General features: G+C 67.4%; 53 protein-coding genes (1 of these 53 only partly in view). 21 read left to right on the forward strand and 32 right to left on the reverse strand.

The annotated features are described in order from the left end of the window. Nucleotides 1-793, reverse strand: a 793-nt coding sequence (gene aceA / locus ABD024_RS01955) for an isocitrate lyase (RefSeq protein WP_343849074.1), incomplete at its 3' end; no start/stop codon positions are given. Between the two features lie 32 nt (nt 794-825). Continuing rightward, entirely contained in the window at nt 826-2,421 is a 1,596-nt protein-coding gene (aceB, locus tag ABD024_RS01960) for a malate synthase A (RefSeq protein WP_343849076.1), read from the reverse strand. A gap of 123 nt (nt 2,422-2,544) precedes the next feature. On the opposite strand from aceB, the gene ABD024_RS01965 reads away from it, so the two are divergent. Further along, nucleotides 2,545-3,585 (forward strand): LysR family transcriptional regulator, encoded by a 1,041-nt coding sequence (locus tag ABD024_RS01965; protein WP_343849078.1) that lies wholly within the window; start codon nt 2,545-2,547, stop codon nt 3,583-3,585. 62 nt (nt 3,586-3,647) lie between these two features. Here ABD024_RS01965 and ABD024_RS01970 read toward each other — a convergent pair whose 3' ends face one another. The 7 genes from ABD024_RS01970 to ABD024_RS02000 form a co-directional block, all read right to left on the reverse strand. After that, nucleotides 3,648-4,244 (reverse strand): 1-acyl-sn-glycerol-3-phosphate acyltransferase, encoded by a 597-nt coding sequence (locus tag ABD024_RS01970; RefSeq protein WP_343849080.1) that lies wholly within the window; start codon nt 4,242-4,244, stop codon nt 3,648-3,650. Continuing rightward, complete coding sequence (arfB, locus tag ABD024_RS01975) at nt 4,241-4,663, reverse strand: alternative ribosome rescue aminoacyl-tRNA hydrolase ArfB (protein ID WP_343849083.1); 423 nt, start codon at nt 4,661-4,663, stop codon at nt 4,241-4,243. Before arfB ends, ABD024_RS01970 begins: the two co-directional genes overlap by 4 nt. Before the next feature lie 79 nt (nt 4,664-4,742). Continuing rightward, nucleotides 4,743-5,456, reverse strand: coding sequence for a pseudouridine synthase (locus ABD024_RS01980; protein WP_343849085.1), 714 nt, complete (start codon nt 5,454-5,456; stop codon nt 4,743-4,745). Between the two features lie 42 nt (nt 5,457-5,498). Then, nucleotides 5,499-7,148 (reverse strand): ubiquinone biosynthesis regulatory protein kinase UbiB, encoded by a 1,650-nt coding sequence (ubiB, locus tag ABD024_RS01985; RefSeq protein ID WP_343849087.1) that lies wholly within the window; start codon nt 7,146-7,148, stop codon nt 5,499-5,501. Then, a complete protein-coding gene (locus tag ABD024_RS01990; protein ID WP_343849089.1) occupies nt 7,145-7,795 on the reverse strand; it encodes a ubiquinone biosynthesis accessory factor UbiJ in 651 nt (216 codons plus the stop codon). The genes ubiB and ABD024_RS01990 overlap by 4 nt, the downstream gene beginning before the upstream one ends. A 27-nt stretch (nt 7,796-7,822) precedes the next feature. Further along, nucleotides 7,823-8,293, reverse strand: a complete 471-nt coding sequence (gene trmL, locus ABD024_RS01995) for a tRNA (uridine(34)/cytosine(34)/5-carboxymethylaminomethyluridine(34)-2'-O)-methyltransferase TrmL (RefSeq protein ID WP_343849091.1) — start codon at nt 8,291-8,293, stop codon at nt 7,823-7,825. Nucleotides 8,294-8,334: 41 nt separating this feature from the next. Continuing rightward, a complete protein-coding gene (locus tag ABD024_RS02000; RefSeq protein WP_343849093.1) occupies nt 8,335-8,538 on the reverse strand; it encodes a hypothetical protein in 204 nt (67 codons plus the stop codon). Between the two features lie 261 nt (nt 8,539-8,799). On the opposite strand from ABD024_RS02000, the gene ABD024_RS02005 reads away from it, so the two are divergent. The 3 genes from ABD024_RS02005 to pssA all read left to right on the forward strand — a co-directional run bounded on the left by ABD024_RS02005 (nt 8,800) and on the right by pssA (nt 13,722). Then, nucleotides 8,800-11,670: a M16 family metallopeptidase gene (locus ABD024_RS02005; protein ID WP_343849095.1), complete on the forward strand. Its 2,871-nt coding sequence runs from the start codon at nt 8,800-8,802 to the stop codon at nt 11,668-11,670. Nucleotides 11,671-11,813: 143 nt separating this feature from the next. Then, the gene (locus ABD024_RS02010; RefSeq protein WP_343849097.1) at nt 11,814-12,212 is read left to right on the forward strand and encodes a DUF4156 domain-containing protein; all 399 of its coding nucleotides are present in this window, start codon (nt 11,814-11,816) and stop codon (nt 12,210-12,212) included. A 118-nt stretch (nt 12,213-12,330) separates the two neighbouring features. Then, a complete protein-coding gene (pssA, locus tag ABD024_RS02015; protein WP_343849099.1) occupies nt 12,331-13,722 on the forward strand; it encodes a CDP-diacylglycerol--serine O-phosphatidyltransferase in 1,392 nt (463 codons plus the stop codon). Between the two features lie 3 nt (nt 13,723-13,725). Here pssA and ABD024_RS02020 read toward each other — a convergent pair whose 3' ends face one another. Then, a complete protein-coding gene (locus ABD024_RS02020; RefSeq protein WP_343849101.1) occupies nt 13,726-14,325 on the reverse strand; it encodes a GNAT family N-acetyltransferase in 600 nt (199 codons plus the stop codon). A gap of 19 nt (nt 14,326-14,344) precedes the next feature. Then, a complete protein-coding gene (locus ABD024_RS02025) occupies nt 14,345-14,551 on the reverse strand; it encodes a YdcH family protein (protein WP_343849103.1) in 207 nt (68 codons plus the stop codon). 110 nt (nt 14,552-14,661) lie between these two features. Between ABD024_RS02025 and ttcA the strand changes: the two genes are divergently transcribed. The 4 genes from ttcA (at nt 14,662) to ABD024_RS02045 (ending at nt 18,752) form a co-directional block, all read left to right on the forward strand. Then, entirely contained in the window at nt 14,662-15,519 is an 858-nt protein-coding gene (ttcA, locus tag ABD024_RS02030) for a tRNA 2-thiocytidine(32) synthetase TtcA (RefSeq protein WP_343849105.1), read from the forward strand. A 40-nt stretch (nt 15,520-15,559) separates the two neighbouring features. Beyond that, nucleotides 15,560-16,762, forward strand: a complete 1,203-nt coding sequence (locus ABD024_RS02035; protein WP_343849107.1) for an amino acid aminotransferase — start codon at nt 15,560-15,562, stop codon at nt 16,760-16,762. A gap of 185 nt (nt 16,763-16,947) precedes the next feature. Further along, the gene (locus ABD024_RS02040) at nt 16,948-17,865 is read left to right on the forward strand and encodes a recombination-associated protein RdgC (protein ID WP_343849109.1); all 918 of its coding nucleotides are present in this window, start codon (nt 16,948-16,950) and stop codon (nt 17,863-17,865) included. 116 nt (nt 17,866-17,981) lie between these two features. After that, nucleotides 17,982-18,752, forward strand: coding sequence for a M48 family metallopeptidase (locus ABD024_RS02045; protein WP_343849111.1), 771 nt, complete (start codon nt 17,982-17,984; stop codon nt 18,750-18,752). Between the two features lie 18 nt (nt 18,753-18,770). Here the strand turns inward: ABD024_RS02045 and ABD024_RS02050 are convergent, their stop codons facing one another. The 7 genes from ABD024_RS02050 to ABD024_RS02080 all read right to left on the reverse strand — a co-directional run bounded on the left by ABD024_RS02050 (nt 18,771) and on the right by ABD024_RS02080 (nt 26,440). Continuing rightward, nucleotides 18,771-19,358 carry a sterol desaturase family protein gene (locus tag ABD024_RS02050; protein ID WP_343849113.1) on the reverse strand — a complete coding sequence of 196 codons (588 nt, stop codon included), beginning with the start codon at nt 19,356-19,358 and terminating at the stop codon, nt 18,771-18,773. 152 nt (nt 19,359-19,510) lie between these two features. Further along, nucleotides 19,511-20,455, reverse strand: coding sequence for an alpha/beta fold hydrolase (locus tag ABD024_RS02055; protein ID WP_343854426.1), 945 nt, complete (start codon nt 20,453-20,455; stop codon nt 19,511-19,513). Nucleotides 20,456-20,564: 109 nt separating this feature from the next. Beyond that, a complete protein-coding gene (locus ABD024_RS02060; protein ID WP_343849115.1) occupies nt 20,565-22,418 on the reverse strand; it encodes a M1 family metallopeptidase in 1,854 nt (617 codons plus the stop codon). 67 nt (nt 22,419-22,485) lie between these two features. Then, complete coding sequence (locus ABD024_RS02065; protein ID WP_343849118.1) at nt 22,486-23,127, reverse strand: glutathione S-transferase family protein; 642 nt, start codon at nt 23,125-23,127, stop codon at nt 22,486-22,488. 89 nt (nt 23,128-23,216) lie between these two features. Beyond that, entirely contained in the window at nt 23,217-24,170 is a 954-nt protein-coding gene (gene pip, locus ABD024_RS02070; RefSeq protein WP_343849120.1) for a prolyl aminopeptidase, read from the reverse strand. A gap of 34 nt (nt 24,171-24,204) precedes the next feature. Next, nucleotides 24,205-25,905 (reverse strand): acid phosphatase, encoded by a 1,701-nt coding sequence (gene acpA, locus ABD024_RS02075; protein WP_343849122.1) that lies wholly within the window; start codon nt 25,903-25,905, stop codon nt 24,205-24,207. A gap of 25 nt (nt 25,906-25,930) precedes the next feature. Beyond that, a complete protein-coding gene (locus ABD024_RS02080; RefSeq protein ID WP_343849124.1) occupies nt 25,931-26,440 on the reverse strand; it encodes an Lrp/AsnC family transcriptional regulator in 510 nt (169 codons plus the stop codon). A gap of 125 nt (nt 26,441-26,565) precedes the next feature. Between ABD024_RS02080 and ABD024_RS02085 the strand changes: the two genes are divergently transcribed. Beyond that, nucleotides 26,566-27,495, forward strand: a complete 930-nt coding sequence (locus ABD024_RS02085) for a DMT family transporter (protein ID WP_343849126.1) — start codon at nt 26,566-26,568, stop codon at nt 27,493-27,495. Between the two features lie 10 nt (nt 27,496-27,505). Further along, nucleotides 27,506-27,805 (forward strand): cupin domain-containing protein, encoded by a 300-nt coding sequence (locus tag ABD024_RS02090; protein WP_343849128.1) that lies wholly within the window; start codon nt 27,506-27,508, stop codon nt 27,803-27,805. Nucleotides 27,806-27,812: 7 nt separating this feature from the next. Here the strand turns inward: ABD024_RS02090 and ABD024_RS02095 are convergent, their stop codons facing one another. The 6 genes from ABD024_RS02095 to ABD024_RS02120 all read right to left on the reverse strand — a co-directional run bounded on the left by ABD024_RS02095 (nt 27,813) and on the right by ABD024_RS02120 (nt 34,504). After that, a complete protein-coding gene (locus ABD024_RS02095) occupies nt 27,813-28,427 on the reverse strand; it encodes an FmdE family protein (protein ID WP_343849130.1) in 615 nt (204 codons plus the stop codon). 13 nt (nt 28,428-28,440) lie between these two features. Next, on the reverse strand, nt 28,441-28,707 hold the full coding sequence (locus tag ABD024_RS02100) for a DUF2249 domain-containing protein (RefSeq protein WP_343849132.1): 267 nt from the start codon (nt 28,705-28,707) through the stop codon (nt 28,441-28,443). A 119-nt stretch (nt 28,708-28,826) separates the two neighbouring features. Further along, complete coding sequence (gene ubiE, locus ABD024_RS02105; protein ID WP_343849134.1) at nt 28,827-29,597, reverse strand: bifunctional demethylmenaquinone methyltransferase/2-methoxy-6-polyprenyl-1,4-benzoquinol methylase UbiE; 771 nt, start codon at nt 29,595-29,597, stop codon at nt 28,827-28,829. A gap of 45 nt (nt 29,598-29,642) precedes the next feature. Beyond that, a complete protein-coding gene (gene plsB / locus ABD024_RS02110; protein ID WP_343849136.1) occupies nt 29,643-32,360 on the reverse strand; it encodes a glycerol-3-phosphate 1-O-acyltransferase PlsB in 2,718 nt (905 codons plus the stop codon). 31 nt (nt 32,361-32,391) lie between these two features. Then, nucleotides 32,392-33,324 carry a hypothetical protein gene (locus ABD024_RS02115; RefSeq protein WP_343849138.1) on the reverse strand — a complete coding sequence of 311 codons (933 nt, stop codon included), beginning with the start codon at nt 33,322-33,324 and terminating at the stop codon, nt 32,392-32,394. A 283-nt stretch (nt 33,325-33,607) separates the two neighbouring features. Then, nucleotides 33,608-34,504: a 5'-nucleotidase, lipoprotein e(P4) family gene (locus ABD024_RS02120; protein WP_343849140.1), complete on the reverse strand. Its 897-nt coding sequence runs from the start codon at nt 34,502-34,504 to the stop codon at nt 33,608-33,610. 129 nt (nt 34,505-34,633) lie between these two features. Here ABD024_RS02120 and ABD024_RS02125 point away from each other — a divergent pair, with 129 nt between their 5' ends. From ABD024_RS02125 to dgcN, 5 genes are all read left to right on the forward strand, one after another. Then, nucleotides 34,634-35,665 carry an AI-2E family transporter gene (locus ABD024_RS02125; RefSeq protein ID WP_343849141.1) on the forward strand — a complete coding sequence of 344 codons (1,032 nt, stop codon included), beginning with the start codon at nt 34,634-34,636 and terminating at the stop codon, nt 35,663-35,665. A gap of 110 nt (nt 35,666-35,775) precedes the next feature. Further along, the gene (locus ABD024_RS02130) at nt 35,776-36,678 is read left to right on the forward strand and encodes a LysR family transcriptional regulator (RefSeq protein WP_343849142.1); all 903 of its coding nucleotides are present in this window, start codon (nt 35,776-35,778) and stop codon (nt 36,676-36,678) included. A gap of 399 nt (nt 36,679-37,077) precedes the next feature. After that, nucleotides 37,078-39,567: a TonB-dependent receptor plug domain-containing protein gene (locus tag ABD024_RS02135; RefSeq protein ID WP_343849143.1), complete on the forward strand. Its 2,490-nt coding sequence runs from the start codon at nt 37,078-37,080 to the stop codon at nt 39,565-39,567. Between the two features lie 161 nt (nt 39,568-39,728). Then, nucleotides 39,729-41,501, forward strand: coding sequence for a gamma-glutamyltransferase (gene ggt / locus ABD024_RS02140; protein WP_343849144.1), 1,773 nt, complete (start codon nt 39,729-39,731; stop codon nt 41,499-41,501). A gap of 189 nt (nt 41,502-41,690) precedes the next feature. After that, nucleotides 41,691-42,734 carry an N-acetyltransferase DgcN gene (dgcN, locus tag ABD024_RS02145; protein WP_343849145.1) on the forward strand — a complete coding sequence of 348 codons (1,044 nt, stop codon included), beginning with the start codon at nt 41,691-41,693 and terminating at the stop codon, nt 42,732-42,734. Nucleotides 42,735-42,993: 259 nt separating this feature from the next. Here dgcN and ABD024_RS02150 read toward each other — a convergent pair whose 3' ends face one another. Then, nucleotides 42,994-44,976: a UvrD-helicase domain-containing protein gene (locus ABD024_RS02150; RefSeq protein WP_343849147.1), complete on the reverse strand. Its 1,983-nt coding sequence runs from the start codon at nt 44,974-44,976 to the stop codon at nt 42,994-42,996. 105 nt (nt 44,977-45,081) lie between these two features. Here ABD024_RS02150 and ABD024_RS02155 point away from each other — a divergent pair, with 105 nt between their 5' ends. The 3 genes from ABD024_RS02155 (at nt 45,082) to ABD024_RS02165 (ending at nt 47,920) form a co-directional block, all read left to right on the forward strand. After that, on the forward strand, nt 45,082-46,413 hold the full coding sequence (locus ABD024_RS02155; protein ID WP_343849149.1) for an NAD(P)/FAD-dependent oxidoreductase: 1,332 nt from the start codon (nt 45,082-45,084) through the stop codon (nt 46,411-46,413). A gap of 81 nt (nt 46,414-46,494) precedes the next feature. Continuing rightward, a complete protein-coding gene (locus ABD024_RS02160; RefSeq protein WP_343849151.1) occupies nt 46,495-47,127 on the forward strand; it encodes a thymidine kinase in 633 nt (210 codons plus the stop codon). A 22-nt stretch (nt 47,128-47,149) separates the two neighbouring features. Next, the gene (locus ABD024_RS02165; RefSeq protein ID WP_343849152.1) at nt 47,150-47,920 is read left to right on the forward strand and encodes a hypothetical protein; all 771 of its coding nucleotides are present in this window, start codon (nt 47,150-47,152) and stop codon (nt 47,918-47,920) included. A 9-nt stretch (nt 47,921-47,929) separates the two neighbouring features. Here the strand turns inward: ABD024_RS02165 and mutM are convergent, their stop codons facing one another. Genes mutM through ABD024_RS02190 form a run of 5 tightly spaced genes read right to left on the reverse strand, consistent with a single transcriptional unit; the run spans nt 47,930 to nt 52,155 of the window. Continuing rightward, a complete protein-coding gene (mutM, locus tag ABD024_RS02170; protein ID WP_343849154.1) occupies nt 47,930-48,757 on the reverse strand; it encodes a bifunctional DNA-formamidopyrimidine glycosylase/DNA-(apurinic or apyrimidinic site) lyase in 828 nt (275 codons plus the stop codon). 16 nt (nt 48,758-48,773) lie between these two features. Beyond that, nucleotides 48,774-49,265 carry a hypothetical protein gene (locus ABD024_RS02175; RefSeq protein ID WP_343849156.1) on the reverse strand — a complete coding sequence of 164 codons (492 nt, stop codon included), beginning with the start codon at nt 49,263-49,265 and terminating at the stop codon, nt 48,774-48,776. Nucleotides 49,266-49,268: 3 nt separating this feature from the next. Continuing rightward, the gene (locus ABD024_RS02180; RefSeq protein ID WP_343849158.1) at nt 49,269-50,624 is read right to left on the reverse strand and encodes a GldG family protein; all 1,356 of its coding nucleotides are present in this window, start codon (nt 50,622-50,624) and stop codon (nt 49,269-49,271) included. Continuing rightward, nucleotides 50,624-51,394, reverse strand: coding sequence for an ABC transporter permease (locus tag ABD024_RS02185; RefSeq protein WP_343849160.1), 771 nt, complete (start codon nt 51,392-51,394; stop codon nt 50,624-50,626). Before ABD024_RS02185 ends, ABD024_RS02180 begins: the two co-directional genes overlap by 1 nt. Next, nucleotides 51,391-52,155 (reverse strand): ABC transporter ATP-binding protein, encoded by a 765-nt coding sequence (locus ABD024_RS02190; RefSeq protein ID WP_343849162.1) that lies wholly within the window; start codon nt 52,153-52,155, stop codon nt 51,391-51,393. The genes ABD024_RS02185 and ABD024_RS02190 overlap by 4 nt, the downstream gene beginning before the upstream one ends. A gap of 173 nt (nt 52,156-52,328) precedes the next feature. On the opposite strand from ABD024_RS02190, the gene ABD024_RS02195 reads away from it, so the two are divergent. Continuing rightward, nucleotides 52,329-53,522 carry a DesA family fatty acid desaturase gene (locus tag ABD024_RS02195; RefSeq protein WP_343849164.1) on the forward strand — a complete coding sequence of 398 codons (1,194 nt, stop codon included), beginning with the start codon at nt 52,329-52,331 and terminating at the stop codon, nt 53,520-53,522. A gap of 416 nt (nt 53,523-53,938) precedes the next feature. On the opposite strand, the gene rpmG is transcribed toward ABD024_RS02195, so the two are convergent. Together rpmG and rpmB are read right to left on the reverse strand one after the other, a co-directional pair. Continuing rightward, on the reverse strand, nt 53,939-54,106 hold the full coding sequence (gene rpmG / locus ABD024_RS02200) for a 50S ribosomal protein L33 (RefSeq protein WP_007513765.1): 168 nt from the start codon (nt 54,104-54,106) through the stop codon (nt 53,939-53,941). Between the two features lie 10 nt (nt 54,107-54,116). After that, nucleotides 54,117-54,353: a 50S ribosomal protein L28 gene (gene rpmB, locus ABD024_RS02205; protein ID WP_056388163.1), complete on the reverse strand. Its 237-nt coding sequence runs from the start codon at nt 54,351-54,353 to the stop codon at nt 54,117-54,119. A gap of 294 nt (nt 54,354-54,647) precedes the next feature. Here rpmB and secB point away from each other — a divergent pair, with 294 nt between their 5' ends. Together secB and ABD024_RS02215 are read left to right on the forward strand one after the other, a co-directional pair. Further along, a complete protein-coding gene (secB, locus tag ABD024_RS02210; protein ID WP_343849166.1) occupies nt 54,648-55,151 on the forward strand; it encodes a protein-export chaperone SecB in 504 nt (167 codons plus the stop codon). 9 nt (nt 55,152-55,160) lie between these two features. Next, on the forward strand, nt 55,161-55,513 hold the 5' end (the start) of the coding sequence (locus ABD024_RS02215) for an NAD(P)H-dependent glycerol-3-phosphate dehydrogenase (protein WP_343849168.1). 673 nt of this gene lie beyond the right edge of the window; only the first 353 of its 1,026 coding nucleotides appear in the window; the start codon lies at nt 55,161-55,163; the stop codon falls past the right edge of the window.

Genomic DNA, 55,513 nt, shown 5'->3' on the forward strand with positions numbered 1-55,513 from the left:
GGTCCAGCCCCGGGCGCACGCGGTAAAAGCCTTCGACGGTGCGCTCGCCGGTGATGAAGGCCTTGTCGTTCGCGTCGATGTCCGAGGTGAGCAGGTCGGCGGCGTCGGCGTCGGTGCGCGCCACCAGCAGGGTCGGCACGCCGGCGACGTCGGCGGCAAGCCGCGCGGCGTTCAACTTGTCGACCGCCTCGCGGGTCGGCACCAGCACCTTGCCGCCCATGTGGCCGCACTTCTTCACCGAGGCCAGCTGGTCCTCGAAGTGCACGCCGGCGGCGCCGGCCTCGATCATCGCCTTCATCAGCTCGAACGCGTTCAGCACGCCGCCGAAACCGGCCTCGGCGTCGGCCACGATCGGTACCAGCCAGTCGCAGTCGTCCTTGCCCTCGGCATGGTGCAACTGGTCGGCGCGCAGCAGAGTGTTGTTGATCCGCTTGACCACCAGCGGCACGGAGTTGGCCGGGTACAGCGACTGGTCGGGATACATTTCACCGGCCACGTTCGCGTCGGCGGCGACCTGCCAGCCGCTGAGGTAGATCGCCTGCAGCCCGGCCTTGACCTGCTGCATCGCCTGGTTGCCGGTGAGTGCCCCAAGGGCATTGACGAAGTCCTCCTGGTTCAGCGACTTCCACAGCCGCTCGGCGCCGCGGCGGGCCAGCGAATGCTCGACCGCAACGGTGCCGCGAAGGCGCACCACGTCCTCGGCCGAGTAGTTGCGCTGCACGCCGGTCCAGCGCGGGTTGTTGTCCCAGTCCAGGGTGATCTGTTCGGCGGTGGGCAGGGTGGTGGTTTTCATGGCGTGGCTCCGTAAGCGAAAGTTCGGACGGTTCAGGCGAGCTGGTCGTAAGCGGGCAGGGTGAGGAAGTCGCCGAGTACGTCGGCGTGAGTCATCGCCGAAAGCAGGTCGGCGGCCGTGTCGGCGCGAGCGGCGCCAGGATGTTGGCTGTCACGCAGGCGATGGGTGTGCGTGGCCACCGCGTGGTCGAACAGGGCGAAGTCGATCGGCGCCTGGTCCGGGAATTCGAGGTCGCCGTGATGCAGCCACTGCCACAACTGCGCGCGGGCGATCTCGGCAGTGGCGGCGTCCTCCATGAGGTGATGGATCGGCACGCAGCCGAGGCCGTCCAGCCAGGCGGCGGTGTAACGCAGGCAGACCTCGACGTTGTTGTCGAAACCGGCGCGCGTGATCGTGCCATTCGGTGCCGCGAGCAGTTGCTCGCGCGTCACGTGCACGTCTTCGCGCAGCACGCTCAGCTGGTTCGGGGCCGGCATGTATTGGTCGAAGATCTGCTGCGCCACAGGTACCAGCGCGGGGTGCGCGACCCAGGTGCCGTCGTGCCCGGCCTGCACTTCGCGCAGCTTGTCGGCACGCACCTTGGCCAGCGCCGCTTCGTTCGCTGCCGCGTCGCCCTTGATCGGGATCTGCGCGGCCATGCCGCCCATCGCGAACGCGCCGCGGCGATGGCAAGTCTGGATCAGGAGTTCGGAATACGCCTTCAGGAATGGCGCGGTCATGCCGACCTGGGCGCGCTCCGGCAGCAGCCGGTCGCGATGGCTGCGCAGGGTCTTCAGGTACGAAAAGATGTAGTCCCAACGGCCACAGTTGAGGCCGACGGCGCGGCGGCGCAACGCGTGCAGGATCTCGTGCATCTGGAACGCCGCCGGCAGCGTCTCGATCAACACGGTGGCTTTCATCGTGCCGACCGGCAGCTGCAGCTCGTCCTCCGCCGTGGCCATCACCGCGTCCCACAGCGCGGCCTCCTCCATCGCTTCGAGTTTCGGCAGGTAGAAATACGGGCCGCGGTCGCGGCTGTGCAGCGCGCGGGCGTTGTGGAAGGCGAACAGGCCGAAGTCGACCAGCGCACCGGCCATCGGCTCGCCGTCCACGCTGACGAACTTGTCGTGCAGGTGCCAGCCGCGCGGACGCACCACCAGCACGGCCGGCTTGTCGTTGACGCGGTAGCTCCTGCCGTCGGGCGAGGTGAACGCGATGCTGCCGTTCACCGCATCGCGCAGGTTGATCTGGCCGTCGAGCTGATTGGCGAAGGTGGGCGCCGAGGAATCCTCGAAGTCGGCCATGAACACTTTCGCACCGGAGTTCAGCGCGTTGATGATCATCTTGCGCTCGACCGGTCCGGTGATCTCGACGCGGCGGTCCTGCAGTGCGGCCGGGATCGGTGCCACGGTCCAGTCGGACTCGCGGATCGCCAGTGTGTCGGCACGGAAGTCCGGCAGGCCGCCGGCGTCGTAAGCTGCCTGGCGCTCACGCCGGGCCTGCAGCAGGCGCTGCCGGGTGGCCTCGAAGCGGCGGTGCAGCTGGGCCAGGAAACTCAGCACTGCGGGGGTCAGGATGCTTTCGTAACCGGCGTGGTCGGCGTGGATCTCGACGGTGCCGATCTCGAGTCGTTCCTGCGGTACTGCCATGGGTTCGCTCCGTGTCGTGGGTGACTCGAAGCTAGGGCAGAAGCTATGTATTTGACAAAGTGAATGTTTCAATCACTACTATGAGCGTTGCCAATATTTATTCCAACTAACTGAATGAATTCAATGAAAAGGCTTGGTGACACGCTGAACAAGCCGAAAAAGTCGCGCGGCAACGCAGCAAAAAAGCGTGTCGTTGGCGAGCATGCCGACGAAGCGGGCGGCCGTTTCTACTACAAGGGCAACCGCCACAAGCAGCTGCGCGCGTTTGTCAGCGTGGTGAAACTGGGCACGCTGACCCGCGCCGCCGAGGCGCTGTACCTGTCGCAGCCCACCATCAGCCTGCAGTTGCAGGCGCTGGAACGGGAGCTCGGGGTGAGCCTGGTCGAGCGGCGCCGGCGCCGCATCAACCTCACCGATGCGGGTGAGGCGCTGTACGAGCTGGCTCGGCCGCTGGTCGAGGGCTGGGACACGCTGGATCGCGACTTCCAGGCCAAGGTAAAGGGCCTGCAGTCCGGCCGACTGACCATCGCCGCCGGCACCTCGACCATCCAGTATCTGTTGCCCGAGCTGGTGCGCAGCTATCGCGAGCGCTTCCCCGCGGTGCAATTGCAGCTGGCCAACGTCACCGGCAAGGACGGCCTGGCCTTGTTGCGTGCCGACGATGCCGACTTCGCGGTCGGCTCGATGCTCGATGTGCCGAATGACATCGCGTGGGCGCCGGTGCACCACTACGACCCGATGCTGATCATGCCGCCGGATCATCCACTGGCCGCGAAAGAAAAAATCACGCTGGAGGATATTTCGCCGTATGGGCTGATCCTGCCGCCGCAACGGCTGTCCACTTACCGGCTGGTCGACCTGGTGTTCCAGCAGCAACAGGTGCCGTACCACGTGGCGATCGAGGTGGGCGGCTGGGACGTGATCAAGGAATACGTGGCGATGGGCATGGGCATCTCGATCGTCACCGGTATCTGCATCACCGCGGCCGATCACGGCCGTCTGGCCGTGCGCAACATGAAGCAGTACTTCCCGCAGCGCAGCTACGGCGTGGTGATGCGCAAGGGCAAGTTCCTCAGCGCCGAGGCGCGCGCGTTCATCGACCTGGTTCGTCCGGGCCTGCTGACCCATCGTGACTACGACGATCCGGGGCATTCGCAGCGCTGATCTTGCCGCGCGCTCTGCTGGGCCGTGCCGCCCTGCGGGGGTTTGGCGCACGGCGCACACGGTCAGACGTCGCGGTGCTTGCCCTTGAACGGCGCGTAGAACGCGCGCAGGCGGGTGATGTCGGCGTCCATGTCGGCGCTGGTATCGAACAGCGGGCCGAGCTGGATGGTCTTGTCGGGGTAGTGGAAAGCCACCGTAAAAATCGGCACGCCGGCGTCGTGGGCGATGCGCCAGAAACCGCTTTTCCAGCGCTTCACCGGCTTGCGCGTGCCTTCCGGCGCGATGCCCAGCCAGAGTTTCTCGCGCTGACGAAACTGGTCGATCATCTGCTCGACCACGCCCTTGGCGGCGCCACGGTCGATCGCCATGCCGCCGAGCCGACGCAGCAGGCCGCCGAGCGGCCAGAAAAACAACTCCTGCTTGCCCATGAAATGCACGTCGGCGCCCACCGCCACCTTGACCAGCAGGCCCCACATGCCGTCCCACCAGGACGAGTGCGGCGCGGCGATCAGCACCAGCTTCGGCGCGTCGGGGAACTCGCCGACCAGACTCCAGCCGGCCATGCGCAGCACGGCACGGCAGGTGCGGCGTTGCCACCCGTCGCGCAGTTGCGGCATCTGCGGCGGCAACTGGGCGGGAGTCGGGAGATGACCCTTCATTCGAGCTCCGGTTTGCGTGAGCGGTCCTGCTTGATCCTGCCGCGTTGCTGCTTGCCGGCCAGGCGGCGCTCCTTCGAGGCGCGGGTCGGTTTGGTCGCGACGCGTTTCTTCGGCGGCAGCAGCACGCCGCGGATGATCTCGACCAGTCGCTCGCGCACGTCGTCGCGGTTACGCGCCTGGTCGCGGAAGCGGCGCCCCTGGATCACCAGCACGCCTTCACTGGTCAGTCGGCGATCGCGGCGCTCCAGCAGGCGCGCGCGGACTTCCTCCGGCAGCGAGGGCGAGTTGACCACGTCGAAACGCAGCTCCACCGCACTCTCGGTGCGGTTCACGTGCTGCCCACCGGGGCCGTCCGCGCGCAGGAAGCGCTCGACCAGTTCGGACTCGGGCAGGGAAATGCTGCGGCTGACGATCAACATGCAAGGAGTGTAAAGGGGGCGAGGGGCGAGTAGCGAGGGCGCAAGGACCGGATTGTCCGGCCAGTCCGCGGGCTGGCGCTCAAGCACCCTCACTTCCCATCGGCAAGCTCCAGCCGACGCGTTCGAGCAGTTCCACATATGCTGCGTCCAGCGGCGCCTCGAGCTCCATCGTGGCACCCGTGACCGGATGTGCGAAGCGCAATCGCCACGCGTGCAGCAGCATCCGGTGGCAGCCGAAATGCTGCTTGTACAGCCGGTTGTGGTCGCCGCGGCCGTGCTGGCAGTCGCCGATCACCGGATGGTGGATGTGCGCAAGGTGCTTGCGGATCTGACGGAAGCGGCCGCTCTCCGGTTCGGCCAGCAGCAGCGCGTAACGCTGTTGCGGATAGCGGCCCAGCGCGATCGGCACCTCGACCGTGGCCAGCCGCCGGTAGTGCGTGCGCGCCTCGCGGCGCGGGCCGGTTTCGCGCGAGCCGGGCAGCGGATAGTCGACCACGCTTTCCGCCGGCTCCGGCCAGCCGCGCACCACCACCAGGTACTGCTTGTGCACCGCGCGCCCCATGAACTGTTCGCCCAGCGCGGCGGCGACTTCCTTGCTGCGCGCGATCAGCAGCACGCCGCTGGTGGCGCGATCGAGCCGGTGCGCCAGGTACACGCTGTCGCCGACCTGTTCGCGCAGCAGGTCGATCAGAAACTCCTCGGCGTTGCCCACCATTTTCGAGCGATGCACGGCGAGTCCGGCGGGCTTGTTCACCGCGATCAGCGCATCGTCCTGGTAGAGAATCTCGATCATGGTTTGGTCTGTGCGGGAGCGCACACTGTGCGCTCCCGCAGATCAGCGCGAGCGTGGCCAGCCGATCGCGAACGCCAGCAGCCCGGCGATGCCGGCGCACAGCGGCGGCCAGATGCCGTGTTGCGGCGCCGATGTCCACAGCAGGGCCGCGCCGATCAACAGTGCGCCGCCGAGCAGGCCGCAGGCAAGCAACTTGTGCTGGCGCTGCGCGTTCTCGTGCAGCAGCTTGAGCGCCGCCGGGTCGCTCAGTGCGCGCTGCTCGCCGCGGCCGATCTGGCGCAAGGCATCACGCATCAGCTCGGGAAATTCCGGCGCATGGTGCAGCCATTCGGGCAGTCGCTTGCGCACCTCGCGCAGAGTGCGCAGCGGGCTGTAGCGTTCGCGCAGGATGCGTTTCAGCACCGGATGCGCCACCGCCCAGATGTCGATCTCCGGGTCGAGCATGCGACCGACGCCCTCGATGTTGAGCAGGGTTTTCTGCAGCAGGATCAGCTGCGGCTGCAGGGTCAGCTCGAAGCGGCGAGCGGTTTGGAACAGCTTCACCACCAGCTCGGCCAGCGAGATCTGCGACAGCGGGCGGGTGAAGTACGGCTCGCATACCGTGCGCACCGCCGCCTCCAGCTCATCCAGCCGCACGTCGGCGGGCATCCAGCCGGCGGCCACGTGCAGTTGCGCGATGCGCGCGTAGTCGCGCTCGAACAGCGCAATGAAGTTCTGCGCCAGCCAGTACTGGTCGGCCTCGGGCAGCGAACCCATGATGCCGAAATCCAGCGCGATGAAGCGCGGCTCGCCGGTGTGCGTGGGGTCGACCCAGATGTTGCCGGGGTGCGCGTCGGCGTGGAAGAAGTTGTCGCGGAACACCTGTTCGTAGAACACCCGCACGCCCTTGGCAGCGAGCGCCTTGCGGTCGAGCCCGGCGGTGTCGATCGCTGCGATATCGTCGCTGCTGATGCCGTACACGCGCTCCAGTGTCAGCACGCGCGCACTGGTCAGTTCCCAATGCACGGCCGGCACGTAGAGATCCACGCCACTGTCAAAGTTGCGCTTGAGCAGGCTGGCGCTGGCGCCTTCGCGCTGCAGGTCCAGCTCGTTCTCCAGCATCTTCTCGACTTCGGCGACGACGTCCAGTGGACGGATCTTGTCGGCGTTCGGATGCCAGCGCTGGGCCAGCTCGCCGAGCGAACGCAGCAGCTTCACGTCGCGGGCGATCTGCGCGTCGATGCCCGGGCGCAGCACCTTCACCACCACCTCGCGGCCGTCGTGCAGGGTGGCGGCGTGCACCTGGGCGATCGAGGCGGAGGCCAGCGGGGTTTCGTCGAATTGGGCGTATAGACGGCCAATCGGAGATTTCAGTTCCTGCTCGACGATCGCGCGCGCCGCGCTGCCCGGGAACGGCGCGACCTGGTCCTGCAGCAGGGCGAGTTCGTCGGCGATGTCGGCCGGCACCAGGTCGCGCCGGGTCGACAGCACCTGGCCGGCCTTGACGAAGATCGGCCCCAGTTCGGTCAGTGCATGGCGCAGGCGTGCGCCGCGCGGCAGGCCGCGGATGTCGATGCGCGGGCGCGCCACCAGAGGGCGCAGCAGTTTCAACGGGCGGTACAGGTGGGCGGCGTCGACCAGTTCGTCGAGCCGGTACGCCAGCAGCACCGAGGCGACCCGCAGCAGGCGCGGCACCACCTTCAGCGGCGTCACGCGGCGTTGCCCTGCAGGCGTTGCACCAGCCGTTGCACGCGCGATTCCAGCCGCTCGCTGCGCTCGCGCAGGTCGTCCACGCCGTCGAGGAAACCTTCGACTTCGCCTGGTGCCATCGCCACGCGCGCCTCGTCGCGCAGCCAGTCGGCGGTGTCTTCGGTGAGGTGGCTGGCGGTGTCGCGGGCGTGGGCGAGGCCCGTGCGCACGGCCTTGGCCAGCGGCACGCCGAGCACGTCGCCGAAGCTGCGCGCGAACGCTTCCTCGAAATCCGGAGCGAACTTGCTGGCCAGTTTTTCCAGCCGGCGTGCCAGCTCGGCGTCGCCGGCGATCTCCACCTTGCCCGGTGCGATGCCGTCGTCGTCACGGCGGAACAGCATCGCCAGCAGGCTGCCCGGGGTGGCGGCCACCTTCAGCTGGTTGTCGTCTTGCGGCGGACCGACTTTCAGGCGCGTGCCGTCGACGCTGACGGCCAGCGCGAGCTCCGGTCCGCGCAGGTGCAGTTGTACGCTGCGGCCGCTCAACGCAGCCAGCTTCTGCTGCGTGTCCGGATCCAGCGACAAGGTGTGGTTCAGCGCGGTTTCCAGCGCACGGCCAGCGAGCTTGCGCAGCGGTTGCGGCAACCAGGAGTTGGGAGTGGCGGCGTTCATCCGCCGATTGTAGCCCGCCGACCGGGCTCAGACGCTCGCGGCGCCGGCGAAGCCGAGCTGGCGCCAGGCTTCGTAGACAGCCACGGCGACGGTGTTCGACAGGTTCAGGCTGCGGCTGTTCGGGCACATCGGCAGGCGCAGGCGCTGGTCGGTGGGGATCGACTCCAGCACGTCGCCCGGCAACCCGGCGGTTTCGCAGCCGAACAGCAGCGCATCGCCGTCGGCAAAGCGGGCGTCGACATGGGCAACCCGGCCGCGGGTGGTGAAGGCGAACACGCGTGGCGTGCCGATCGCGCCGAGGCAGCTGGCCAGGTCGTCGTGCACGGCGACGCTGGCGTACTCGTGGTAGTCCAGTCCGGCGCGACGCATCCGGGCATCGTCAAGCTCGAAACCGAGCGGTCGGATCAGGTGCAGCGCTGCACCGGTGTTCGCGCACAGGCGAATCACATTGCCGGTGTTCGGCGGGATCTCGGGACGGAACAGGATGACGTGGAGCATCCGGCCATTATCGCGTGTCCGCGCCGATCCATGTCGAATGCTCAGCCGCCGATCTGCGGGCAGACCACACCGTCCGGCGGCAACGCGCAGCTACTGGGCGCGGCCAGCAGGATGGCCCCAACGCTGCTGTTGGCGGCGAGCTGCACGGAGGCCGACGTAGTCGTCACCATCGCGCCGAAGATCAGGCCGCAGACCGCCAGGCAGGCGATGAACAGGCCGCGCAACATCAAGGTCTCGAATTTCATGATCATGTCTCCGATGAATGAAGTGAAGTTCCTGCCCTCTTGGTTTAGCAATCCCCATGCCAAGCCATAATATTTTGCCAAGCCATTGATTTTGCAAGATTAAGTGAATGAGTTTGGCGGCCGGAGCATTGTCCGCGGACAGCTCGCTGACCGCCGCCGGACAGCCGGACAGGTCACCGTCGACCGTGCCGCAAGTCATTTGCGATGGCTGCGTGGCGCCGCTAGCCTGCAGGGACTCATCCGTGAAACAGGAGGTTCACCGTGGCAAAGAAACCGCTCGCCCTGCTCGTCGTCGGCCTGCTGACCTTTACCGGCGGCATGCCGCTGGCGCTGGCCGTTCCCGATGCGGCTGTCGCGACCGCGGCGACGCAACAAATCCCCGAACTCGCCTACACCCGCTTCACCCTGCCGAACGGCCTGACCGTGGTGGTGCACGAGGATCACAAGGCGCCGGTGGTGGCGGTGAGTGTGTGGTATCACGTCGGCTCGTCGTACGAGCCGAAGGGCAAGACCGGTTTCGCGCACCTGTTCGAGCACCTGATGTTCCAGGGCTCGGAAAACCACAAGGACGAGTTCTTCAAGCCGTTCGAACTGGCCGGTGCCACCGACCAGAACGGCACTACCTGGCTCGACCGCACCAACTATTTCGAGACGGTGCCGACCAGCGCGCTGGACATGGCGCTGTGGATGGAATCGGACCGCATGGGCCACCTGCTCGGCGCGATCGGCCAGCCGCAGCTCGACGAGCAGCGCGGCGTGGTGCAGAACGAGAAGCGCCAAGGCGAGAATCAGCCCTACGGCCGCGCCAGCGAGCTGATCCAGGCCGAGGCGTTCCCGGCCAACCATCCGTATCACCACGACACCATCGGCTCGATGGACGACTTGAACGCCGCCTCGCTGGGCGACGTGAAGCAGTGGTTCCGCGACTACTACGGCGCCGCCAACACGGTGGTGGTGCTGTCCGGCGACATCACGCCGGCCGTGGCGCAGGAAAAGATGCTGACGTACTTCGGCGACATCGCCGCCGGCCCGCAGGTACCACGGCCGCAGCCGTGGGTGGCGCCGCGCGACAGCTCGACCCGCGGCACGATGACCGACAACGTGGCGCAGACCCGCATCTATCGCGAGTGGAACGTGCCCGGCCGCGGCACCCGCGACGAGAACCTGCTGGAGCTGGCCGCCGCGGTGCTGGGCGGCAGCAAGACCTCGCGGCTGTACCAGCGGCTGGTCTACCAGGACAAGCTCGCCGACGACGTTTCGATCGAGGTCGAGCAGCACGTGCTGGCCAGCCTGTTCAACCTGCAGGTGGACGTGAAGAAGGGTGCGGACCCCGCCAAGGTCGAGGCGGCGATCGCCGACGAATGGCGGAAATTCCTGAAGGGCGGCCCCACCGCCGACGAACTGGCGCGGGTCAAGACGGAAACCCGCGCCTCGTTCGTGCGCGGGCTGGAGAAGGTCAACACGCAGGCGACGATCCTGGCCCAGGGCCAGCTGTATCGCAACGATCCGGGTGCCTACCTGAAAGACTTCAAGGAATACATGGCGGCCACGCCGGCCGATGTCAGTGCGGTGGCGAACAAGTGGATCGCCAAGGGCGATTACACGCTGACCGTGGTGCCGGGCAAGGTCGAGGAAACCGACATGGCAAACGTCGCCGGTCGTGCCGCTGCCAGCGGTGCGCCGCCGCCGGTGCTGTCGGCGAAGGGCGACTACCGCACGGTGACGAGCGATGTCGACCGCAGCAAGGGCGTACCCGCGGTCGGCACATTCCCGGACTTGAGCTTCCCCGCCCTGCAGCGCGGCAAGCTCGACAACGGCGTCGAGGTGATCCTGGCCGAGCGCCACACGGTGCCGGCGGTGCAGATGCAGTTGTTGTTCGATGCCGGTTACGCGGCGGACCAGGGCCGCAAGCTGGGCACCTCCAGCTTCACCATGTCGATGCTGGACGAAGGCACCAAGAGCCTGGATTCGGTCGAGATCGCCAAGCGCAAGCAGCGCCTCGGCGCGTTGATCGCCAGCGGCTGCGGGCTGGACTACTGCAACGCCACGCTCAACGCGCTGGATGATCAGCTGAAACCGTCGCTCGACCTGTTCGCCGACATCGTGCGCAACCCGGCGTTCCGCGCGGCCGACATCAGCCGCCTGCGCGGCCAGTGGCTGGCCGGGATCGCTCAGGAAAAGAGCCAGCCGACCGGCATCGCGCTGCGCACCCTGCCGCCGCTGCTGTACGGCAAGGGCCACGCCTACGCGATCCCGTTCACCGGCTCGGGCACCGAGGCGTCGATCAAGTCGCTGAGCGACGCCGACATGCGCGCCTTCATGGGCGATTTCATCCGCCCGGACAACGTGCAGATCCTGGTCGCCGGCGACACCACGATGGCCAAGATCATTCCGCAGTTGAACGCGGTATTCGGCAACTGGAAAGCCCCGGCCGGCAAGGTGCCTGCGAAGAACATCGGCAAGGTCGCGCCGCCGGCGCAGGTGCGCGTGTACCTGGTTGACCGCCCCGACGCGCAGCAGAGCCTGATCCTCGCCGGCAGCCTGGCGCCGTCCACCGAGGCGCCGAACGATCTGGAAATCCAGACCATGAACGGTGCGTTCGGCGGCACCTTCACCTCGCGCCTCAACATGAATCTGCGCGAGGACAAGCACTGGGCCTACGGTGCCTTCAGCTTCCTGCAGAACGCGCAGGGCCAGCGTCCGTTCATGCTGTACGCGCCGGTGCAGACCGACAAGACCGCGCCGTCGGTGGCCGAGATGCTGAAGGAAGCGAAGGGCGTGATCGGCGACCAGCCGCTGACCGCGCAGGAGATCGACAAGATCAAGGTCGGCGACGTGCGCAGCATGCCCGGCGGCTACCAGACCACCTCGGCGGTGATGGGTGCGCTGCAGGGCATCGCGCTGTACAAGCGGCCGGACGACTACGTGCAGACCCTGAAGTCGCGCATCGAGGCGCAGACGGATGCTTCGGTGGAGGCGGCGGCGAAGGAGATCATCCATCCGAACCAGCTGACCTGGGTGATCGTCGGCGATCTGGCGAAGATCGAGGCACCGATCCGCGCGCTGAACCTCGGTCAGGTACAGGTACTCGACGCCGACGGCAAGCCGGCCGCCGGCAAACCGGCGAAATGAGCCGGCGTGCGACGCCGGGTTTCACCGGCGCCGCACGTTATGCGTTGGTTGCAGGACGCGCTGGCGTCCTCGCGTTAGGATGGAGGCCGCGCCGGCAACGGCCCGGCCTCCTTCATGTCCAAGACACTGCTGCGGAGCTACCCATGCGCAAGACCCTGTTGTTGCTCGTTCCCGTCCTCCTGCTCGGTGCCTGCAGCTGGGGCATCACGTTGGATGACGCGGCAAAAAGCGTGCGCACGGCCTGGAGCGGCGACGTATCCGCCTGCCGCGACCTGGGCAAGGTCACCGTCTCCGTGATGGAACGCGTCGGTCCGGTCGATCGCAACAACATCAAGGTGCGCGACGAGTTGGAAGTGCTGGCCCGCAACGAGGCCGCCAAGATGCACGCCGACACCATCAAGCCGCTGGCCGAGCCGGCCGATGGCTCGCAGCCGTGGGGCGCCTATCAGTGCGGTGCGAAGGTGGTGCCATCGGCACGTTCGTCCGCGCCGGCCAGTTCGGCGCCGGGCAACGCGCAGACTTTCCCGATCCAGGGCCACTGAGCGCACGCCTTCCGGCGACGCCGAATCCGCAGGCGAAAGCCGCAGCAGGGCAAGTAACGGCGGTGGGCGTACCGTGCGTGGTTTGCGATGATGCGCTCTGTTGTCTGCCGATCTCGCCATGAACAAGTTGATCACCGCACCGGGTCGTCTCGCGCGCCGCATGCTGCCGTTCCGGCGCAAACCGGAGACGCACGCCGACCTGCCGTTCTTCGCGGTGCCGGCCGACGCCATCGCCGTGCTGCCCGATCCGGCCGCGTTCCGCCAGACACTGCTGCGCCTGATCGCGCAGGCCAGCCGGCGCATCGTGATCGTGACGCTGTACCTGCAGGACGACGACGGCGGCCGCGAGGTGCTCGATGCGCTGTACGCGGCGAAGGCGCGGCGGCCGGGGTTGCAGGTGTCGGTATTCGTGGACTGGCATCGCGCGCGGCGCGGCCTGATCGGCAAGCAGAAGAGTGAAGGCAATGCGGGCATGTACCGCGAGTACGCCGCGCGGCTCGGCCCGGGTGTCGACATCTACGGCGTGCCGGTGCAGAACCGCGAGTTGTTCGGCGTGCTGCACCTGAAGGGCTTCGTGATCGACGATGCCGTGCTGTACAGCGGCGCCAGCCTCAACGACGTCTACCTGGTGCGGCACGGGCGCTACCGGCTCGACCGCTACCACCTGCTGCAGCATCGCGGCCTGGCCGATGCGATGGCGGCGTTCGTGCATCATCATTTTGTCGAGAGCGCGGCGGTGCGTCGGCTGGACGTGGCGGAGGTACCGTCCACGAAAATGCTGCAGTCGGCGATCCGCGAATTCCGCCACGATCTGCAACGTGCCGCGTACGAGGTGCCGCACGCCACCCTGGCTGCCGGCGAGGTGGCGGTGACGCCGCTGCCCGGTTTCGGCCGCAGCGACAATACGCTCAACGAGGCCTTGCTGGCGCTGCTGCGCGGCACGCGCCAGCGGGTGATCCTGCTGACGCCGTACTTCAATCTGCCGCGGCCGCTGCGCATCGTGCTGGGCCAGCTGCTGCGGCGCGGCTGCCACATCGACATCATGGTCGGCGACAAGACCGCCAACGATTTCTACATTCCGCCGGGGCAGCCGTTCAAGACCATCGGTCTGCTGCCGTACCTGTACGAGAACAACCTGCGCCGCTTCGCCCGCGCGCATCGCCGGCAGATCGACAGCGGCCAGCTCAACCTGCACCTGTGGCGCGACGGCGACAACAGCTACCACCTGAAGGGCCTGTTCATCGACGACGACGTGGCCGTGCTGACCGGCAACAACCTCAACCCGCGCGCGTGGTCGCTGGATCTGGAGAATGGCCTGGTGCTGCGCGATCCCGCACACCTGCTGCAGGCGAAGCACGCGGCGGAGTGGGCGGCCTTGCGCCGGCATGCCACGCGGCTGGCCGATTACCACGCGCTGGAAAGCCCGCGGCGCTACCCGGCCGAAGTGCGCAGGCTGCTGCGACGATTGAACCCCACACGACTGGACCGACTGGTCAACCGTCTGCTGTGACGTTCAGCCCGCGGCGAGCCGGTTGAGCCGCATGCCCAGCCAGTTCGCCACGTTTGGCCATTCGTCGGCGAGGATGCTGAAGCAGACGGTGTTGCGCAGGCTGCCGTCGGTGCGGCGCTTGTACGCGCGCAGCACGCCTTCGCGCTGCGCGCCGAGGCGTTCGATCGCGCGTTGCGAATCCTCGTTCTGTTCGTCGGTGTGAAAGGCTACCGCCACGCAACCCAGCGTCTCGAAGGCGTGCTCCAGCAGCAGGCGCTTGCAGGCGGTGTTGAGGTGGGTCTTCTGCCAGCGTTTCGCGTACCAGGTGTAGCCGATGGCGAGGCGCGGCAGTTCGGCGTCGATCTCGTAATAGCGGGTGCTGCCGACGATGTCGCCGCTGTCGACCTCGCGCACGGCGAACGGCAGCATCAGTCCGTCGGCCTGGCCCTGCAGCGCTTTCTCGACGTAGCCGCCAGCCTGTCCCGGCGGCGGCACGCTGGTGACCGTAAGGTTCCACAGCTCGCCGTCCGCGGCGGCGACTTCCAGTGCCGGCACATGGTCCAGGCTCAATGGCTCCAGCACGACGTAGTCGTCCTGCAGGCGGATCGGGGCGAACGGGTTCATGGGCAGTCCGGCGTGGCGTTCAGGCGTCGAGATCGGGGATCAACTTGCTCTCGAGCCGCGCGATGTTGTCCTTCAGCAGCAGCTTGCGCTTCTTCAGCCGGGTCAGCTGCAACTCGTCGCGACCGATCGCGGAGGCCAGCCGATCGATCGTCGCATCGAGGTCGCGGTGTTCCATCCGCAACTCGGCCAGGAGATGGACGATCTCGGCATGATCCTGAACCTGCATGGCAATAACGGCTGCTGGGGGCGATCCCTCTAGTTTAGCGCCGTTTGCCGCCGGGTAGCCCGGCGTCCGGCCGGCTACAATGGGCGGTCTTCACCGTCCGATTGGCCGTCATGTCCGCCCAGCTCGAGATTTCCTGCCCACCCGCCGCCGAGGCCGGCAAACTGGCTCGGCGCCTGCGCCGCCAGGTGGGCCAGGCGATCGGCGATTTCGGCATGATCGAGGATGGCGACAAGGTGATGGTGTGCCTGTCCGGCGGCAAGGACTCGTACACCTTGCTGGACCTGCTGCTGCAGCTGCAGGCGAAGGCGCCGGTGCGTTTCGAGCTGATCGCGGTGAACCTCGATCAGAAGCAGCCGGGTTTCCCCGAGCATGTATTGCCGGATTACCTCACGGCACGCGGCGTGCCGTTCCACGTCATCGAGCAGGATACCTACAGCACGGTGACGCGGGTGATCCCCGCCGGCAAGACCATGTGCAGCCTGTGCTCGCGGCTGCGCCGCGGCGCGCTGTACACCTGGGCCGCGGCGAACGGCATCACGAAGATCGCGCTCGGCCACCATCGCGACGACATTCTCGCCACGTTCTTCCTCAACCTGTTCTACCAGGCGCAGCTGAAGGCGATGCCGCCGAAGTTGCGCTCGGATGACGGCCACCACGTGGTGATCCGCCCGCTGGCGTATTGCCGCGAGAGCGATATCGCCGAGTACGCGGCGCAGCGGCAGTTCCCGATCATCCCGTGCAACCTGTGCGGCTCGCAGGACAACCTGCAGCGCCAGGCGGTGCGGCACATGCTGGCCGCGTGGGAACAGCAGCAGCCCGGGCGCAGCGAGAACATCTTTCGCGCACTGGCGCATGTGTCACCCTCGCATCTGGCCGATCGCCAGCTGTTCGATTTCGCGCTGGGCGCGTCGTCTGCCGCGGCCTGGCCTGCCGACGCGGCGGATGAGACCGCGAATCCGCAAGCTTGAACATTCCGCCCACCCTTCCACTGTCTGTCGAGTAACCGCCGTGTCTTTCTTTGTATCCGTTGAAATGGCCCCGGGCGATCCGATCCTGGGCCTCACCGAGACCTACGTGGCCGATCCGCGCCCGGGCAAGATCAATCTCGGCGTGGGTGTTTACGTCGACGAGCAGGGGCGCATCCCGCTGCTGCCGACCGTGCACGAGGTCGAGCAGGCGCTGGCCGCGGCGGCGAAGCCGCGCGGCTATCTGCCGATCGACGGCCTGGCGGCGTACAACCAGCTGACCCAGCAATTGGTGTTCGGCGCGGAGTCGCCCTTGCTGGCGGCCGGCCGCGTGGCCACGGCGCAGACCATCGGCGGCAGCGCCGCGCTGCGCGTGGCGGCCGACCTGCTGAAGCAGGTGGCCGGGGCGGGCGCGAAGGTTGCGATCAGCAACCCGAGCTGGGGCAATCATCATGTGGTGTTCCGCACCGCGGGTTTCGAACTGCTGGAATACCGCTACTACGACGCGGCCAGTCACGGTCTGGATTTCGCCGGCATGCTGGAGGACCTGGGCAAGCTGGAACCCGGCACCGTGGTGCTGCTGCACGCGTGCTGCCACAACCCGACCGGCGTCGACCTGGATGCGGCGCAGTGGCAGCAGCTGATCGAACTGCTCAAGGAGCGCCGGCTGCTGCCGTTCGTCGACATGGCCTACCAGGGCTTCGACCAGGGTACCGAACAGGACGCCACCGCGGTGCGCCTGCTGGCGGCGTCCGGCATCGAGGCGTTCGTGGTCGCCAACTCGTACTCCAAATCGTTCTCGCTGTACGGCGAACGTGTCGGCGCGCTATCGATGGTCGGTGCCGATCGTGGCGAGGCCGCGCGGCTGCAGTCGAAGATCAAGCAGGTCATCCGCACGATCTATTCCAGCCCGTCCACGCACGGGGCCGCGCTGATCGCTGGCGTGCTCGGCAGCACCGAGCTGCGTGCGCGCTGGGAACATGAACTGGGTGGCATGCGCGGGCGCATCCATGCGATGCGCGCCGGTTTCGTCGACAAGCTGGCCGCGCTGGGTGCGCCGGATTTCGGCTTCATCAACCGCCAGGCCGGCATGTTCTCCTACTCCGGCCTGAGCAAGGCTCAGGTGCACCGGCTGCGTGACGAGTACGCGATCTACGCACTCGACAGCGGACGCATCTGCGTGGCCGCGCTGAACCAGGCCAATCTCGATACCGTGGCTGCGGCGGTCGCTGCCGTCACTCGCTGATGCTTTGCCAGCCCCCGCACCGTTCGCCCCCGGATCAAGTCCGGGGCAGGCTCTGAGCGTAGCGCAGCGGAGTCGAAGGGCACGCTGCGACACCCTTCGACTTCGGCCCTTCGGGCCTACGCTCAGGGCGAACGGTGTGGGGAGCTGAAATCTTGCCTACGGGCCTCTTAAAATCCGGATATCGAATGTTCTTTCGCAACCTCACGCTGTTCCGTTTTTCCCCCGCCGTTGCCAACGACCTGAGCCGCCTCGACGAAGCGCTGGCCGAGCACCGGCTGCGCCCGTGCGGGCCACTGGAAATGTTCACCAAGGGCTTCGTGCCGCCGGTCGGTCGTGGCGAGCATGAGCCGCTCACGCATGCCGTCAAGCAATGCACGCTGCTGACCGTGGGCGGCGAGGACAAGCTGTTGCCGGCAGCGGTGATCAACGACGAACTGCATCGCAAGGTGCAGAAGATCGCCGAGGAAGAAGGCCGCAAAGTCGGCGGCCGCGAGCGCAAGCGGATCAAGGAGGACCTGCTGACCGAACTGCTGCCGCGCGCCTTCGTGCGCAACTCGCGGATGTCCGCCTACGTCGACAAGAAGCACGGCTGGCTGGTGCTGGACACCTCCAGCCGCAAGTCGGCCGAGAATGCGCTGACCCAGATCCGCGAGGCGCTGGGCAGCTTCCCGGCGGTGCCGCTGGCGCCGGAGGAGGGCCCGCGCGTGCTGATGACCGACTGGCTGGCCAACGGCAACCTGCCGGCCGGACTCACCCTCGGTGACGAGTGCGAACTGCGCGACCCGGCCACCGCCACCGGCGCGATCGCCCGCTGCCGCCGGCAGGACCTAGATGCCGAGGAGGTCAAGGAGCACCTACGCAACGGCAAGCAGGTGTTCATGCTGGGCCTGACCTTCGACGACCGCATCAGCTTCGTGCTGGGCGAGGACCTGATCGTGCGCAAGCTGAAGTTCCTCGACGTGGTGATGGACGAGCTGGGCGACAGCCAGCAGGACGCCCAGGCCGAGCTGGATGCCGGTTTTGCCCTGCTGACGCTGGAACTGGAGCGGCTGCTGGGCAAGCTGGAGGAATGGTTCGGCCTGCCGCGTCCGGCCGATAGCTGAACGAAATACCCATACCGCCGGGGCCTCCGGCGCGCCATACTGGGTGTCCGGCCGCTTGCTGGCGGCGGATCCCCATCCTTTGATCAGAACGGGCCAGGCGAGAAGCAGGCAGGATCATGGCGCAGCATCTGGAAGGCGATTGGCTGGAACTGGCAACGGTGGGTGGCAGCCTCATCCGGGTGCTGAAGAGCGCCCATCCGCGCGCGCGCCGGCTGCGCCTCACGGTGACGCCGCAGGGCGCGCGGGTGACCTATCCGCTGGGCACCCATCCGGCCCAGGTCAGCGCGTTCCTGCGCAACCACGCCGACTGGCTGGAGCAGAAGCTCGACGAACTGAACCTGATCGTGAAGCCGTTGCCGCCGCTGCGCGTGGGTTATGCGTGCAGTTTTCCGTTGCGCGGCGAGACGGCCGAGCTGGACTGGGCCGAAGGTACCTACCCGAAGATCGAGCCGCACGCGACCGGCCTTACCCTGGTGATCCCGCGCCCGCATACCCGTGCCTTGCCGATCGCCCGCGGGTTGCTCGCCTCGCATCTGGAAACGCTGATCCGCCGCGACGTCTCGCGCTGGCTGGCCGGCTACGTGCCACTGCTGGGGCTGGCGCCCACCGCGCTGAAGATCCGCCCGATGAAAAGCCTGTGGGGCAGCCTGGACACCCGCGACCGCATCAACCTCGATCTCGCGCTGGCGCTGGCGCCGCCGGCCGCGCTGCGCTACGTGCTGGTGCACGAGCTGTGCCATCTCAAGGTACGCAACCATTCGCCACGATTCTGGAGCCAGGTCGAAAGCCTGCTGCCCGGCTGGCGCGAACAGCGCGACTGGCTGCGCCAGCACGGCGCGATCCTGAAGGCCGAACTCGACCGGCTGATCGACGACGTGGCCGACTGACGCCAGCGCGCGGCCGTCTCAGTGGTTTCTGGGCTGGCGCACGTACTTCGTACCCAGCAGCACATCCCACAGCGGCGTGGTGACGCCGAAGTTGCTCTCGGGGTGATAGTGGTGCACGTGATGGGCGCCGGCCCAGCGCCGCAGCAGCGGCTGCTTGAAGCGCACGTGGTGGATGATGAAGTGGCTCAGGCCGTAGACGATGTAGCCGAAGGTGATCGCGCTGGCCAGCAGCAGGGCGAAGCCGGTGGGCATCACCAGCACAAACACGCCGGCCAGCGCCAGCAGTACGGCCGGCGGCAGGAAGAACGGCAGCGAGTCGTAACCCAGCGGCCGCTGGTGGTGCATGTCGTGACCCTGCGCGAACAGCGGGATCCGCGTGTGGAACATCCAGCGGTGGAAGAAGTACTCAATGAAGCTGAAGGCGAACAGGCCCACGCCAAGCGCCAGCAGCGCGGTCAGCGGGCCGTCGGCATGGCTGCGCCAGCCCAGCACCAGCAGCAACAGGCACAGCACGCTGTCCACGCCGAACTCGGCCCAGTAATTGGCGCGGGTGGCGGACATCCGCACTACCGCGTCCACGAAGATGCGCCAAGGGTTCCGCTTCATCACTTGATGCACCGTCCTGCCTTCATGCGCATGGGTACGCCAGACTGCGGCGTCACCGCCGCATTCTCCCATGGTGTCACACGCATTTCACAATGCCGTGTCAGGGCAGCGGCGATCTGTTCAGCATCCTGCATGCGGGTATCGTGCATGGCTCAGTGCGACAGTGCGAAGCCGGTGAGGATCTGCGCGGTCTGCTCGGGCTTTTCCAGCATCGGCATGTGGTTGCAGCCGTTGATGGTGCTGGTGCTGATCGCGCTGGCGCTGGTCAGACCGTTGCGCAGGCTGTCCAGCGCGGAGATGTCCACGATCCGGTCGTCATGGCACCACAGGCCGAGCACCGGCATGCTCAGCTGGCCAAGCCGGTTCTGCACCGAAAGGTACTGTCCGGGCTCGCGCAGTTCGGCGAAGGTGCGCTCGATGAAGGTGTGGTCGCGCTGGTTGTGTTTCACCAGCACGTCGACGAAACGGGCGGGCAGGTCGAGCGGCTTCTCGAATGCCAGCGAAGTGGCGCTTTCGAAACCGGCGCGGTCGTCGTACACGAACGGGTTCTTGCCGGCCAGCGCGTCGCTGTCGAACGCGTTCTGCCGGCCCTTCAGGCCGAACGAGTCGAGCAGGGCCAGTCCGGCCACGTGCTCGGGATGTTCGCTGGCGTACACGCCGGCGATCGCGCCACCCACCGAGTGGCCGACCAGCAGGAAGCGCTGCAGGCGCAGGGTCTGCACGAACGCATCGAGCCGCCCGGCCTGGGCGTCGATGTTGTAGCTGGCGTCGGGTACTCGCGAGGAGTCGCCCCAGCCGGGCAGGTCGGGAATAATCAGGTGGAAATGCGGCGTGAGCAGCTTCGCCGTTTTCAGCCAGACGTTCTTGTCCGCGGCGAAGCCGTGCAGCAGCACGATGGTCGGCCCCTGGCCGCCTTCGTAGTAGACCCAGTGCGTATCGCCGGCCTGTACCGAATGCTTGTCCAAGTGCGCCGCCATCGCCTCGCGGGTGACGTTCGCACGCAACAGCCACTGTGGCGCGAACAGGTAGCTGCCGCCGAGCACGATGGCCAGCAGCGCGGCCAGCCAGCCCAGGAATTTCAGCCGGCGCAGCAGCATGCGTTTCCAGAGCGGGGTGGTGATGTTCGTTGGTGGCGGCATGATGGTTTCTTGGAGGAGTCGTGACTGACATCGCTGCCTCCCCTGCGATGCAGGGGAGGAGCTGCGGTTACTTCGCCTTCTTCGCCTTGGCGATGATGCCTTCGACCACCTGCTGGGTCAGCGGGTGGTAGCCGGCCCTGGCCTTGGCGTAGACCTGCTCGGCGTAGGCCAGGCCTTCCGGCGTTTTCACGAACGCCTTGTACAGCGGCGTGGTCAGGTAGATGCGGCCGATCCGGGTCATGTGCTCGGCGGCGGCCGACCACGCGGACTTGTCGCCGGCGGCGATCGCGTGGCTGTACCAGCGCATGCCGATCTCCGCGTTCGGCGTGCCGGTGAGGTGCCAGGCGGCGTCGAGTTCCTGCATCTTCGCCAGCGGCGGCGCATCCGGCAGGCGATCAAGGAAGTACATCCATTCCTGCGTATTCCAGCCCTTGGCGTCGAGTTTGCCGGCGGCCAGCTTGCCGGCGAGGAAGTCGCTGCGTTCGCGGTCGATCGCATTGAAGCGCGGCGAGTCGGGCAGCGGCGCATCCTGCGGGATGCCTTCGCCGTAGACCCAGGCTTTCACCTCGTCCCAGCTCATCTTGCCGGGGTACTTCTCGATCAGGTTCGGCTTCATGTAGTCGAGCATCTGTTCGGTGGTGATGCTCTGGAACGCGAAGTGGTGGAAGTAGCCCTTCAGGTACGCGTCGAAGTGCTCGCGGCCGAAGCGCTGCTCCAGCGTGCGCAGGAACCACGAGCCCTTGTCGTAGGCCACGTCGGACAGCGCATCGTCGGCGCCGATGCCGCGCGGATCGGGCGCCAGTTTCTGCGCGTTGGCGGCCATCGCGCCGATGCTCTTCTGCAAGGCGCGGGCGGACAGCAGCGCCTCCTCGTCGGCCAGCGCCTTGCCGTACACCGCCTCGGTGATGCGGCCCTGCACGTAGGTGGTGAAGCCCTCGTTGAGCCAGATGTCGCGCCAGGCGGCGCTGGTCACCAGGTTGCCCGACCACGAGTGCGCCAGCTCGTGCGAGACCAGCGAGACAAGGCTCTTGTCGCCGACCAGCACGGTCGGCGTGGCGAAGGTCATGTTCGGGTTTTCCATGCCGCCAAACGGGAACGACGGCGGCAACACCAGGATGTCGTAGCGGCCCCAGGCGTACGGGCCGTACAGTTTTTCGGTGGCGGCGATCAGCTTCTCGGTGTCCTCGAATTCATGTGCGGCCTTGTCGACCACCGACGGCTCCGCATAGACGGCCGAACGCGGCCCGGTTTCCTTCACCGCGAGGTCGCCCGCGCTGATCGCCAGCAGGTAGGACGGGATCGGGTGCGGCTGGTTGAACGCGAACGCGCCGTCCAGCGGATGCTTCGCGTCGTTGATCGCACTCATCACCACGCGCACGTCCTTCGGCGCGGTGACGCGGGCGTCGTAGGTGAAACGGATCGCCGGCGAATCCTGCAGCGGCACCCACGAGCGCGCATGGATGGATTCCGACTGCGAGAACATGAAGGGCAGTTTCTTGTCGGCCGTCTGCGCCGGGGTCAGCCACTGCAGGCCGGACGCTTCGGGCGAGGTGGTGTAGACGATGCGCACCTGCGCGGGATGCTTCGGCGTGGCGATGGTCAGCTTGCTGCCGAGCACCTTGTCGCGCGGGGCTAGCGCGTATTTCAGCGGCGTGGCCTTGCCATCGGCGGCCAGTGCTTCGACCTTGGCGATCTTCAGGTCGCGCGTGTCCAGCACCAACGACTGCGCCTTGGGATTCTTCCAGTCCAGCTTCAGCGTGGCCCGGCCGTCGAGCTGCTTGCGCGGAAAGTCGATCGTCAGGTCCAGGTCCAGATGCGTCACGCGCACCTGCTCGGGCTGGGCGTAGGAGTTCGGGTCGTTGGCGTACGCGGCCAGCGGCAGCAACAGCGTGCCGAAGGCGAGGGCGGGCAGCAGGCGCATGGGGAAGTCTCGGGCCGGAAAACCCCAGTATGCCATTGCCGTCGCGGCGGGCGCCCGTGACGAAAGCTCAGGGCAGTTCGTTGACCGAATGCGGGTCCATCGCGTACGGATACATCTCGGCGAGGAAACCCGGCTGCGCCTCCACCCGCGCCACCCACGCACGAAATTGCGGATACGCCTGCAGCGACAGCCCGGCTTCCTCGGCACGGCTGGCGTACGCGAACAGCGCGATGTCGGCGATGCCGTACTCGTCGCCGGCGATGAACGGCCGCGTCGCCAGCTCGCTTTCCAGGATGCCCAGCGTGCGCACGGCGGCGGCGCGTTTCGCCTGGATCATTTCCGCCGAACGGCGCGCCAGCTTGCCGGTCAGCGTCCAGTGCCGCAGCGCGCCGATTACCGACTCCACCCGCTCCTGCTCGAAGCACAACCATTGCAGCACCTTGGCGCGCCCGAACGGATCATCCGGCAGGTATTGGGTGCCGTCGGCGAGATACATGAGGATCGCATTCGACTCGGCCAGCACGCGGCCGTCCTCCAGCTGGATCGCCGGCACAGTGCCGGTGGGATTGATCCGCCGGTAATCGGCACTCTGACCCTCGCCCTCGAAGATGCTCACCGGCACCGTGCGATACGGCCGGCCGAGATGATGCAGCAACTGGCGCACCTTCCAGGCGTTCTGCGAGGGCAGGTAGTCGAACAGGGTGAGCATGGACGGCTCCGCTGGTGGTGTGTGCCCAGTGTGGTCGCGGTGTTTCCCCGCAACCATCCGATTCTTGCGCCCGATTCGCGGGCGACTGCTCAGCAGTACCGGTCCGCCAGCCGGTCGGTGGCTTCCACCAGCTGATCCACGATCGCCGGGTCGGTGGCGCTGTGGCCGGCCAGCACCACGTGCAGGTGCGCTTCGGGCCAGGCCTGGCCGAGGTCGTACGCGCTCGCCATCGGGCAGATGATGTCGTAGCGGCCGTGCACGATGGTGGCCGGGATGTGGCGGATGCGCTCGATGTCGCGCAGCAGTTGGTCGGGTTGCAGGAAGATCGCGTGGCGGAAGTAGTGTGCTTCCATCACGGCCAGGCTGACCGCCTTGTGCGGATCCTCGAAATCGCCGCCGGCGTCGGGATCGTGCAGCAAGGTGGTGCTGCCGCCTTCCCACGCGCTCCACGCCTGCGCGGCGGCGAGCCGGGTCGCCTCATCGTCGCTGGTCAGGCGGCGCCAGTAGGCGTCCAGCATCGAGCCGCGTTCCTGCTCGGGGATGAGGGCGAGGAAGCGCGCCCAGCGCTCGGGGAAGATCTGCGCGGCGCCGCCGTCGACCTCGTTGAACCAGCGCAGTTCCTGCGGCCGGCCCAGGAAGATCCCGCGCAGCACAAGGCCGAGCACGCGCTCGGCATGTGTCTGCGCGTAGGCCAGTGCCAGGGTCGAGCCCCACGAGCCGCCGAATACCACCCAGCGTTCGATCTCAAGTTGCTCGCGGATCGCCTCGATGTCAGCGACCAGGTGCCAAGTGGTGTTGTCGGTGAGCTCGGCGAACGGGGTCGACTGCCCGGCGCCGCGCTGATCGAACAGCACGATGCGATAGCGCGCCGGATCGAAGAAGCGGCGGTGGTAGGCCGACAGGCCGGCGCCCGGGCCGCCATGCAGGAACACCACCGGCAGGCCGGCGGGGTTGCCGCATTCCTCCACGTGCAAGGTGTGGATCGCGTCGACGGCGATGCGGTGGGTCCGGTACGGTTCGGTCTCGGGGTACATCTCGCGCATCAAGGGCATCCTCGGGTAATTGGTGGAAAAGGCATCAGTCGAATTGCAGCGCGGCGGTGAGGTCACCCGGTGGCGGGCCGCCGGCGGCGATCATCGCTTCCTCGCGCAGCGTCAGGCCGGCCAGCTTCTGCAGGCCGAAGCGGCGGCTGATGAAACGCAGGATCGAGCCGGTGTCGTAGATGGTGTGGTCGACGTGACCTTTTTTTGCGAACGGCGACACCACCAGCGCGGGGATGCGTGTACCCGGCCCCCAGCGGTCGCCCTTGGGCGGTGCCACGTGGTCCCACCAGCCGCCGTTCTCGTCGACGGTGATCACCACCAGCATGTTCGGCCACAGCGGGCTGGCCTGCAGCGCTTCGATCACTTGCGCCAGGTGCCGATCGCCGGCGTCCACGCTGGAATAGCCGGCGTGCATGTTGAGGTCGCCCTGCGGCTTGTAGAACGCCACCGGCGGCAGCGTGCCGGTCGCCGCCGCGGCAAGGAAGCGGTTGCTGTCGGCGCTGCTGCCCACGCCGGCGTCGCGCAGATGCTGCCGGCGCGCCGGCGTGCCGGGCGCGAACTGGCGGAAATAGTTGAACGGCTGATGGTGCACCTGGAAGTTCGGCACTTCCGGAAACGCGCGATGGTCGCCATCGCCATGGCCATCCAGCGCGAGCTGCCAGCCGCCGGCGTACCAGGCCCAGTCGACGCCGGCTTCGGACAGCGCGTCGCCGATGGTGCGGTGGGTCTGCGCGGGCAGGGTGCTCGGGCTGTCGGGATCGGCGAAGCGCGGGTCGCGCTTGTCGTGGCCGAACGCCGGCGCGTGGGCCGGGCCCATCGTGTTGACCGCCCAGAAGTCGGGGGTGAGCGCGTCGCGCGCGGCGAACTTCGCACGCCCCTGCATCGCGCTGGCCGGCGAATCCTCGGCCAGCTTCGGGCGGATGCCGGTGGGGTCGTCGCCTTCCACTTCGGCGATCTGGAATTTCGCCGGGCCGCGGTCCGCGTGCGGATAGAACGGCGGCTGCGCCGCGGCGAGGTACTGGTGGTTGAGGAACGAGCCGCCGAAGGCGCCCATGAAGAAGTTGTCGCACAGGGTGTACTGGCGGGCGAGCTGCCACAGCCGCAGGTTCGCCGCGCCGTCGGTGTAGTGGCCCATCACCATCGCGCCGGTGTTGCCCCAGGCGACGAAGCCGTCGTTGCGGCCGCCGTTGATCTGCAGCTGGTTCTCATAGAAGCGGTGCACCAGGTCGCGGGTGATCACGCCGTGCGGCAGCGGCGCGCCGTCGGCGGCGCGCAGCCCGAACGGGCGGTTCGGCAGGTCGGTGATCGCGTGCTCGTCGAGCTGGTAGCGGCGGCCGTCCACCACCTGCGCGTGCGGCGCGAGTCCGCCCCAGACCGGCGGCAGCGACGCCAGCAGGCGGCCGTCGCGGTCGCGCTGGCGGTAGGCGGGCGAGTCGAGCGCCTGCAACGGCTGGGCCAGGCCGGGGAAGCCCGCGAACAGGTTGTTGAAGCTGCGGTTCTCGGCGTACAGCACCACCACGTGCCGGATGTGGCGGCGCAGCTGCGCGTCGAGCATCGCGTCGGTGGCTGCGGGTGCCGGCGGGCGTTCGCCGAACGGCTTGCAGCCGCCGAGGGTGAGCGCGGCGCCGGCCAGCGCGATGCCGCCGAGCAGGCGCCGGCGCTCGGGGTCGGGCGGTGCGTCGGCCGGCGCCTCCGGGAGCCTGTTCTTGTCGGACTTGTCGTTGTCGTCGGTCATCGAAACAGTCGGCAGGGGAAGGGGATCAATCGTCCGACATGGCGCGCGCAGCATTCCACATCGCGCGGGTCAGCGGGCGGTTCTCGTGCGGCGTCTGCAACACGATCAGGGTGGTGGTGCTGGTGCTGGCGCCGGTCTTCAGCAGTCGGTCGAGCACGGACTCGAGATGGCCGATCGACATCGCCACCACATGCAGCAGGGCCGAATCCTCGCCGGCCAGGCGACGGCATTCGAGTACCTCGGGGATGTCTTCCACCAGGGCGCCGATGCGCGCGCAGGTGATGCCGTCGCAGCGCAGCCGGATCATCGCGCTGATGCCGTAGCCGAGCCGCTTCGGGTCGACCGTGGCGCGGTAGCCGCTGATCACGCCGGCTTCCTCCAGCCGCTTCACCCGCTCGGCCGCCGCCGGCGCGGACAAGCGCACCTTGCGGCCCAGCTCGGCGTAGCCCAGGCGCGCATCCTGTTGCAGCGCTTCCAGCAGTTGCCAGTCCTTGCCGTCCAGCTCGGGCCTGGCTTCGGTGACTTTCGATTCCACGGCGGAATACCTCGTCGATTGATTCGATCGCTGGTGAAACATCATGAAAACGATTCGGTGCATTATTCCGCGGCGCGACCGGCAAGACTAGGATGCGCACTTCCCCGCTGAAGGAATCCGTCCCCATGGATACCGTTGAACGTCTCGATGGCCGTGCGCTGCTGGCCATCGCGATTGCCCTGCTTACCTGGTCGTCGGCCTACGCCGCGATCGCCTATGCGTTGCCGTCCTTTACTCCCGGCGAGGTGGCGTTTGCGCGGCTGCTGATCGGCTCGCTGTGTTTTGCCGTGTTGCTGCGGGTGAAGCGCGTACCGCTGCCGGCGCGCCGCGACTGGCCGCAACTGGCCTTGCTTGGCGTGCTTGGCCTCACCGTCTACCACCTGTGCCTGAACTACGCCGAGACGCGGATCGCCAGCGGCACCGCCTCGATCCTGATCTCGCTGGTGCCGGCCGCCACGGCGGCAGTGTCGGCGTTCTGGATCGGCGAGCGACTGACGCTGCGCACCTGGATCGGCCTGGCGCTGGCCCTGGTCGGCACGGTGCTGGTGGTGCTGGCCAGCGGGCAGCGGGTGGAGGTGGATCCCCATGCCTTGCTGGTGCTGGTCTGCGTGGCCGTCTCGGCGATCTTCTTCGTGGGCCAGAAAGCCCTGTTCGCGCGCAGCAGCATGGTCGGCGTCACCGCGTTTGCGATGTTCGCCGGCACGCTCGGCGCGTTGCCGTTCGGCTGGCATTTGCCGCAGGCGCTGGCGGCGGCGTCGTGGTCGCACATCGGCGCGCTGCTGTGGCTGGGCATCGCGCCGACCTTCATCGGTTACCTCGCCTGGAACATGGCGGTGAACCGCGCGTCGGCGTCGCAGGTCAGCAGCTTCATCTACCTGTCGCCGCCGATCGCGCTGCTGATCGGCTGGCTGTGGCTGCACGAGGTGCCGAACGCGCTGATCCTGATCGGCGGCGCGGTCACCATCGGCGGCGTGGTGCTGGCGAACGCGCGGCGGCGTGCCGTGCCGGCAGCGATCGTCCCGGTCGCTCCGGCCGAGGCGTGCGAGCGATGCTGAGGGGCGCGTGATGGATCGTCTTTTCGACTTGGCGCGGCAGGCCGCGCAATTGGAACAGGCTTGGCGGTCGAAGCGGCTGGCGCGCGTCGGCGACGCCAGCCTCAAGCTGATGCGCATGGATGCGCAAGCCTATCCGGACGAGGTGCATGCGTACGCCGAGGGACTGCTGGTGCTCGACGGCGAAATGCACCTGGACGTGGCGGGCGAGGCAGTCACGGTGATTGCGGGCCAGCTCTACATGGTGCCGGCCGGCGTATCCCACGCGGTTCGGCCGGGCAGCCACGGAACCCTGCTGATCGTCGACGCTTGAACGGCGCTCAATTCAGCCGGGTGAGCCGCAGCACCTGCGGGTCGTCGGCATGATCCAGCAGCAAGCGTTGCACGCGGCCCTGCCAGGCCTGCGCGAAGGCCGCGCGTTGCTCCGTCGTGGCGCCGGGGTGAAGCGCGGCGACCATCAGCTCGCGCAGGTTCGGCGCCGACGGTACCGCGGACAGGTCCAGTTCCACCGCCACGGCAGCGCCGTTGTCGCGGCGGCTGAACTGCACGGCGGTGGCGCCGGACGCGGCCGAGAAGCCCAGCAGCGACTGCCGCACGAAGCGGCCGCCGATGCCGTGGAAGCCATTGCCGGCGGCGGCGCCGGTGATCAGGGTCAGCACCTGCGCGATGACGCCGGTGACGCCTTCGTCCTCGGCGGCCGGCATGCGCACCGCGATGCCGCCGCGCTCGGCCGGCTCGTCCGGGTACAGCGCGTGCAGCGCCGTGCGTGCCATCAGCCAGGCGCCGGCCACGGTGGGACAGGAGTGTCCGGCCAGGCGCACCGCATCGATGTAGGAATATTCCAGCAGGCCGTCTTCGGCGGCGCCGAGAAACGCGGCCAGCGGATCGCGCATCCGGATGCGCGGTGCCTGCTCGTAGAACGCGGGATAGTTCATGCGCCGGGGTCGCTCACTCGACCGGCAGGCCGGTGATGCCGAAGTCGATCATCACTGCGTCGGCATCGCGCTGGCGATAGGTCACCGTGAGGTTGTCGCCGAGACGCTCGCGCAACTGGGCGATCAGCGGGATCGGATCGTGGTCGTTGACGAAGCGCATCGTCTCGCCCGAGCGCAGTACGCTGATCGCCCCGAAGATGGCCGAGTGGCGGAAGCGTCGCGCCACGCCGCGCGCGTCGAAGAGGTGCACGTTCTGTTCGGAAACGATGTCGATGGACATGATGCGGGCTCGCAGGAAAGGGAGCCCAAACATACGCCGCACCGCGCGGCCAGCCACTGATCTGGATCAGGGCGGCGGCAATGACGCCTCGACCGCAGGCCGATGCTGCAGACGGGGCGCTAGAACTTGTACGCGCGATGGATCGCCACGACACCGTTGGTGAGGTTGCGCACCTCGACGCGGCCGAAGCCGGCGCGTTCCATCATGCCTTTCAGGGTTGCCTGATCCGGATGCTTGCGGATCGACTCGGCCAGGTACTGATAGCTGTCGGCGTCGCCGGCGAACAGCTGGCCCAGCTTCGGCAGGATCTTGAACGAGTGGAAGTCGTACAGCTTGCCGAACAGTTCGTTCTGCACGCGCGAGAACTCCAGCACCAGCGCGCGGCCGCCGGGCTTCAGCACGCGGCAGATGTCGGCCAGCGCCTTGTCCTTGTCGGTGACGTTGCGCAGGCCGAACGCCATGGTCACCGCATCGAAGCTGTTGTCCGGGAACGGCAGCGCCTCGGCGTTGAGCTGAGCCCAGCGCAGGCCGGCCACCAGGCCGCGGTCGGTGAGGCGGTCGCGGCCGACGCCGAGCATCGCCGCATTGATGTCGCCGACCACCACCTCGCCCTCGTCGCCGACCACCGGTTTCATCAGCGCGGCAATGTCGCCGGTGCCGCCGGCGAGATCCAGCACGCGGTCGCCGCGGCGCACGCCGCTGATCGCAACGAAGTGACGCTTCCACAGCCGGTGGATGCCGAATGACATCAGGTCGTTCATCAGGTCGTAGCTGCGTGCGACCGAGGTGAATACCTGGCCGACCAGCTTCTGCTTGTCGCCGACCGGCACGTCGCGGAAGCCGAAGTGGGTGGTCGGGTCCGGCGTGTTCTTGGGGGAGTGTTCGCTCATGCCTGCATGCTACCGGGTGACCGGCCGTGTTCGGGCCGGCATGACTTAGAGGGGAAGATCGGATTGCCTGGGTTGTTCGGCGGCATCGGTATCGGTACCGGCATCAACGGCGGCATGCGCGTGCACCTCGTGTTCGGCATCGACGTGCCGTCGGTGCAGGTCCGCGCTGGAGGCGTCCGCAGGTACTTCGTCAGCGCCGCGACGCGTCGGCGTGGCCTGCGGCGGTGTCGCGGTCCCGGGCACGTCCCCGCTCGGGGCTTCGCCCGCGACGGATTCCTTGTCGTTGCCGCCGGGGGTGATCTTCAGGATCGAATGGCGCACCTCGCGCGACAGGATCACCCGCGCGTCGCGCACCATGCCTTCCAGTGCGGCGTCGTAGTCGAGCTTGCCGGCGTCGTCGGTCCACACGATGCGGCGCTCGCGCAGCTTCTGGATGAAGCCGCGGAACAGCGCCTTGTCGAAGAATTCCGGCGCGGACAGTTCGTTGAGCAGGGACAGTCGCTGCGCGGTGAGCGTGCAGGCGTTCTCGAGTTCGGCGCCGCTCATCGTGTGCGGGCCGTTCTTGGCCAGCGCGGCGATGGTGATGTAGTAGCGCTCGAACGCCTGGATCAGGCTGCGCGCGATCACCTTGAGCTGGAAGGCGCCGTCGTCCTGGCCGGGGCTGCGCTCCAGCACGCGGCCCTCGCTGACCGCTTCGAGCAGGCCGCGGCGCACGAAGAAGTCGATGGTCGCCTGCAGTTGTTCCACGAAGCCATCAGCATCCCACGGCAGGAACAGCTCGCCCTGGATGAACGGGTAGATGATCCGGCCCAGCCGCAGGATCGAGGCGCGCGACATGCGCCGGTTGTTGAGGAAGCAGCAGGCCACCCACGCGGCGGTGGCGGCAAGGTGCAGCACGTTGTTGCGGAAGTAGCTGAGCAGCACTGCGCGTTCGCCGGTGGCGGTGAGCACGTCGCCCAGCGGGTGCTGCACGCGCTGGATCCAGCCCATCTGCTCGCCGTAGGCGATGATCGCGGCCGGGTTCATCGGGGTCAGCGTGACCCGGTCCGAATACGGCAGCTCCTCCAGCATCGTCTTGCTCAGCTCAAGCTGGGTCAGCAGGTCGCTCTCGGCCATCGCGTGCTTCGGCGTGGCCAGCAGGGCCAGCGCCAACAGATTGATCGGATTGACGTCGGCGGCGCGGTTGATGTTGATCTGGATCTGCTCGGCGAGGCGGTCGGTCACCGCGTTCAGCCACTCCGGCTTCGCCTCGGGATCGGCGCCGGCGGCGCGCCAGTCGGCGCTGGCCGCGTCCAGCAGCGGGGTCAGCTCGATCGGCTCGCCGAAGTTCAGCGCCACGTGGCCATAGCGCTGGCGCAGCACCTTCAGGCCGCGCAGCAGGCCGATCAGCGATTCCTTCTCCTTCGGCTGGCCGCTGAGTTCGCCGATGTAGGACTTGCCCTCCATCAGCTTCTCGTAGCCGATGTACACCGGCTGGAACAGCACCGGCCGGCGCGGCGCGCGCAGGAATGCGCGCACCGTCATCGCCAGCATGCCGGCACGCGGGGCGAGCAGGCGGCCGGTACGCGAGCGGCCCCCCTCGATGAAGTATTCCATCGGCACGCCGCGGTCGATCAGCTGCGCCACGTACTCGTTGAACACCACCGAGTACAGCGCGTTGCCCTTGAAGCTGCGGCGCAGGAAGAACGCGCCGCCGCGGCGCAGGATCGGACCGATCACCGGCAGGTTGAGGTTCACGCCTGCCGCGATGTGCGGCACCACCACGCCGGACACGTGCAGCTGGTAGCTCATCAGCAGGTAGTCGGCATGGCTGCGGTGGCAGGGCACGTAGATCACTTCATGGCCGGGCGCGGTGGCGCGTGCCTTGTCGAAGTGGTGCATCGAGATGCCGTCGTACAGCTTGTTCCAGAAGTTGCCGAGCAGGAACGAGGCCGAGCGCACCACCGGGTGCGAATAATCGGCGGCGATCTCCAGCGCCAACTGGTGCGCCTTGCGCCAGGCCTTGGTGTGGCTGGTCTTTTCCTTGGCGGCGCTGGCGGCGATCGCCGCGCGCACCGGTTCGGCATTCAGCACCGCGTCGACCACGGTGCGCTTGTGCGACAGGTCCGGCCCGATCACCGCGGCGCGGATGCGGCGGAAGTGGGTGCGCAGTACCCGCGCGACCTTGCGCGCGAAGCGCTCCGGGGTGATCCCGCCGGATTCGTCCAGCATCAGGCGCAGCGATACCGGCGCGGAGAAGTGCACCACGGTGTCGCGCCCGTTCAGCAGCAGCGCCAGCATCCGGCGGAAGCGGCCGACCATCACCCAGTTTTCCGAGAACAGCACGCGGAACCAGCCGCTGTCGCGGCTGGGCGCGCGGCCCACGTAGATCGACACCGGCACGATCTGGATGTCGCGCTCGGGCATGCCTTCCAGCGAATGCACCAGTTGCCGCAGCGGTTCGTTCGGGTTGCGCTTGCGGTTGCGACCGAGCAGCCTGCCGTCGCGCCGGGCCAGCGCGAATACCGAGCGCCGCCGGCGGGTGCCGGCCAGCGGCTGCATCGGATTGGGCAGGCCGGCTTCGCGGCAGGCACGCTGCAGGATCAGCGCATCGGAAAAACCATCGCGCTCGATCACGTAGCAGACCGGCACGCCGGCCTGCAGCAGGCTGGTCGGTTCGGCCGGGTCGCGGCGAATGCGCACCCATGGCTGCAGCAATTGGCCGGCCAGGTTGAACCACCAGGGGGCGCGTTGGCGGGCAGGGGAGTCCGCGGTGGTAGTCATGTGCATCCGTCCATTCTAACGGTTGCTTCGTTCAGTCTTTCGTTACGACGCTGCCGGCGCTGGTGGCGGGCGCGCTGGCGATGGCCGCCTGCTGCAGCTGCAGGTGCGACCGGCGCGCGTTCTGCAGCAGGTCCTCGCTGTACCAGCGGCCGTCCTCCTGCACCAGTTTCGACTCGGTCGACAACGACTTGCCGAGCAGGGTGTAGTCGACCTTCACCACGGCGTGGCCGTTGCTGTTGGACACAGGGGTGAGCTTGACCGAGTTCAGCGTGTTGTCCACCGACAGGCCGTAGATCGCCAGCAGCTGCTTGAGGCCGCCATAGGCGGTGGCGTACTTGCCCATCGTGGTGTCGAAATCCATCGCGCGCATCTGCTCGGGACTCTTCAGGTCCAGCTTGCGCGCCGCCGCCACGGCCACGCCGACCGCCTGCTTCGCCCTGGCCTGGTCGAACCACGGCGTCTGTTGGGCCCACGGCAGCAGTACGTCGAGCATGCCGCCGGCCTGGGTCTTCTGCGTCTCGCTGAGGGTCCGGCTCTGCGCGACGGCGCTCTTCAGCATGGCGTCGCCGATGCTGATCAGCACCGGCAGCTGGTCCTTGTACTGCTGTTCCATGGTGACCAGCTTCGGTTGCAGTTCGGCGTACAGCTGGTTCTCCGCGTCCGGCGCGGTGAGCTTTTGCATCGTCTCGTTGAAGCGGGCGCGATCCTCGGCGCTGATCGGCTGCGCATCCCGCTGCTGGAGTTGCCAGTCGGCGCGCATGTTGGCGTAGTCGGCCGGCGGCAGCGTGTGCTTCCACAGGCCGTTGAAGTCGCCGGCCTTGAGCAGGTCGACCGAGGCCTGCAGCGCCGTTTCCGGCGTGCTGCCGCCCGGTTGCGCGGGATCGTCCTTGCCGTGGCAGGCGCCCAGCAGCAGTGCGGCGAACAACGGCAGCATGGCGTGGCGAAGAAGGGAGGGGAGGCGCATCGGGGACTCTCGCGGTGGAGGGTGGCGGGCCAAGGTGATCGCGCAGGGTAAGGGTCGCGGCGACGTCGAAACAAGGGCGAGGCGCAAGTTTTGGCGATGCCATAAAAGAAAACCCCGCGGGCACGGGGCCTCGCGGGGAAGTCCGGCAGAGCCGGAAGGGAAATGGCCTTGCCTGCAAAGGTTTTGGTCAGCAGGTGTTGGCAGGCGAAATATTACTTGTTCGTTAAAGCTGAGGCAATACTTTTGTTTTGTATTGCAATCTGATGTTTCATATAGAAATTTATCATTGGGCATGCAACGCATCGATCTTCTGTCGACGCCGTTGCTCGGACGCGGCGCTCCAGTCGTTGTTGAACAGCGCCGGTTCCCACGAGCCGTAGGTGGGATTGGGCAGCACGAACCAGCGCGTGCCGATCCACGGCAGGTAGTCGGCGACGGCCTGGCGGCGGCCGTCGGCGGTATTGGCGAGGACGTCGACGAAATCGCCGATCTGGTCGCCGAACTGCATCAGCACGCGGTAATGCTGCGCGACCAGCTGGCGGCGGCAACCCTTCTCGCTGCCGGCCTGCTCGCAGCCTTCGACCACGGTGCCGAGGCCCAGGAACGATTGCGGGCCGCTGACCGGAAACCCGGCCTTGCGCAGGTTCGCCAGGGTGGCCTGGTCCAGGTCCCTGGCGCGGTTGGAAATGTAGATCACCTCGACGCCGTGCTTCGCGGCGAACCGGGTGAACTCGACCGCGCCGGGCAGCGCGCGGGCGCTCTCCTCGCGGCACCAAGCCGCCCAGTCGGCCTCGTTGTATTCGTGGTTGCCCTGCACCATGCGCGCGGCGAACGGCGAGTTGTCCAGCACGGTTTCGTCGATGTCCAGGATCACCGCCGGCTTCAGGCCCTTGAGCGGGGTGGTGCGGTCGCCCTTGCCCAGTGCGTCCCAGTGCTTGTCGTGCAGCGCGGCCAGCAGGCGCGCCTGGGCGTCGCGATAGGTCTGCAGGTAGATCAGGTCGTGCTCGATCGCGGTCTGGCTCCACGCCACGGCATTGAGGTTGTCGTTGGCAGCGACGGCGGCCGGCGCCGTCTGTGCAGTCGGCGTGGCTGGCGCCACGGCCACCGGTTGGTGCGGCGTGGTGGCACAGCCGGCCAGCAGGGCGAGCGCGAGCAGGGTCGTGGGCAGGCGAAATGGCATCGGGAAATCCTTGCGACAAGACGAGGCGAACAGTGAACGGAGTTTACGACAGCCCTGTGGCAGGGCTGGCAGCAAGGGCGGGCTGCTGACAGACTGGCGGCCCCGCACCCACCCACGGCTTCGTTCCGCATGGATTCTCCCTTGCCCGCCCTGCGCGAGCTTTCGCCGACCGTCCGTTACGCGAGTTACCTGCTGACGGCCGCGGCTCTGCTGCTGATCGTCGAGATCCATCTGCTGCCGGCGCTGCTGGCCGGCCTGCTGGTGTTCGAGCTGGTGCAGGCGATGGTGCCGCTGCTGGGCCGGCGCATTTCCGGCGACCGCGCGCGGGTGGTGGTGGTCGCCGTGCTGGGCGCGTTCGTGGTGGGCTTGCTGATCCTGCTGATCCTGGGTGCGATCAGCCTGTTCCACAGCGAGATCGGCAATCCGCAGCTGCTGTGGCAACAACAGCTGATGCCGTTGGTGGAGAAGGCGCGCCAGCAGCTGCCGCCGATCCTGGTGAACAACCTGCCCGACAGCGTCGACGACCTGCGCGTAGGCGCGATCGAGCTGGCGCGCAAGCATGCGGCCACTCTGCAGCTGGCCGGCAAGGGCGCGGTGCGGGTGTTCGTGCACATCATCATCGGCCTGGTGCTGGGCGCGATCGTGGCGCTCAGCCGGACCCGGCCGGCGCACCAGATGGGGCCGTTGGCGGGGGCGCTCAGCCTGCGCTGCCAGCGCTTGGCCGAGGCGTTCCACAACATCGTGTTCGCGCAGATCAAGATCTCGCTGATCAACACCTTGTTCACCGCGATCTTCCTGCTCGGCGTGCTGCCGCTGATGGGCATCCACGTGCCGCTGGCCAAGACGCTGGTGGTGGTGACCTTCGTGGTCGGCTTGCTGCCGGTGGTCGGCAACCTGATCTCCAACACCGCGATCGCCATCGCGGGGTTGTCGGTCTCGCTGGGCGTGGGCATCGCCGCGCTGGTGTTCCTGGTCCTGATCCACAAGCTCGAGTACTTCCTCAATGCACGCATCGTCGGCACGCAGATCCGTGCCCGCGCGTGGGAGCTGCTGGTCGCCATGCTGCTGATGGAAGCCGCGTTCGGCCTGTCCGGCGTACTCGCCGCGCCGATCTACTACGCGTATCTGAAAAGCGAGCTGGAAGCCGAGCACCTGCTGTAGCTGCCGCTCGTGAGTGGTGTCGGGCATCCATCGCGGGAGCTTGCTTCGCAACAGAGCCTATGGTGCACTCGGGCACCATCGCCGTCGTGGCGCAAGGGGCGAAATCCGGCATGCGTCTGCGCCATATCGAACTGTTTCACGCCGTGCTGACCACCGGTAGCCTGACCGGTGCGGCCGACCTCCTGAATATCTCGCAGCCAGCCGCCAGCAAGGCCTTGCAGCACGCCGAACAGCAACTCGGCTTCGCCTTGTTCAGCCGCGTGCGCGGGCGTCTGCAGCCGACCCAGGAGGCGCTGCTGTTGCGCCACCGCGTCGAGAAGATCATCCAGGACCTGCACGACCTGCAGCGGCTCACCGCGAACATCGGCCGGGCGGAAAGCTATCCGTTGCGGGTGACGTGCACGCCGACCCTGGCGCAGGCGCTGGTACCCGACGCGACCACCCTGTTGCGCAAGGCTTTCCCGGGCACGACCGCGGAACTGTTCACCCAGCACTCGGCGGAGATGTGCGAGTCGCTGATGCTCCACGAGGCCGACATCGGCCTCACGCTGCAGGACGCCGGCCACCCGGGGTTGCGCCAGGAACCGCTGTGCCACGGTCATGTCATGGTCATCGCGCCGCCGGGCTGGTGGTCGGCCGCGGAGCTGGCGCAGCCATTGCCGGTGGCCGCGCTGGCCGGCCAGCCCATGATCGGCATCGCCATGCAGGACGCGCTGGGCCGCATGCTGCAGAACCATCTGACCCAGGTCGACCCGGCGCCGCAGACCTCGATCTGGGTGCAGACCTATCAGCTGGCGTATTCACTCGTCGCGCAAGGCGAAGGCCTGGCCCTGGTCGATCCGTTCACGGCGTCGCGGGGCAGGGGGGAAACCGTGCAGACCCGTCCGCTGAAGCTGCAGCTGGACATCGTGCTTTACGCGGTCTACCGGGTGGACAGTCCGCTGAACCCGGTGCAGAAACGTTTCCTCGACCTGGTGCGCCAGCTTGCCCGGCAGATGCTGGCGCCGGCCTGAAGCGAAGACATCGCGCCCGCCCGTTCGAGACTGAGGCGTCCACAACCTTCAGTTATGCCAAGTGCCGGTCTTTTCATTGGTGGCTTTCGCATGCCTGTGTCTATGCTCAACCTCGTGCTGCGAGGGGGAACGAATGTCCGATCGAAACACGTCGCCACCATGTGCAGAGTCGGCCTGCGGGACAAGACCGTACCGCAGTGCCTTGCAGCCATGCCGGCCCGTGCTCTCGGTGGCGATCGCCACGCAGAACGGTGACACCACGATCGCCAGCGGGGACTGGTTCGCGGTCGAGGCAGATTTCGGGAACATCTACTGGGGTACATCCGTCGACGGGCAAAGCCATGCGAGCGCTGTGGCCTGCGGCGGTCTTGTTGCGGCAAAACACTTGGGGGGAATTTCATGAACAAGCGTCCCGGTCGGATCACTCCGACCTTGCTGGCTGTTGCGGTACTGCTTGCACTCACCAACATGGCGGCGGCGCAGAATGCGAGCCCGCCGACATCGGGCGATGCAACGGCCACGACACCTGCCGCGACACCGGCCAAGGCGAAGAACCTGGGCCCGGTGGTGGTAACCGGCACACGCGCCGGCAACCGCACGGAAAGCTCATCGTTGACGCCGATCGACGTGATCTCCGCCGACGTTTTGAAACAGACCGGCACGATCGACCTGACCCAGGCGCTCGCGCGCGCCATTCCGTCGCTGAACTTCCCGTTTGCGCCCGCCTCGGACACCTTCGCATTCCAGCGACCGTTCCAGTTGCGTGGCCTGTCGCCGGACCAGGTACTGGTGCTGGTGAACGGCAAGCGCTGGCACTCCGGCGCGCTGTTGCTGAGTCTGGGCCAGATCGGTCAGGGCTCGCAGGGCATCGACCTCAACACGATCCCGATGTCCGCCATCGACCATGTCGAGGTGCTGCGAGACGGCGCCTCGGCGCAGTACGGTTCGGACGCGCTGGCCGGCGTCATCAACATCATCCTGAAAAAAGGCGCGGAAGGCGGCAACGTGCAAGCCACCGGCGGGCAGTATTCAGCCGGTGACGGCCGGCAATGGCAGGGCTCGACCAGCTTCGGTTTCCCGCTCGGCGGCGACAAGGGCTGGATGCGCTTCGCCATGGAGAAGAGCAACCAGAGCCCCGCCAACCGCGCTGGCGTGGACCGCCGGCCCGGCTTCACTCATCTGGGTCCGAAATTCAGCTACGGCGTGGTGTCGTTCAAGAATCAGAACCTGTTCCTCAACACGCAATACGACATCACCCCCGGGGTGGAGTTCTACGCGTTCGGGCACTACGGACGCCGCGTCGGCGAGCCGCGCGGATTCTTCCGCTACGGCACCAACACCCCGAGCCCGAACAACGCGCTGATCGGACTGGTCTACCCGGACGGCTTTCTGCCGAAGGAGCACGGCGTCTCGATCGACCGCTCCCTGGTCGCCGGACTGCGCGGGGCGGTGAACGGCTGGCATTGGGACGTCAGCGCGAACTACGGCGGCAACCGGGTTTTCTACAGCACCCTCAACAGCACGAACTATGCCTGGCTGAATGATTTCGGCAGCAGCCCCACCGACTTCCACGATGGCACCCTGACGGCGACGCAGCAGACCTTCGACATCGACATTTCCAAGGAGATGGCCGTCAGCTGGCTGCCCAATCCGGTGACGGTGTCCTTCGGCACGCAATGGTTGCGCCAGGCCTACAACGTCGAGGCAGGCGAGCCGGCTTCGTACTATGTCGGCACGTCCGGCGTGCGCGGCGGCGCCCAGGGCTTTGCCGGCTGGGGGCCGCAGGACGCGATGTCGGTAGCCCGGACCGACATCGCCGAGTACGTGCAGCTGGAAACCAACCTCACGGACAGGCTGGGCGTTTCCCTCGCAGCGCGCCACGAGGATTATTCGGACTTCGGCACCACCACGTCCGGCGCGCTGTCGGCGCGTTTCGACTTCACCGACACGTTCGCCTTGCGTGGCAGCGCCTCGAGCGGCTTCCGCGCACCGACGCTGGGGCAGCAGCATTATTCGGAGACCACCTCGGCCTCCTTCGGTGCCGGCAACTCGCTGGGCCTGCCGCCGGGCATCTACCTGCGCGGGCTGGTGCCGGTGGACAACCCCATCGCCAGGCTGCTCGGCAGTGAGCCGTTGAAGCCGGAAAAATCGCGCAATTACACGTTCGGCATGGTGTGGAATCCGACCGATGCGCTCAGCCTGAGCATCGATGCCTACCAGATCACCGTCAACGACCGCATTGCACTGTCGAGCACGCTTTCCACCTCAACGCCGGCCGTGAAGGACTATCTGGCCGCCAATGGCGTGGCCAACCTGCAGTACAGCGGCATTTCCTACTTCACCAACGCCGGCAGCGTACGCAGCCAGGGTATCGACTGGGTATCCAGTTACAGCAGCGACTTCGCCAACGGCGGTTCGTTGATGACCACGCTCTCGGCGACCTACAACAAGAACAAGGTCACCGACGTTCGCCCGAATCCCGCTGTGCTCGATTCGCTGGGGGCCATCTTCCTGCGCCTCAACCGCAGCGCCACGAAGGGCCTGCTGGCCGACACCGCGCCGCGCAGCAAGGTGATCCTGACCGAGACGTACAACCTGGGCCGCTGGGGCGTGACGGCCACCGCGACGCGCTATGGCCGCATCACCACGTACGGCTCGACCAGCTACCTGGACGATCAGGTGTATCCGCACAAATGGCTGATCGACCTGGCGGCGAACTACAGCCTCGACAATTGGACGTTCACCGTCGGCAGCGACAACGTGCTCAACACCTATCCCGACAAGGTGCGCCAGAACAGCGACCAGAACGGCGCGTTCCCGTATTCGTCGAGCTCGCCGTTCGGCTTCCAGGGCGCGTTCGTGTACGGGAAAGTCCAGTACCACTGGTAGATCCGGTCAGCGCTGACGCAGCGAAAGCTCCGGCCCTTGCCGGGGCTTTCGCTGCGATACGCAGACAGCCACGACCGTCAGTCATGCAACGCGGCGGTCTTTCATGGGTAGCCGCCGCCTGCCTGTAACCATGCTCGACCCATCCCGTGGAGGGTGAACGAATGTCCGATCGAAACACGCTGCGACCCCTTGCCAAGCCTGCCGGCCGGACGACACCGAACCGCCGCACGTTGCGGTGGTACCGCCCCGTCCTGGTGGTGGCGATCGCCGCGTTCAGCGTGCTGGCGTACGCACAGAACGGCGCGGCACCCCGAACCGCGACAACAGCCACCGCCGCGATCGCCAGCGCGAATGCCCTGGCCACCGAAGCCGGTTTCGAAACCCTCGCCAAGGGTGGCAATGCGGTCGATGCGGCGATTGCGGTAGCCACGTCGCTGTCGGTGGTGCAGCCGGAAGCCTCTGGTATCGGCGGCGGCTTCCTGGCCCTGATCCACGATGCGGCCACCGGCAAGGACACCTTCATCGATGCGCGCGAAATGGCGCCGCAGGCCGTCAGCGAAGCCCACTATCTCAATGCCGATGGCACCCCCAACCGGGATGCCTCGGAAAACGGTCCACTCGCCGCCGGTATTCCCGGCATGCCGGCCGGTCTGGCGTACATGGCCGGCAAGTACGGAAAACTGCCGCTGGCGACGTCGCTGCAGCCGGCGATCCGGCTGGCCGACGAGGGCTTTCATCCCACCGGCGCGCTGGTCCGTTCGATCGGTCGCAAGGCTGAGGTGCTGGGCCGCTACCCGGCCTCGGCCAGCAAGTTCCTGCCCGGCGGCAAGGCGCCACAGGAGACCGGCATCTTCCGCGATCCGGGTCAGGCCGCGACGCTGAAGGCCATGGCTGCACGAGGGGCCGATGGTTTCTACAAGGGCGCGGTAGCGAAAGAGATGGTCCGGGCGGTCAAGGCCGCCGGCGGCACCTGGACGCTTGCCGATCTGGCCAGCTATCAGGCGAAGGAGCGGGCGCCGATCGAGCTCAATTACGCCGGCTACAAGGTGATCACCGCACCGCCACCGTCCTCCGGTGGCGTGGCCATTGCCGAAATGTTGAACATCATCGCGCCGCTCGACCTGAAGAGCTTCGACGAGGCGCATCGCATCCATTACCTCGTCGAGGCGATGCGCCGCGCCTTCCGCGATCACAACCAGTATCTGGGCGATCCCGATTTCGTGAAGATGCCGCTGGATATGCTGCTCTCGCCGTATTACGCCGATGGCCTGCGCCAGAGCATCCTGCCCGACCAGGCCACCAAATCCGCCTGGTTGCCGTCGGTGAAGGCGAAGAGTCCCGGCATGCACACCACGCATTACTCGATCGTCGACAAGGACGGCAACATGGTGTCGATGACCGCCACGGTGAACACCACCCTGGGTTCGAGTTTCGTTGCCGGCAAGACCGGCGTGCTGCTGAACAACGAGATGGACGATTTCGCCCTGGTGTCCGGCCAGCCCAATGCGTTCGGCCTGCTTGGCGGCACCGCCAACGCACCGGTCGGCGGCAAGCGGATGCTGTCGTCGATGTCGCCCACCTTCGTCATCGGCAAGGATCGTCTGGCCGTGATCGGCTCGCCCGGCGGCTCGACCATCATCACCCAGGTGTTTGCCGGCATCCTCGCCTTCATCGACGGCAAGAACGCCGGCGAGATCACCGCGCAGAAGCGCATCCACCATCAATTCATGCCCGACCGCGTCGACATCGAATCCGGCAGCGACATTCCGGCCGACGTGCTCGCGAAGCTGAAAGCGATGGGCTACGAAATCAACGACAGGGAATCGTGGGGCAACATGAACGTGGTGGTCTGGGACAAGACGACCGACGTCAAGACGGCGGCCAGCGATCCGCGCAACCCCAACGGACTGGGCAAGGTCAAAACCATCCATTGAGGCCCGGCCGTCCGGCCGGCATGGCCGACGGAATGCCGCGCGCTGCCGGCGAGCCATCCGGCAGCGGCGCGGCCGTCCGTCTCCCCGCATTTCGCCTGTCTGTCGCCGGTCGAGGCTCACCGGACCACGCCCCGGCGCAGGCACTCTCATCTGGTCGACGGCACGGCCGCCAAGTGGAGCAAGCCTTTCATGCCAAACCATGGCGATGCCATCCCGCCTGCCAACTGGGGTCCGCCTTACCTGCTGTACCTGGGCAACCCGACCGACGATCTGGCCATCAAGACGGCCAGAGGCGTGGCTTACTGGCGCCCGGAATGGTGTGTCGGCCAGTACCGCCACCGCGACTGCAAGCCGACGCTGGGTCTGCCTGACATCAGCATGGCCGAAGCCAGGGCCAGCGGCGCGAATACCATGATGATCGGCACCGCGAACGCCGGTGGCGTGATGGCGCCGGAGATCGTTGCCGACGCCATCGCGGCGCTGGATGCCGGCCTCAACGTGGTTGCCGGCCTGCACCAGAAGTTGCGTGGAAATCCGGACATTGTGGCGGCCGCGCGGCGCAACGGCCGCGTGCTGTTCGATGCGCGCGATCCTGCGCCGGGCATTCCGGTCGGCAACGGCCGCCCGCGCGCCGGCCGGCGGTTGCTGACGGTGGGCACGGACTGCTCGGTCGGCAAGATGTACACCACGCTCGCGCTGGAGCGCGCCATGCGTCAGCGCGGCTGCGCGGCGGATTTTCGCGCCACCGGCCAGACCGGCATCTTCGTCGCCGGCGCGGGTGTACCGGTCGATGCGGTGGTCGCCGATTTCATCTCGGGCGCCGTCGAATGGATCTCGCCGGCCCGCAGCGACGACGGCTGGGACCTGATCGAGGGCCAGGGCTCGCTGTTCCATCCTTCCTACGCCGGCGTGTCGCTCGGCCTGCTGCATGGCGCCCAGCCCGACGCGCTGGTGTTGTGCCACGAACCGACCCGGCGTCACATGCGCGGTCTGCCCGATTACCCGTTGCCCGAGTTGCAACATTGTCTGGAAGCCAACCTCGCCGCCGCACGCCTGACCAACCCGGCGGTCCAGGCGGTCGGTGTCGCGCTCAACACTTCCGGCATGCCGGCGCCAGAAGCGCTGGCGGCCTGCCAGCGGATCAGTGATCTGCTGCAGCTGCCGTGCCAGGACCCGGTCAGCATGGGTGTCGAAGCCATCGTGGACAACTTGCTCGCATGCTTCGCGAACTGAGCATCACGCGGCGCAGCGTTCCGCCGAGGCACTTTTCCGCGTCGCGCGCGGGTGTCGAATTCTGCAGGACGATTATCCCGGTGGCGTGAGCCTGCAGGGAGGCTTCCTGCTGCCGCCGTCGCCGGCACTCCGGGGCGGGCGAGCACATTTGGCCTGGCACCGCACGGCCGGTTGGGCGCCGCACTCGCCACTGCACTGCCTCGACGATCGCTGCGCAGGTTTGCATGTCGAGGGAACAGACTGCAGCGAGGCGAAAAGCTCAACCGCCCGCCAGCATCGCCTTGATCCGTGCCATGTGCGACTCGGCGGTTTCGCGGGTCACTTCCTTGTCCGCTTCCGGGTCCTTGCCCTGCCAGTGCAGGTCGGCCTGCGGCAGCTCGTGCAGGAAGCGGCTGGGCTGGTTGCTGTGGACGTCGCCGTAGCGCTTGGTCTTCGCCGACCACGACAGCGTCAGCCATTCCTTGGCGCGGGTGATGCCGACGTACATCAGCCGGCGTTCCTCGTCGATGCGCCCTTCGTCGATGGCGCCTTCGTGCGGCAGCGTGCCGTCCTCGCAGCCGACGATGAAGACGAAACGGAACTCCAGGCCCTTGGCCGCGTGCAGGGTCATCATGCGCACCGCGTTGCCCGGCTCGTCGCGGTCGGCGTGGCTGAGCAGGGCCAGCTGCGAGGCGAGGTCGCCGGCCGTGTTGCCGCCCTTCTGCATGGCACGGAACCAGTCGGCCAGTTCCTGCAGGTTGCCCAGCTTGCGCTCGCGCACGCTGGCGTCGGGCGTGCCGGTGGCGATCTGCGCGGCGTAGCCGGTGCGTTTCAGGATCAACTCGACCAGGTCGGCCGCGCTTTCATGCAGCGAGGCGCTGCGCAGTTCGTCCAGCAGGTTCGCAAACGAAGCCAGCGCGGCGGCCGGGCGCGGGGTGAGCTGGCGCAGCACGCCGTCGCTGCGGGTGGCGTCGAGCAGGGACGAGTGGCGCGACTGCGCGATCTGGCCCAGCTTCTCCAACGTGGTCGCGCCGATCTCGCGCTTCGGCACGTTGACCACGCGCAGGAACGCGGCGTCGTCGCTGGGATTGGTCAGCAGGCGCAGATAGCACAGCACGTCCTTCACCTCGGCGCGGTCGAGGAAGCTCAAGGCGCCGGTGAGGTGATAGGGAATGCGCGCCAGGCGCAGCGCCTTCTCCAGCGGCCGCGCCTGGAAGTTGCCGCGGTACAGGATTGCCATGTCGTCCCAGCGCGCCTTGTGTTTCTCGGCCAGCGTGGTGGCGATCGCGGCGATGCGCTCGGCCTCGTGCTCGGCTTCCTTGCATTCCAGCACGCGGATCGGCGCGCCTTCCGGGTGCTCGCTCCACAGCTTCTTTTCGTGGAGGTGCGGGTTGTGCGCGATCAGCGCGTTCGCCGCGCGCAGGATGCGCTTGCCGCAACGGTAGTTCTGCTCCAGCTTGATCACGCGCAGGTTCGGCCAGTCGCGGCCGAGCTGGTCGATGTTCTCCGGATTCGCGCCGCGCCAGGCGTAGATCGACTGGTCGTCGTCGCCCACGCAGGTGATCCCGCCGCGCTCGCCGGTCAGCACTTTGAGCAGGCGGTACTGCGCGTCGTTGGTGTCCTGGTACTCATCCACCAGCAGGTAGCGCAGGCGCTCGCGCCACGCCTCGCGGCACTCCGCGTCGCTTTCCAGGATGCGCAGCGGCAGCCGGATCAGGTCGTCGAAATCCACCGCGTTGAACGCGGCCAGGCGCTGCTGATACATGTCATAGATGGTCGCCGCTTCGAGTTCGCGCGGGCTGCGCGCGGCGGCCAGCGCTTCCTCCGGCGACAGCCCGCCGTTCTTCGCGCGGCTGAGCAGGTTGCGGATGCCGAACAGCACGTCGTTCTTGATCCCTTTCGGCGCCAGCTCCTTGACGATGCCGCCGCTGTCGTCCGCGTCCAGCACCGAGAAGCCGCGGCGCAGGCCGGCGCGGGCATGTTCGATCTGCAGGAATTTCAGCCCCAGCGCGTGGAACGTGCTGACCGTGAGTGCGGCCGCGTCCTCGCTGCTGACCAGCTTCGCCACGCGCTCGCGCATCTCCCGCGCAGCCTTGTTGGTGAAGGTGATCGCGGCGATCTTCGACGGTGCCAGCTTGCGGCGCTGGATCAGGTACGCGATCTTCTGGGTGATCACGCTGGTCTTGCCGGAACCGGCACCAGCGAGCACCAGCAGCGGGCTGTCGCAGTGTTCGACGGCGGCCAGTTGTTGCGGATTGAGCATGGATCGGGAGACAGGACGGGGCGGTGGTCGATGGTAACAGAGCACCACTGGCACCCCGGCCGGCTTCGGCCATAATCGGCCGCACGGCAGTCAGCGGGGAGCGGCATGGCGGAGCAGGAAGTCGAGCAGTGCGACGTGGCGGTGATCGGCGGCGGGCCGGGCGGTAGCACGGCGGCCGCCTTGCTGGCGCGCCGCGGCTACAAGGTGATCGCGCTGGAGAAGGCGCATCACCCGCGCTTCCATATCGGCGAATCGCTGCTGCCGATGAACTTGCCGGTGTTCGAACGGCTCGGCGTGCTGGACAAGGTGCGTGCGCTCGGCGTGTTCAAGCCCGGCGCGGATTTCGAGGCCGACAACGCGCGCGGCTACAACACCTACGCGTTCGCCCGCGCGATCGGGCAGAGCCCGCCGCATGCGTACCAGGTATGGCGGCAGGACTTCGACAAGATGCTGTACGGGCACGCGCGCGAATCCGGCGCCGACGCGCGCGAAGGGCACGAGGTGGTGCACGTCGAGCAACGTGGTCCGCGCGAGAGCTGGCTGGACGTGCGCACCGACGATGGTCGCGACTACGCGATCCAGACACGCTACGTGGTCGACGCCAGCGGCCGTGATGCGCTGCTGGCGTCGAAGCGCAAGCTGCGCCGGCGCAACGACCAGCACCAGAGCGCGGCGATCTTCGGCCACTTCCGCGGCGCCGCCCGGCGCGAGGGCGAGGACGCCGGCAACATCAGCATCTACAGTTTCGCGCATGGCTGGATGTGGATGATCCCGCTGCCGGACGGCGTGATGAGCGTGGGCGCGGTGTGCCGGCCGGATTACCTCAAGCAGCGCAAGGGCCGCACGGTCGAGTTCCTGTTCGATACGCTGAAGCTGAGCCCGGCGCTATGGGCGCGCGTGCAGCACGCCGAACTGATCGACAACGAGGTGCGCGTCACCGGCAACTATTCCTATGACGCAAGCCGCATGGGCGGGCCGGGCTGGGTGCTGGTGGGCGATGCGTTCGCCTTCCTCGATCCGGTGTTTTCCTCCGGTGTGTACCTGGCGATGAGCGGCGCGGAGCAGGCGGCCGCGGTGGTTGATCAGGCCTTGCGCGAGCCGCAACGCGAGCCGGCCCTGCTGCGCAAACTGGAGAAACGCCAGCGCGCCGGCATGGCCCGTTTCTCGTTCTTCATCTACCGCTTCAACGGCCCGGTGATGCAGCAGATGTTCCGCCAGCCGCGCAACACCTGGCAGCTGGAGCAGGGCGTGATCTCGATGCTCGCCGGCGACCTGTTCGACACGCCGCAGGTGCTGTGGCGGCTCAAGCTGTTCAAGCTGGTCTACGCGATCTGCTTCCTGCGCGACTGGCGCCGCAGCCGCGCCGAACACCGCTACCGCCTGGCCCAGGCGCGCGCGCGGTTCACCGGGGGCAACACGCCGCTGGACGAGGCTTGATCGAGATCCCCCTGCGAATGCAGGGGAAGAGTCAGCCGGCTGTCGCGCTACCATGTGTGGTCGTCACCCGAACGCACGCCCATGGCCAAACTCTATTTCTATTACTCGGCGATGAACGCCGGCAAGACCACCACGCTGCTGCAGAGCGCGTACAACTACCACGAGCGCGGCATGCGCACGCTGGTCCTCACGCCGGCGCTGGACAACCGCTTCGGCGACGGCGTGGTGGCCTCGCGCATCGGCCTGAAGGCGAACGCGCGGCGCTTCGCCGGCGACGAGGACCTGTTCGCCCTGGTCCAGGCCGACATCGCGTCGCGCGGGCCGCTGCATTGCGTGTTCGTCGACGAGGCGCAGTTCCTCAGCAAGGCGCAGGTGTGGCAGCTCAGCGACGTGGTCGACAAGCTCGGCATCCCGGTGCTGGCGTTCGGCCTGCGCACCGATTTCCGCGGCGAACTGTTCGAGGGCAGCCGCTATCTGCTGGCCTGGGCCGATGAGCTGCAGGAGATCAAGACGATCTGCCACACCGGGCGCAAGGCGACCATGGTGGTGCGCGTGGATGAGCACGGCCGCGCCGTCACCGACGGCCCGCAGGTTGAGATCGGCGGCAACGAACGCTATGTCTCGGTGAGCCGCGCGGAGTTCAAGAAGATCAGCGCGGGCAACGGTCGCATCGAGCTGCAGCAGACCGTGCTGCCGCTGGGCGAGCGCGAATGAACCGACCCATCAAGGAATCTGCATGAGCGAAGCCATCACCCCCGTCAGCTGGCCGCGACCGTACTGGCAGCCTGGCGAAGAAGAGGCCGTGCTGCAGTTCTACGTGTTCGGCAAGTTCGAGCCGGAGCTGCTGATCCCGTCGCCGCGCTACGGCAGCCCGGGCCTGCCCGCGGGCGTCGAGATCCAGCGCTTCCAGAACGCCGTGCTGCGCCAGTGGGAGGGCTATCCGCTGAATGGCGCGTTGGGCGGCCTCATCAGGGAAGACACGCCGGAAGCGTACGAGCAGGCGCGCATCGCGCCGGAAGTGCTGGTGGTGCGCGGCGTGCTCAAGGACGGGGCCAGCCTCGACTACCTGCGTGACACGCTCGGCGTGCTGGCCGGCATGCTCGACGTGGGCGGCACGGCCGTGCTCGATCCGCAGGTCCTCACCTTGTTCGACGCGGCGCACTGGCGCCGCCACTACCTGGTCAAGGGCGGCGCGCCGCCGCGGCATCACGTGCTGATCCTGCGCAGCGGCGAGGAAGCCGCCGACCGCTCGTGGATCCACACCCGCGGCATGCGCAAGTTCGGCCGTCCGGACCTCAGCCTGCGCCACGTGCCCGATCGCGACCTCGATCGCGCCGGCGTGCTGTGCGAGAAGCTGGTGGAACTGCTGTCGCTGGGCGCGCAATTCAGCGCCGGCCAGCAACTCGAGGTCGACGGCCTTCCCGACGGCCTGGTGGCGCAACCGGGCGGCAGTCTCGACGACCCCGAGTTCAACAACACCCACGTCGAGTTTCTTTGGCCGGAGTGACGCGCCGGTTCAGCGCTGGCAGTGTGGGCACCAGAACGTCGAGCGCTGCCCCAGCGTGACCTGCCGGATCGGCGTGTCGCAGACGCGGCACGGCTCGCCCGTGCGGCCGTAGACCGTCAGTTCGCGGAAGAAGTAGCCGGGTGCGCCGTCGGGGTTGAGGAAGTCACGCAAGGTGGTGCCGCCGCGTTCGATCGCCCAGGCCAGCAGGCGTTTCACTTCGGCGGCCAGTCGCGCGTAGCGCGCCCGCGAAACGCTGCCGGCGGCGCGGCGCGGGTCGATGCCGGCGTAGAACAGCGCCTCGCTGGCGTAGATGTTGCCCACGCCGACGACGATCGCGTTGTCCATCAGGAACAGCTTCACCGCCGCCGTACGGCCGCGCGAGAGGTGCCACAGCAGGTCGCCGTCGAACGCGTCGGTCAGCGGCTCCGGGCCCAGCTTCGCCAGCAGCTCGTGCGTCTCGCCCAGTGGCTGCCACAGCAGGCAGCCGAAGCGGCGCGGGTCGGTGAAGCGCAGGATGCGCGGCGCCTGCGCCAGCGTGCGTTCCAGCGCGATGTCGACGTGGTCGTGCTTGCCCACCGGCGCGTCCGGCGGCAGCACGCGCAGCACGCCGGACATGCCCAGGTGCAGCAGTGCGCTGCCGATCCCGGTGCGCAGCAGCAGGTACTTCGCGCGACGCTCCACCGCGTCGATGCGCTGGCCGGGCAGCAGCTCGCTGATCTCCGGCGGAATCGGCCAGCGCAGGTCGGGCCGGCGCAGGATCACCCCGGTGACGCGGCGGCCGACCAGGTACGGCGCGATGCCGCGGCGGGTGGTTTCGACTTCGGGCAGTTCAGGCAAGTGGTTGTCCTGCGGCTCAGTGCAGCTCGGTGGTCGCCGTCGCCGGCGAGCGCGGCACGTAGCGCGACGATACCAGCGCGACGCGTTGACCCACGCGCACGTAATGCTGCGGCCCGGTGACCGAGCTTTCGCCGAATTCCAGCACCTGCCCATCCAGTACCAGCACGGCCCGCGGCGGCGCCAGTCCAATCTTCGCCGGCTCGAAATCGCTGGCCGGGCGCCAGCTCAGCACGTGCGCCGCGGCGGCATCGGCCAGGTCGCTGAGCCGCGCGTCGATGGCGCGCGCCGGCGTGCCATCGGTACGCCACCAGTGGCCGTCGCGCTTTTCGTAGTGCAGGGTCGGCGCGCCGGGCAAGGTCAGCGCGATGCGGCTGATGCCGGCCGGGTCGAGCGCGGTGAGGTTGCCGGTCGCGTTGCGCGCGTCACGCTGCCATTGCCAGCCGGCCAGCAGCGACAAGGCCAATACGGCGAGCAGCAGGGACAGGCGTTGGCGGGCGTTGCGCTTCATCGCTCAGCGGCGCCGCCGGCGCCACACGATCAGGCCGCCGATCAACAGCAGCAGCAGCGGCAGTGCGACCAGGAAGCCGAAGCTCAGCGCGTTCAGTTCGGTTTGCGAAATGTCCAGCAGCCGGTCCGGTGCGCCGCGCGGCGGCAGCTCGACCAGCTTGTCGTCGCCGAGCAGCCAGTCGAACACGCGCTCGCCCAGCGCGCGGTTGCCACCGTTGCCGAGGAAGGTGTTGGAGAGGAAATCGCCGTCGCCGATCACCACCGCGCGCTGCTCGCTCTTGTCCGGGCTGGGCGACAGCCGGCTCAGCGCTAGGCCGAAGTCCAACGGCCCCTTCAGTTCGCCGGCGTCGGCGTCGAAGCGGATGTCCGAGGACCTGTTGTTGTCGATCGGCTGGAACTCGGTCCAGCTCTGCGCGCCGGAGCGCAGGAACGGCGCGACTGCCCAGTCGCCTTGCGTCACCTTGGCCAGTGCGGAGGCTTGCGGGAACAGCGTGGTCAGGGTGAAGCCGCGGGTGATCGCCTGCGGCGGGTAGTCGCCCAGCGCGATCAGGCGCGGGTCGTGCAGGCCCAGCGCGCTGCCGGAGCCGTCGACCAGCACGCCGGGCAGCACGCGCACGCCGAGCGCGGCAGCCAGCGGCTTGAGGCCGAGGTCGTCGTTTGCCGGCTCGGTCAGCCACAGCAGGTTGCCGCCGTTCCGCACATGGGCGACCAGCGCCTGCACTGCGCCGGGCGGCAGCGCCAGGCTGGGGCTGGCCAGCACCACCAGGTCGGTGTGCTCGGGCACCGCCGTCACTTGCGCGAAGTTCAGCGGCACCGCGCGCATGCCGCGCGCTTCCAGTTGTGCCATGAAGGTGCCGAGGTCGGCGTTCGCCTGGCCGTCCGCGCGGCGCTCGCCGTCGCCGGTGACGAAGGCCACGATGCGGTCGCTGCCGCGTAGCAGCCGTTCCAGCGCATTGGTAAGGCTGCGTTCGGACAACTCGTCCAGCCGCTGCTCGCGATCCTTGTAGTGCAGGATCAGCGCGCCGTCGACGGTGATGCCCAGCTCGCGCATCTTCGCCGGGTCCAGTTGCGGATCGACGAAGCGCAGGCTGAGGTCGGGCTTCACTGCTTGATAGCGCTGCAGGAAACCGGCCACGGTCTGGCGCAGGTCACCCTGCGGGTTCGCGTAGCTGACGATTTCCACCGAGCCGTCGAACCTGGCCAGCACCGCGCGGCTTTCCGCCGACAGGCTGGTGCGGCCATTCGCGGTCCAGTCGGCCTGGTGTGCGTAGCGCGTGCTGAGGTAGCCGACCGCTGCGGCCGCCAGTATCAGCAGCAGCGCGAACAGCCAGCCGTCCAGACGTCTGAACAAATGGCGCATCAGCCACGCTCCCTGTCGGCGTTGAGTCGGCGCGTAGCCAGTGCCAGCGCCAGTGCGATCAGCAGCGCGAACCACACGATGTCGGTACTCGAGACCAGGCCGCGCAGCAGCGGCTGCAGGTGCGTGCTCATCGCCAGCCAGTTGATCGCGCCGCCGTTGATGCCGGCCATCTGCGCGCCCAGGTTCACGTTCCACAGCGCCAGCGCGATCACCAGCGCGGCGGCGGCGGCGAGCGCCGGGTGCGAGGCGAAGCTCGAACAGGCCACGCCGATCGCGGCCAGCGTGGCCAGCATCAGTGCCAGGCCCAGTGTGGCGGCGGCCAGCTTGCCCCCATCGACATGGGTGGCGTGCATCAGCACCAGCGGCATCGCCAGGGTCAGCAGCAACCACAGCAGCAACCAGCCGAGCAGCGCCAGGTACTTGCCCAGCACGATGCGCGAGGCCGGCACGCCAGCGGCGAACAGCAGCGGCAGGGTGCCGTTGCGGCGTTCGCCGGCGATCACCGACATGCACAGCAGCGGTACCACCAGGAACGCCAGCTGGGCCAGCTGGCCCAGCAGCGGCACGCCGACCAGGTCGGTGAAACCGGGGCCGTCCGGCAACGCGGCGCGCTGGATCTGCCCGGCCAGGAAATTGCCCAGCAGCAGGGTGAAGTTCCACGCCAGCCAAGCCAGGGTCAGCGCCGCCAGCACCCAGGCCAGCGGGCGCACCAGCAGACGGCGCCATTCCAGTCGTGTCACGGCGACGGTGTGCATGAAAGCGCGGCTCATGCGGCGCGCGCCGGTTCGGTGCTGCCGTTCATCGCGATCCCGAAAAAGGTTTTCTCCAGCGCGGCATGGTCGTCGGCGCGCACCGCGCCGTCGTGACGCAGCGTGCCTTCATGCAGGATCGCTACGCGATCGCATACCGCCGTGACCTCGGCGAGCAGGTGGGTGGACAGGATCACCGCGGTGCCGCTGGCGGCCTGTTCGCGGATCAACTGGCGCAGCGCGGCGACCTGCACCGGGTCGAGCGCATTGGCCGGCTCGTCCAGCACCAGCAGGGCCGGGCGATGCAGCAGCGCGCAGGCCAGGCCCAGCCGCTGGCGCTGGCCTTGCGACAGCACGCCGGCCAGGCGGCAGGCCAGCGGCTGCAGTTCCAACTGCTCGACGATGGCGGTGCGTGCCGTGCGCAACGCGGCGCCGTGCAGTCCACGCAGGCGACCATGCGCGTCGAGATGCTCGTTGACGGTGAGTTCGGCCCATACCGGCGCGCGCTCCGGCAGCCAGCCGATCTGCGTGCGGGCCAGCTCCGGGTGCTCCAGGAAATCCTCGCCGTTCAGCTCGATGCCGCCGCTGTCGGGACGCAGCGCGCCGGCGATCATCGACAAGGTGGTCGACTTGCCGGCGCCGTTCACGCCCAGCAGGCCCATCACCTGACCGCTTTGCAGGCTCAGGCTCAGATCCTGTACCGCGGCGCGACCGGCGCGACGGCGGCTGACACAGTCCAGCTGCAGGATGGTTCTGGGTGACGCGGGGGTGGTCGAGGTCATTGCGTGATTGTCACGGCGCCCCCATGGTTAAACAACTGGTTGGTGTCACGTCCGCGAATAACGTCAGCTTGACCTCCTGCTCTTGACGGACTGCTATTATTCGTGGTCACACCATGCTGGCGGGTACGGAAACCCCTGATTTACACTGACTTGTCCCTTATCCGGTGCCTTCCATGCTCGATGCAGTACTCAATTTTCTGAACGACGGTCTCACCGGCGCAAGCTGGGGACAAATCGTCGTCTACATGCTGGTCGTGACCCAGCTCACCATCTTCACCGTGACGCTGTACCTGCATCGCAGCCAGACCCATCGCGGCGTGGATTTCCACCCGGTGCTGGCGCACTTCTTCCGTTTCTGGGGCTGGCTGACCACCGGCATGGTCACTCGCGAGTGGGTGGCGGTGCATCGCAAGCACCACGCCAAGGTCGAGACCGAGGAAGATCCGCACAGCCCGATGATCTACGGCATCAAGAAGGTGTTCTGGGATGGCGTCTCGCTGTACCGCGACGCCTGCGAGTCGAAGCAGGACATGGAGCAGTACGGTCGCGGCACGCCGGACGACTGGGTCGAGCACAAGGTCTATGGCGCACATCCGTACTGGGGGCCGACCCTGATGCTGTTCATCAGCATCGCGCTGTTCGGCGTGATCGGGGCGGCGCTGTGGGCGGTGCAGATGATCTGGATCCCGTTCTGGGCCGCCGGTTTCGTCAACGGCATCGGCCACTGGGCCGGCTATCGCAACTTCGAGAGTGCGGACACCGCGCGCAACCTGATCCCGTGGGGCTTCTGGATCGGCGGTGAGGAGCTGCACAACAATCATCACGCGTTCCCCAGCTCGGCCAAGTTCGCGCTGCGCAAGTGGGAATTCGACATCGGCTGGGCGGCGATCTGCATGTTTCGTGCGGTCGGCCTGGCCAAGGTGCTGCGCGTGGCGCCGTCGCTGGACGTGCGCCCGAACGTGCGTCTGCCCGATGCCGAGACGCTGAAAGCCGTGCTCACCCACCGCTTCCAGGCGATGACCGACTACTACCGCGGCGTGATCATCCCGACCCTGGCCGACGAGGCACAGCATGCCGGCGAAAGTCTCAAGTCGATGCCGCGGCGCATCCGTCTGGCCATGGCCGACGGTGGCCGCTGGCTGGACAGCGAAGGTCGCGAGCGCATGCAGGCGGTGCTGGCCAAGCGCCCGACCCTGAAGACCGTGTGCGATTTCCGCAACCGCCTTGCCGCCTTGATGGAGCAGCGTGGTGCCGAGCAGGCGCTGAAGGGTCTGCAGCAGTGGATCCATGAGGCCGAGCAGAGCGGTATCCGCTCGTTGCAGGAATTCGCGCAGCGGCTCAAGGGCTACAGCGTCGCGACTGCCTGACCGTCGCGGCGAAAGCACATGCACCAGCAAAACCCGCCCGATGGCGGGTTTTGTTTTTGAGAGACTTCGACGGCTGCGGAAGCGGATGGGCCTGCGCGTAGTGCTGATCGGCGCCAGCGGCGTATTCGGTTCGCGCATTGCCCGCCAGCTGGCCGGCGATCCGCGTTTTCGCCTGACGCTCGTTGCCCATCGCCGAGCAGGTCGGGGAACAGGGCGGTGGAGGTCATGGCATCGATGATGCGGGGGGTGCAGGTCGGGCAAGTATTCGAGTCAAAGAAAACCCGCCTCGTGGGCGGGTTCTCTTTGAGACTTCATCGCTGTTGCGGATGCAGCAGCAAGAGCAAGAGCGATCCCTGCCTTCGCAGGGATGACGTTCTGACAGAGCCACTCGCGCAAAGCGCGAGTGGGTCAGAACGTCACTTGATCTTGCCTTCCTTGTAGATCACGTGCTTGCGCACGACCGGATCGTACTTCTTGAACTCGAACTTTTCCGGCGTGTTCTTCTTGTTCTTCTGCGTGGTGTAGAAGTGGCCGGTGCCGGCCGAGGAGATCATGCGGATCTTGTCTTGTGATTTGTTAGCCATGGCTCAATCCTCAGACCTTGTCGCCGCGGGCACGCATCTCGGCAATCACGGCCTCGATGCCATTTTTGTCGATCGTGCGCAGGGCGTTGTTGGAAACGCGCAGCTTGATCCAGCGATTCTCGCTGGGAACCCAGAAACGACGCTCATGCAGGTTCGGCAACCAGCGGCGACGGGTACGGTTGTTGGCGTGCGAGACGTTGTTGCCGCTCTGCACACCCTTACCGGTGACTTGACATACACGGGCCATGACTTGCTCCGTAATTCTTGGTTGACACCCGTTGGCCAGGGTGAGATCGGCCCAGCGGCGCCATGCGCCACGCGATGCTGGAGTTGTCGCAACGCGTGATCGTGAGGTCCGTACCGCGTGGCGGACCGCCCGGAAGCACCGGGTCGACAGAGGCGAGCCGCGCATTCTCGCAGAAAAACAAGGCTATGCGCAATCTTCCCGGGTTCCGCGGCTGTCTTTCGGCGTGCGCGCCGCGGGGATGTATGGAACAATCGGTCTCTTTTATACACACGACTCAGACTCGAGGAACTCCCGATGGCGCAAGAGATCACCAACGACCAGGCCAACGGCCAAGCCAGTCAGCCGCAGCTGATGATGCAGAAGATCTATGTGAAGGACGTGTCCTTCGAGGCGCCGAATGCGCCGCAGATCTTCCAGGAGCTCGACGAGAAGGACCAGCCGCAGGTGCAGCTGAACCTGGGCCAGAAGGCGACCGATCTCGGCAACAACCTGTACGAAGTGGTGCTCAGCCTCACCCTGACCTGCACGATCGGCCAGCGCACCGCCTACCTGGCGGAAGTGGAGCAGGCCGGCCTGTTCGGCATCGCCGGTTTCAACGAAATGGACCACGCCGGCATCATCGGCAGCTATTGTCCAAACCTGCTGTTCCCGTATGCGCGCCAGGTGATTTCTTCGCTGGTGCTGGAAGGCGGTTTCCCGCCGTTCCTGCTGCAGCCGATCAACTTCGATGCGTTGTTCGCCGAACAGCAGCGCCGCGCGATGGGCGGCGACGACGTCCCGGCCCAGCTGAACAGCTGAGCCGCGTTCATGGCTGAAAACCCGAAGCTGACCGTTCTCGGGGCCGGCTCCTGGGGCACGGCACTGGCGGCGCTGACCGCGCGCAACGGCGTGCCGACCACGCTGTGGGGGCGCGACCGCGAAGCGCTGGCGGCGCTGGCGGCGAGCCGTCGCAACCAGCGCTACCTGCCCGACATCGAACTGCCCGCGGAGCTGGCTTGCGAAAGCGACCTGGCCCGCGCCGTGCACGGCGCCGACATCGTGCTGATCGTGGTGCCCAGTCATGCGTTCGCGGCGATGCTGGCCGAGCTGGCGCCGCTGCTCGACGCGGGTACCGCGATCGCCTGGGCGACCAAGGGCTTCGAGCCAGGCACCGGCCGCTT

The sequence above is a fragment of the Rhodanobacter soli genome (genome assembly GCF_039523495.1).
Taxonomy (GTDB): Bacteria; Pseudomonadota; Gammaproteobacteria; order Xanthomonadales; family Rhodanobacteraceae; genus Rhodanobacter; species Rhodanobacter soli.

What these genes read in the sequence shown, in the direction of transcription:
- aceB (WP_343849076.1), bottom strand. Translation starts at nt 2,421, where the DNA reads ATGGCAGTACCGCAGGAACGACTCGAGATCGGCACCGTCGAGATCCAC.
- ABD024_RS01965 (WP_343849078.1), top strand. Translation starts at nt 2,545, where the DNA reads ATGAAAAGGCTTGGTGACACGCTGAACAAGCCGAAAAAGTCGCGCGGC.
- ABD024_RS01970 (WP_343849080.1), bottom strand. Translation starts at nt 4,244, where the DNA reads ATGAAGGGTCATCTCCCGACTCCCGCCCAGTTGCCGCCGCAGATGCCG.
- arfB (WP_343849083.1), bottom strand. Translation starts at nt 4,663, where the DNA reads ATGTTGATCGTCAGCCGCAGCATTTCCCTGCCCGAGTCCGAACTGGTC.
- ABD024_RS01980 (WP_343849085.1), bottom strand. Translation starts at nt 5,456, where the DNA reads ATGATCGAGATTCTCTACCAGGACGATGCGCTGATCGCGGTGAACAAG.
- ABD024_RS01990 (WP_343849089.1), bottom strand. Translation starts at nt 7,795, where the DNA reads ATGAACGCCGCCACTCCCAACTCCTGGTTGCCGCAACCGCTGCGCAAG.
- trmL (WP_343849091.1), bottom strand. Translation starts at nt 8,293, where the DNA reads ATGCTCCACGTCATCCTGTTCCGTCCCGAGATCCCGCCGAACACCGGC.
- ABD024_RS02000 (WP_343849093.1), bottom strand. Translation starts at nt 8,538, where the DNA reads ATGAAATTCGAGACCTTGATGTTGCGCGGCCTGTTCATCGCCTGCCTG.
- ABD024_RS02010 (WP_343849097.1), top strand. Translation starts at nt 11,814, where the DNA reads ATGCGCAAGACCCTGTTGTTGCTCGTTCCCGTCCTCCTGCTCGGTGCC.
- pssA (WP_343849099.1), top strand. Translation starts at nt 12,331, where the DNA reads ATGAACAAGTTGATCACCGCACCGGGTCGTCTCGCGCGCCGCATGCTG.
- ABD024_RS02020 (WP_343849101.1), bottom strand. Translation starts at nt 14,325, where the DNA reads ATGAACCCGTTCGCCCCGATCCGCCTGCAGGACGACTACGTCGTGCTG.
- ABD024_RS02025 (WP_343849103.1), bottom strand. Translation starts at nt 14,551, where the DNA reads ATGCAGGTTCAGGATCATGCCGAGATCGTCCATCTCCTGGCCGAGTTG.
- ttcA (WP_343849105.1), top strand. Translation starts at nt 14,662, where the DNA reads ATGTCCGCCCAGCTCGAGATTTCCTGCCCACCCGCCGCCGAGGCCGGC.
- ABD024_RS02040 (WP_343849109.1), top strand. Translation starts at nt 16,948, where the DNA reads ATGTTCTTTCGCAACCTCACGCTGTTCCGTTTTTCCCCCGCCGTTGCC.
- ABD024_RS02045 (WP_343849111.1), top strand. Translation starts at nt 17,982, where the DNA reads ATGGCGCAGCATCTGGAAGGCGATTGGCTGGAACTGGCAACGGTGGGT.
- ABD024_RS02050 (WP_343849113.1), bottom strand. Translation starts at nt 19,358, where the DNA reads ATGAAGCGGAACCCTTGGCGCATCTTCGTGGACGCGGTAGTGCGGATG.
- ABD024_RS02055 (WP_343854426.1), bottom strand. Translation starts at nt 20,455, where the DNA reads ATGCTGCTGCGCCGGCTGAAATTCCTGGGCTGGCTGGCCGCGCTGCTG.
- ABD024_RS02060 (WP_343849115.1), bottom strand. Translation starts at nt 22,418, where the DNA reads ATGCGCCTGCTGCCCGCCCTCGCCTTCGGCACGCTGTTGCTGCCGCTG.
- ABD024_RS02065 (WP_343849118.1), bottom strand. Translation starts at nt 23,127, where the DNA reads ATGCTCACCCTGTTCGACTACCTGCCCTCGCAGAACGCCTGGAAGGTG.
- pip (WP_343849120.1), bottom strand. Translation starts at nt 24,170, where the DNA reads ATGCGCGAGATGTACCCCGAGACCGAACCGTACCGGACCCACCGCATC.
- acpA (WP_343849122.1), bottom strand. Translation starts at nt 25,905, where the DNA reads ATGACCGACGACAACGACAAGTCCGACAAGAACAGGCTCCCGGAGGCG.
- ABD024_RS02085 (WP_343849126.1), top strand. Translation starts at nt 26,566, where the DNA reads ATGGATACCGTTGAACGTCTCGATGGCCGTGCGCTGCTGGCCATCGCG.
- ABD024_RS02090 (WP_343849128.1), top strand. Translation starts at nt 27,506, where the DNA reads ATGGATCGTCTTTTCGACTTGGCGCGGCAGGCCGCGCAATTGGAACAG.
- ABD024_RS02095 (WP_343849130.1), bottom strand. Translation starts at nt 28,427, where the DNA reads ATGAACTATCCCGCGTTCTACGAGCAGGCACCGCGCATCCGGATGCGC.
- ABD024_RS02100 (WP_343849132.1), bottom strand. Translation starts at nt 28,707, where the DNA reads ATGTCCATCGACATCGTTTCCGAACAGAACGTGCACCTCTTCGACGCG.
- ubiE (WP_343849134.1), bottom strand. Translation starts at nt 29,597, where the DNA reads ATGAGCGAACACTCCCCCAAGAACACGCCGGACCCGACCACCCACTTC.
- plsB (WP_343849136.1), bottom strand. Translation starts at nt 32,360, where the DNA reads ATGACTACCACCGCGGACTCCCCTGCCCGCCAACGCGCCCCCTGGTGG.
- ABD024_RS02115 (WP_343849138.1), bottom strand. Translation starts at nt 33,324, where the DNA reads ATGCGCCTCCCCTCCCTTCTTCGCCACGCCATGCTGCCGTTGTTCGCC.
- ABD024_RS02120 (WP_343849140.1), bottom strand. Translation starts at nt 34,504, where the DNA reads ATGCCATTTCGCCTGCCCACGACCCTGCTCGCGCTCGCCCTGCTGGCC.
- ABD024_RS02125 (WP_343849141.1), top strand. Translation starts at nt 34,634, where the DNA reads ATGGATTCTCCCTTGCCCGCCCTGCGCGAGCTTTCGCCGACCGTCCGT.
- ABD024_RS02130 (WP_343849142.1), top strand. Translation starts at nt 35,776, where the DNA reads ATGCGTCTGCGCCATATCGAACTGTTTCACGCCGTGCTGACCACCGGT.
- ABD024_RS02135 (WP_343849143.1), top strand. Translation starts at nt 37,078, where the DNA reads ATGAACAAGCGTCCCGGTCGGATCACTCCGACCTTGCTGGCTGTTGCG.
- ggt (WP_343849144.1), top strand. Translation starts at nt 39,729, where the DNA reads ATGTCCGATCGAAACACGCTGCGACCCCTTGCCAAGCCTGCCGGCCGG.
- dgcN (WP_343849145.1), top strand. Translation starts at nt 41,691, where the DNA reads ATGCCAAACCATGGCGATGCCATCCCGCCTGCCAACTGGGGTCCGCCT.
- ABD024_RS02150 (WP_343849147.1), bottom strand. Translation starts at nt 44,976, where the DNA reads ATGCTCAATCCGCAACAACTGGCCGCCGTCGAACACTGCGACAGCCCG.
- ABD024_RS02155 (WP_343849149.1), top strand. Translation starts at nt 45,082, where the DNA reads ATGGCGGAGCAGGAAGTCGAGCAGTGCGACGTGGCGGTGATCGGCGGC.
- ABD024_RS02160 (WP_343849151.1), top strand. Translation starts at nt 46,495, where the DNA reads ATGGCCAAACTCTATTTCTATTACTCGGCGATGAACGCCGGCAAGACC.
- ABD024_RS02165 (WP_343849152.1), top strand. Translation starts at nt 47,150, where the DNA reads ATGAGCGAAGCCATCACCCCCGTCAGCTGGCCGCGACCGTACTGGCAG.
- ABD024_RS02175 (WP_343849156.1), bottom strand. Translation starts at nt 49,265, where the DNA reads ATGAAGCGCAACGCCCGCCAACGCCTGTCCCTGCTGCTCGCCGTATTG.
- ABD024_RS02180 (WP_343849158.1), bottom strand. Translation starts at nt 50,624, where the DNA reads ATGCGCCATTTGTTCAGACGTCTGGACGGCTGGCTGTTCGCGCTGCTG.
- ABD024_RS02185 (WP_343849160.1), bottom strand. Translation starts at nt 51,394, where the DNA reads ATGAGCCGCGCTTTCATGCACACCGTCGCCGTGACACGACTGGAATGG.
- ABD024_RS02190 (WP_343849162.1), bottom strand. Translation starts at nt 52,155, where the DNA reads ATGACCTCGACCACCCCCGCGTCACCCAGAACCATCCTGCAGCTGGAC.
- ABD024_RS02195 (WP_343849164.1), top strand. Translation starts at nt 52,329, where the DNA reads ATGCTCGATGCAGTACTCAATTTTCTGAACGACGGTCTCACCGGCGCA.
- rpmG (WP_007513765.1), bottom strand. Translation starts at nt 54,106, where the DNA reads ATGGCTAACAAATCACAAGACAAGATCCGCATGATCTCCTCGGCCGGC.
- rpmB (WP_056388163.1), bottom strand. Translation starts at nt 54,353, where the DNA reads ATGGCCCGTGTATGTCAAGTCACCGGTAAGGGTGTGCAGAGCGGCAAC.
- secB (WP_343849166.1), top strand. Translation starts at nt 54,648, where the DNA reads ATGGCGCAAGAGATCACCAACGACCAGGCCAACGGCCAAGCCAGTCAG.